Here is a 56,602-nt window from a genome sequence, read left to right on the forward strand (position 1 = left end):
CGGTCTTCCGGGGGACACCGGCGGAGCTGGCCGACGGCGGCGATCTGGCGGACGGCTACCGCGCGGTGCTGGGCGCGAGCCGGGCGGGTGCGGCATGAACAAGAGGGTCTTCGGGAACGAGTTCTACCGCGGCGCCGCGGGCCCGCTCGCGATGACGATGCTGATATCGCTGGTCGCGGCACTGTTCCTGCAACCGTGGTGGGCGGGCAGCTGGAACGAACTGGTCGTGGTCGTGCGCAGCGGTCAGATCTTCACCTGGCCGTTGGTGGCGACTGCCGGTGCATGGGCCGCGAGCAGGGAGAATCGGCGCGGCACCGAGGAACTCCTGGCGACCCTGCCCCGGCCGGGTTGGCAGCCGTTCCTCGTGTCGTGGGCGGCGCTCACGCTGGGCGCGGCGCTCGGCATCGCGACGGCGTGGGGAATCGCGGCGACCTTCGTCTTCCTGATCGCCACCGGTAGCGGTACCGACTGGATCGCGGCGCTGCTGGTCTGCGTCCCCGCGCACGGCGCGGCAGCCGCGTTCGGCATGGTGCTGGGCCGGCTCATCCGGTGGCGGCTGGTCGTCCTGCTGACCCCGGCGTTGGCACTTCTGGTGTACACGGCGGCCAGCTGGGCGAGTTGGATGTCGGGTTGCGACGCGCTGTTCACGATCCTTCTCTCCGCACAGGTCTCCAACGGGTCGATGTACGCGGTCCCGTCGAGCGCGCTGCAGGCGATGTGGTTCGCGGCGATCGCGGCGAGCTTCCTCGTCCTGGCCGTGTCGCGTCGACGGTGGCTCGTGCTGGTGCCAGTGGCGCTGGTCGCCGAGCTGACACTGCTGATCGCGTCGGTCCCGCCGAACCGGCACGTGGTCACCGATCCGGTGGCGATGCAGGAGGTGTGCACGACGCGCGGGCCGACGATCTGCGTCGCGCGCTACGAGTCGCACGTGCTCGACGAGCTCGCCGAACTCGGCCAGCCGATGCTGGAGAAGCTCCGCGGCATCCCGGGTGCTCCAGAGGAGTTGCGGTTCCGCAGCTCGGAAAACCCGGATCTGCCCGCGTACCATTACGCCACGACCGCCACCGGGCGGTTCGCGGATCCCGTGCAGGAGCGCGGACAGCTGGCGGCCATGCTGACGGGCACGGTCCCGACCTGCGACGGCGAACCCTTCGACCGGGCTTTCAAGGCCGCGCAGTCGTGGTTGCTCGACGACGCGGAAGGCGCGACGCAGCTGCTCGGGAAGACCCCGGATCGCGAATGGGTGACCGCCTATTTCGCGGCACGCGTCGATTGCGACACCGATGCGACGTGGGCGCTGCTGGATTAGCGAACGTTCCGGCCGGTAGGCACTCGTGCGCGTTTTGGATCGCTATGGCACTCCAAACCACGCACGAGCCCTGACCAGCGCAAACCGAACCTCAACGAAAAACCGATTCTGATCGGCCGGAGAACACCCGATTCCGGCCGGTGCCTCCGCACGCCTGGAAAGGGGCCTGTCCGTGACGTTGACCCATCCCGGAAAAGCCGTGCAGCCTAAAGGAATCGTCCGGGAACCGTTGTTCCCGCTGGCGGTGCGGCCGGTTCTGCTGATCGCCGCGGCCGTCGCGATCGCGTTGCTGCTGACCAGCCCGCGTTACGGCTACTTCGCCGACGAGCTCTACTTCATCGCGGCGGGGCACCACCTCGCCTGGGGCTACGCCGACCAGCCGCCGCTGATCCCGCTGATAGCGTCCACTTTAGACACTTTGTTCCCGGGTTCGCTGGTGGCGCTGCGGATTCCGCCGATGCTGGTCACCGCCGCCGGAGTCGTCGTGACGGCGCTGATCGCGCGCGAGCTGGGCGGCGACCGCCGCGCGCAGGTGCTCGCCGCCGGGGCCTGGGCGGTCACCGTGCAGTTCGCCAGCGCCGGGCACCTGCTCGCGACCTGGTCGTTCGATCCGTTCCTGTGGACGGTGATCTGCTGGCTGGTGGTGCGCTGGACGCGCTGCCGCCGGGATCACCTGCTGCTGTGGGCGGGCGTGATCACCGCGGTCGCACTGCAGGTCAAGTTCCTGATCCCGGTGTGGTGGCTCTGCGTCGGCGTCGCCGCCCTCGCGACCGGACCGCGCGAGCTGCTGCGCCGCCCGATGCTCTGGTGCGGGGCGGGTTTCGCCGCGCTCACCATGGTTCCGACGCTGCTCTGGCAGCACGCCCACGGCTGGCCGCAGCTGCGCATGCCCGCCGCGATCGCCGCCGAGAACTGGTACGGCTGGCTGTTCCTCCCGACTGCCGTCGCCTGCGCGGGCCTCGTCGGTGGGGCTGCGGCCTGCTACGGCTCGTGGCGGCTCCTGCGCTCGCCGAACCTGCACCCGTACCGCTACCTGGGCTGGGCCGCCGTCGGGACCACGGCGATCTTCCTCCTCGCGGACGGCCGCCCCTACTACGTCGCAGGCCTGTTCGGCCTGCTCTACGCCGTTGCCGCAGTGGAGGCCCCGAAGTTCCCGGGCTGGCTCACCGGTACGGCTTTCGCGGTCTCCGCTTGCCTGGCGCTGGCCGCGCTGCCGGTGCTCCCGGTGTCGTCGATCCAGCGGTTCGACACGTTCGGCCGGGGCAGCATCGGCTGGCCGCAGCTGACCTCTGCCGTGGCCGACGCCTACCACCGCGCTCCCCCGCGGACCGCCGTCATCACCCACGACTACTGGTCGGCCGGCGCCCTGCACCACTACGGGAGCGCGGCCGGGATTCCCGAGGCGTACAGCGGAAGCCGGGGATTCTGGTACCTCGGCCGCCCGCCGGAGGACACCGAGCACGTGGTGTACCTGGGCGGCACCCGCGATTACCTGCTCCGGTCCTTCCGCGATGTCCGCCCTATGACCACAGTGGACACCCCGCTCGACACCTACTACGAGGGCACCACGATCTGGCTCGCCAGCGGGCCGCGACGGCCGTGGGCCGAGCTGTGGCCGCAGTTCCGGCGCATGGGCATCTTCGACGGCACCACCGGCAGCGGCACCGAACTCCCCGGAGCTCAGACGACCAGCGCGTTCACCGCGGCGACCGCGGCCGTGCCGTCGTAGGAACGCCACGCCTCCGCCATCCGGCGCACCGCCTCGGCGAGCTCGTCCGGCGGGTAGTGAAACGGGATGCGCAGGCAGCGTTCGCTGCGCCGCTGCGGATCCAGCGACTGACCTGGCAGCACCGCGACGCCGAACCGCAGCGCGTGCTGGGCGAAGGCGCTCGCGTCGCCGTAGGGCAGCGTGGCCCAGAGCGTCTGCCCGCCGGCAGGCACCCGGAACGTCCACGGCAGGTTCGCGTCGAGTTCGGCGCAGAGGCGGTCGCGCCGGGCGCGGAGTTCGGCGATCCGCCGCTCGCGCACCTCGTCCAGCCGCGGCAGCAGCGCGGCGGCCAGCCACTGGTCCAGCACCGGGCCGCCGAGATCGTGCACCGCCCGGAGCCGCGCCAGCCTCGTGATCAGCGGCTCGGGCGCGCGCACCCAGCCGACCCGCAGGCCGCCCCAGACCAGCTTGCTCAGCGATCCCACGTTGATGACCGCCGAGCCGTCCAGCGGCTCCGGGGCCGCGTCGTCGAGGTCGAGCTCGGCCAGCACCTCGTCGTCGATCAGCGGGACGCCGTGCCGCTCGCAGGTCTCCGCCAGCCGGCGGCGCTGCAACGACGGCAGCAGTTCGCCGGTCGGGTTGTGGAAGGCGGAGATCACGTACGCCAGTGCCGGACGATCCGCCACCGCGCGCAGGTAACCAGCCAGGTCCAGCCCATCGTCGGCGCGGACCGCGCGGATCCGGGCGCCGGCCTCCTGCGAGAGCTCGAACGAACCCGGATAGGTCGGGGCGGCGAGCAGCACCTCGTCGCCGGGCGCCACGAGCAGCCTGATCAGCAGCGAAAGGGCTTGCTGCGCCCCGTTCACGACGAGGATCTGCTCGGCGCGGGTCGGCACACCGCGCTGCGCGTAGCGGTCGGCGATCGCCTGCCGCAGCTCGGGAACGCCGGCCGGGTGGTAGCCCATGTCGGGGCCGATGGCGGCGAGCCGGCCGGTCACCGCGGGCAGCAGCTCGGCGAGTTCGGGTGGCGGCAGCAGCGGGCTCGCGCACGTCAGCTGGATCGCGCCGTCCGCGGGTTCGAGCAGGTGCAGGTACATCGGGCCGACCGACTCGACGGCGGCGGTGCGGGCGGCGGTGAGCCACGCCGACGTGACCCGGGTCCCGCTGCCCTGGCGGCGTTCGAGCCGCCCTTCCTCGCGGAGCGTCCGGTAGGCGGCCACGACGGTGTTGCGGCCGACCGCGAGTGCGCCGGCGAGCGCGCGGTCGGGCGGCAGCACGGTGTCCGGCGGCAGGCTGCCGTCTTCGATCAGCTGCCGCAGCCGCACCGCGAGCAGCTCGTGCAGCGCGCCGCGCTGCGCGGACCAGCGGCCGAGCAATCCCACGACGCGATCCAGCGAAATTGGTTCCATCGAGGAACCAATCTACCCGCATTGGCGCTTCCCGCGGACCGCCGCCGCGGGAAGCCTTGTTCCCATGACCCACTTGAACACCCGCTGCGTCCACGTCAAGACCCCGGAGGCCCCCGAGGGGCGGCCGCTGACCGCGCCGCTCTACCAGACCTCCGGCTTCGCCTTCGCCGACCCCGCGGTCTTCGCCGACGGCATGGCGAACCCCGACGGCGCGCCGGTCTACTCGCGGATTGGCAACCCGACCGTGCGGGCGCTGGAGGACACCGTCGCCGAGCTGGAGGGCGGGCAGGCCGGCTTCGCGACCGGCTCCGGCATGGGCGCGATCAACTCGGTGCTGCTGACGCTGCTGAGCAGTGGCGACCACGTGATCGCCCAGCGCAGCCTCTACGGCGGCACGTTCGCGTCGTTCGAGAACCTCGCGCACCGCTGGGGAATCGAGGTCAGCTACGCGTCGGGCCCGGCGGAGGCGCGGCAGGCGCTGCGGCCGAACACCAAGCTGCTCTACGCCGAGACGATCTCGAACCCGATGGTGGAGGTCGCCGACCTGCCCGGGATGTTCGCGGTGGGCCGCGAGGCGGGCCTGATCAACGTCGTGGACAACACCTTCGCCACCCCGCTGCTGTGCCGCCCGATCGAGCAAGGCGCGGACGTCGTCGTGCACTCGACGACGAAGTACCTCGGCGGCCACTCCGACGTGCTGGGCGGGGTCGCGGTGTTCGCGGACGCCGACCTGCACCGGGAGCTCTGGCCGGAGCTGGTGGAGATCGGCGCGTCGGCGGATCCGTTCGCGGCGTGGCTGACGCTGCGCGGCGTGCAGACCCTCGCGCTGCGGATGCGCCAGCACTGCGCGAGCGCCCAGTTCATCGCCGAACGGCTCGCCGGGCACCCGGCGGTGCGCGCCGTGCACTACCCGGGCCTGCCGTCGCACCCCAGCCACGAGCTGGCGCGGAAGCTGCTGACCGGCAACGGCGGCGTGCTGACCTTCGACCTGGGCAGCAGGGCGGCCGGGCTGGCCTTCGTGCAGGCGATCCGGGTGGCATCGCTCGGCCCGTCGCTGGGCGGCGTCGAGACGCTGGTGCTGCACCCGGCCAGCACCTCGCACCGCCAGCTCACCGACGAGCAGCTGCGCGCGGTCGGCATCGGCGAAGGCGTCCTCCGCGTCTCGATCGGCATCGAAGACCCCGACGACATCTGGGCCGACTTCGACCAGGCCCTGCCCAGGTGAGGGCGTCCCGCACCGGGTGCGGGACGCCCCCGGTCACCACCCGGCCGGGCGGAAGTCGGCGGCGTGGTCGCGGGCCCACTCGGCGAAGCCGCGGGCCCGGCCGGTGACCGGCTCGGCCGTCGGCATCGCCGCGCTCGCGTCGAACTCCGCGGCCTCCGCCGGATCCTGCGCCGCGCCGGAGTAGTCCTCGAAGCCGAGCAGGAAGTCCGCGTTCGCCGCCGCGAACCCGCCCTGCGCGAGGTAGAGCTCCCGCGCGCGCTCCCGGCCGATCACCTCGAAGCGGATCTCGCGGCCGATGGCGTCCCCGATGGCCCGGACCTGCTCGCGGTAGGTGAGCAGGTCCGGGCCGTTCACGTCGTAGGCCCGGCCCGCGTGCCCGTCCGACAGCAGCGCGGCGGCGGCGACCTCGGCGATGTCCAGTTCGTGCGTCGGGTACCAGGCGACGTCGGGGTTCGGATCGCGCACCACGCCCTCGGCCCGGATCGACGGGCCCCACAGCGCCAGCTTGTTCATCGCGAACTCGCCGGGCCGGACGTGCGTCCACTCCAGGCCGGAGTCCTGCACGGCCCGCTCGACCGGCAGGTGGAAGTCGGTGTCGAAACCGCCGGTCACGGCGCCGGAGGACAGCACCACGATGCGCCGCACCCCGGCGCGCTTCGCGGCATCGACCACGTCGCGCGCGGTCTGCGGCACGGGGAACAGGAAGAGCCGGTCGACGCCGCGGAGCGCCGCGTCCAGGGTGTCCGGCGCGGCGAGGTCGCCCAGGGCGGCCTGCACCCCGGCGGGGAACTCGGCGCGCGGATCGCGCGTCAGCGCACGCACCTGCTCGCCCTCCGCTGCCACCAGCCGCAGCACGTTGCGGCCGACGTTCCCGGTCGCGCCGGTGATCAGGATGGTCATGACGTCCTCTCGACGATTGCTTGCGGGGAGGGCCTCGAGCGCTCGACGACGCTCCATCTCTACCGGGCGATCACCCCGTAAGCAAACATGAACACGACGTTCACATACGCTTCTGAACTGCGAAAATGTCACCTGATCAAGATCATCTAAAGGCCTGCATTTCGGCGCCGGAAACACCCGTTGACCAGCCGCGACCGAAATACGGACTCCCAATTTTAGGCAAAATTGGAATTTCCACCGTCACCGCAGCGGGGTTCCCAATTTTAGGCAAAATCGGAGCCCTGATGACGAGGCTCGGAGCGCTCCAATTTCACGGTCGTTTCCTGATGGTGCGCGGACACGCGTGGGACGTGGGCGTCCGGGGTGCAGAGCGGCGGTTTCGCGCGAAACCGCCACTGCCTGTCAGGGTCGGGCGCATTCGGGACGAGCCACTCGGAGCCCTCCGAAACGGCCCCTTGGGCAAGATCGGACGACGCCGCGCCCGGGCTCAGCGCAGGGCTTCGGCGACCGCCTCGGCCGTTTCCAGCACCAGCGGCCCGATCTCCTCCGGCGCCAACGGCTGCAGGGCCACCACGCCGACGCTGGCGCGCAGCCCCGGCACTCCGCGCACCGGCGCGGCCACCGCGAACGCGCCCGGCTGCAGGTCGCCGCTGCTGGCGATCCACGCCGGCCCGCCCGGCGGCAGGTCCACGGCCCGACCGGCCGCGCCGCGCTGCACCGGATGACGACTGCCGACCCGGTACGACACGTGGTAGCTGGTCCACGACGGCTCGACGACCGCCACGGCCTGCGCCTCGCTGCCGTCGGCCACGGTCAGGTGCACCGTCGCGCCGACCTTCTCCGCCAACGCCCGCAAGGCGGGCAGCGATGCGATGCGCAGCTGCGGCAGCACCCGCCCGGCCAGCCACAGCACGCCGAGCCCGAGCCGCACCTTCGAACCCTCGCGGCGCACCAGGCCGCGGCTCTGCAGCGGCCCGAGCAGCCGGTACACGGCCGCGCGACTGACGCCGACGGTCGCCGCCAGGTCGCTGATGGTGGGCGCTTCGCTCTCCGCGTCCGCCACGGCTTGCAGCAGGCTGAGCCCGCGATCGAGCGTCAGCGAGCTCTCCTTGGTGCCTGGCTGGGCGTCGCGCGGCAGGCCCATCGGGCCGCGAATCGGCTCGGGGCTGGGTTGGGCCATCGCGTCACCTCCGAGCCGCGGCCAGCACCGTGCCGGTCACCTCGCCGAGCCCGATCACCGAACCGTCGGGCCCCGGCGCGCTGCCACTCAGTGTCACCCGGTCCCCGTCCTGGAGGAAGGTCCGCTGCTCGCCGTCCTGCAGCGTGATCGGCTCCGCTCCGCCCCAGGTCAGCTCCAGCAGGCAGCCCCGCTGGTCGCGCTCGGGCCCGGACACGGTCCCGGACGCGAACAGGTCGCCGGGACGCACCGGCGCGCCGTTCACGGTCATGTGCGCCAGCTGCTGCGCGGGCGACCAGCTCATGTGCTCGAACCGCGGCGAGGCCAGCAGCGTCTCGTTGCAGCGCACCTCCAGCCGCAGGTCCAGCCCCCACGGCTCCTTCTCGACGAGGTAGGGCTGCAGCGCGTGCGCCGGTTCCGGAGTCCGCACCCTGGCCTGTTCGAAGGCCTCCAGCGGCGTGATCCACCCGGCGACGGAGGTGGCGAACGACTTGGCCAGGAACGGCCCCAGCGGCTTGGACTCCCAGGCTTGGATGTCCCGCGCCGACCAGTCGTTGACCAGCGCCAGCCCGAACACGTGCTCGGCGAAGTCCGAAGTGGACACCCGGGCCGCCGGCTCGCCGCCGCAGACGAACCCGACCTCCGCCTCGAAGTCGAGCCGCCGGGTCGGGCCGAACGCGGGCTGCAGGTCGCCGGCGGCCTTGCGCTGCCCGCTCGGGCGGTGGATGTCGGTGCCGGAGACGTACACGGTGCCCGCGCGGCCGTGGTAGCCCACCGGCAGGTGCGACCAGTTCTCCGGCAGCGGCTCGGCGGTGCGCCGGAAGATGCGGCTGACGTTCTCGGCGTGGTGCCGCGACGAGAAGAAGTCGACGTAGTCGCCGACCGCGAACGGCAGCACCAGGGTGTGCCAGTCGGTGCGCACCAGGCTCGCGCCCGCCGGCGCCCGATCGGCCGCGACGAGCTCGCTGAGCCGCTCCCGCAGCTCCCGCCAGCGGTCGCGGCCCGCGGCCAGCAGCGGATCGAGCGAGTCGCCGGAGACCAGCTCGGCGAGTCGAGGACCGAGTTCCCCGGCGATGCCGCGCAGCAGCAGCGCGTGCCGCCCGACCCGCACCGCGATGCCCGGACCGCTGCCGGTCACCAGCACCCCGTAGGGCAGCGTCTGCGGGCCGAACGGCTTGTCCGGGGCGAACTCGGGATCCTCGATCCAGGTCAAAGCAGTCCCAATCCTTCGAGTTCGGCGACGGGGTCCTGCAACGAGCACGAGCCGTAGGAGGCGAAGACGTCGCGCACCGCGTTGGCCGCGTCGTCGGACAGGGCGCGCGCCTCCTCGGCCAGCGCCGCGCCGTCGGTGCTGGCCAGCGCCGCCCGGACGTCCTTGCCGGACAGCGAGCGCGCGGTGGCGACCAGGACGTTGAGGAAGCCGTGGTGGGTGAACCCGGTCTCCTGGTCGGTGCCGCGCACCGCGGTGTGCAGCCCGGTGGTGGCCTTGAACGGGACGTCGAGGGTGCCCGCCACCGCGAGGAAGTCGGTGACCACGTCGATGGACGGCACCGATTCGGCGGTCTGCCCGCCGCAGCGCAGCTTGGGCCAGCAGCCGTGCTCGGCGACCCGCCGGATGCCGTCCAGCCAGCCGTCGCCGCCGCGTCTCGGCTCGACCACCCGGATGATGTCCTCCGGCACGAACTCCGACACGCGCTCCAGCCAGATGTCGTCGACGTCGGACGGCGCGGGCATCTCGACCATCCGCAGCGCCAGCAGCTCCTGCCGGCCCTCGATGATCGACAGGGCCTTGGGCACGCCGCCGAGCCCGGTGTCGCACACCAGCGAGAGCGGCACCGGCGACGCCGGCTTCACCTTCGCCAGTTCGGTGATCAGCTCGGCCAGCCGGGACGCCTTGCACAGCATCGGCCCGAGCAGACCTGTGAACGCGCCGCCGCGCGCCTCGAGGTGGTCGGCCACCGCCTGCGGCACTTCGGCGGTCCCCGGCGGGAACAGCGCCGCGTCGTCAACCAATCGGGCGAACAGGGGCGGGATGCCGCGCGGACCGGGCGCGCGAAGCTCAACAGCGCTTGACACGGCTGACACGCTAATGCCGTACCGGCCAGTGAACAAAGGTGCCCGATAAACGGACGTCGGGCGGGGTCATGTAGGCCTCCCTCGCCTGGTTTGGACATCATCATCCTCCCTGGTCCGACGGCGCTCGCACCGCCCCTGGGGGCACTACTCCGGTTGCCGCCCCACGGGGACGTTCCAGCTGGTACTAAGAGGATGCGCGGGCGGTGGGGCCGCTTCGGCGACCGCGCGGCGCCCGATGAGGCGACTTCCCCACGCGACACATTTAAGTTAGGCTTGCCTAAGTTGGAGGTGAGCAGTGGGTGAGACGACCATTCGCCGGCCCGCGACGCCGAGCGCTGCCGAACGTGCCAGGAGCATCGCCAAGCGCGGCGGCCGCGCAGCGCTCCTGCCGGCCGACGAGAACTCGGCGCGCATCGCGCCGTTGCTGCACCACGTGCACGCCGATGGCTCCGCGACCGTCCTGCTGGCGGACGAGCACCCGCTGATCGCCGCCGCCTGGCAAGCGCCGCGCGCCGAACTGGCCGCGGTCCTGGAACTCACCGACCCGACGCCGGTCCGGCTGCGCGAACCGGTGCGCGGACTGCTGTGGCTGACCGGCTGGGTGCGGCTGCTCGACGGCGCGGAGGCCCACGACGCCGTGCTCTCGGTCGCCGACGAGCGCCCAGACCCGCGGCTGCTCGACGCCGGGCACGGCGCGAGCGTCCTGCGGCTGGAATCCGCGTCGCTGGTGCTGGCGGATTCGGAGGGCACCGGCTCGGTGGACCCCGCGGATTTCCAGGCCGCCACGCCGGATCCGTTCTGCATGCAGGAAGACGCGTGGCTGCGGCACCTGGAGCTGTCGCACCGCGACGTCGTCGGGCTGCTCGCCCGGCACCTGCCGGAGAAGCTGCGCGGCGGGCACATCCGCCCGCTCGGACTGGACAAGTACGGCCTGCGGCTGCGGGTGGAGTCGGCCGACGGTGACCACGACGTGCGGCTGGCGTTCTCCCACCCGGTCAGCACGACCGAGCACCTCGGCGTGGAGCTCCGCCGCCTCGTCGGCTGCCCGTTCCTCGCCCAGCAACGCCAGGGCTGACGTCTTCCGCACCTCGGAACTTCGCTCTCGGACTACCCGATTTTGCCTAAAATCGGGAGCGTCTCCACCGACTTCCGAGGCGCCCGATTTTAGGCAAAATCGGAGCGCCTCATCGCTCCCGGCGCAGCGGCAGGCGGGTTCAGCTGCGGCAATCGGGCCGGCGAAAGCTCGACCTAACGTCAGGTAGCTGGTCAGTCGTCGGGGCAGCGTTCGGAGTTCTCGGGGGTCAGGCGCTGGATGCGGCCGTCGCGGAAACGCAGCGGCTCGGCGCCCGGGCCCACCAGCATCGCCTCCTCCACCGCCGCATCGCGGGTGATCACCCAGAGGAACGCGCGCGCCACGATCGCCGATTGGCCGGGCCGTCGCCCGTCGGTGAACCGCACCAGCAGCCCGCCCGGATCGCTGTGCCGCACCTCGACCAGGACACCGTCCCGGATGCCGAACAGATCGGCCGAGCCGAGCGGCCCGTCGAGCACGTCGAAGCGGCGCAGCGCCTGCAGCACGCGCACCGCGCGTTCGGTGTCCGCCGCGCCCCACACGAACACGTCCATGCCGATCCGACGCGGCAGGGGCGGTGACCAGTTCCGCACGCGTTTTCCCGGTATTTCCAGACCTTCGAGCGCCCGGCCGGCGGCGTCACCGATCCGGGTACGGTTCGACGCGTGAGCACCCTGCGCGCATGGCTGACCCCGACCCGGCCCGGCGAGCCCGCGACGATCGCGGACCGGTCGGAGCGCAGGGCGATCATCATCGAGCTGTTCGTGGTCTTCACCGTGACACTCGGGCTCTCCGGCGTGCAGAGCCTGCTGTCGCTGCTGGACGCCCTGCTGCGCCCCGAACCGCTGGCCGACCAGCACGCCGCGATCAACGTGCCACAGGCGGAGCTCGGGCTGCTCGACATGCTCGCGCAGCTGACGAACGTGCTGCGGCTGTGCGCCTGGGGCGGCTTGGGGCTGTACCTGCTGTGGCGCGGCGGGATGGCGCTGCGGCAGGTGGGCCTGGACCGCTCCCGCCCCGGGCGGGACTTCGCGGGCGGGCTGGGCCTCGCGGCCCTGATCGGCATCCCCGGGCTTGGCCTGTACCTCGTCGCGCACTCCCTGGGCCTCGCCCTGACCGTCCAACCCTCCACTTTGGACGCGGCGTGGTGGCGCGCGCCGGTGCTGACGCTGGCCGCTTTCGGCAACTCCTTCGCCGAAGAGGCCCTGGTGGTGGCCTACCTGCTGACCCGGCTGCGGCAGCTGGGCTGGTCGGAGAACCGGGCGCTGTGGGTTTCGGCGGTGCTGCGCGGCAGTTACCACCTGTACCAGGGCTTCGGCGGCTTCGTCGGCAACGTCGTGATGGGCCTGGTCTACGGCCGCGCCTGGCAGCGCACGAACCGGCTGTGGCCGCTGGTCGTCGGCCACGCGCTGATCGACGTGGTGGCCTTCGTCGGCTACGCCGCCCTGCGCGGCCGCGTCGGCTGGCTGCCCTGACCGGGTTCGCCGCGAGGGTTTCCAATTTCAGGCAAAATCAGAAGCCCACTAGCCGACGAATCGATCGTCCATTTCGCGCAACGATCCGATGGTCGATCGGGCTTTTTGGTTAATGATTGATCGAAATCATCGTCGATGACGGACGTTTCCGTTAGTCGCGGTTAGGCTGCTCATCGTGAGCGAACCACACGTCCAGAGCGAGGTCGGCCCGCTGCACGCGGTGCTGCTGCACCGGCCGGGCACGGAGCTGAAGCGGCTCACGCCGCGCAACAGCGACCAACTCCTGTTCGACGCGATCCCGTGGGTCGATCGCGCCCAGGAGGAGCACGACGCGTTCGCCGAGGTGCTCCGCAACCGGGGCGTCGAGGTGCTGCTGCTGCGCGACCTGCTCACCGAGGCGCTGCGCGACACCCGCGCTCGGGCCGCGGCCGTGCTCGCTGGCGTGGACGAGCTCAGAGTGGGCACGGAGATCGCCGACACGCTGCGCTCGCATCTGTCCAGCGTGGACGATTCCGCGCTGGCCGGGATCCTCATCGCGGGCATGACGTTCGAGGAGCTGCCCGCCGCGGAGGGCGAGTCCCTGGTGCGCCGGATGCACCACCCGCACGACTTCGCCATCGACCCGCTGCCGAACCTGCTGTTCACCCGGGACTCGTCGGTGTGGATCGGCGACCGGGTCGCGATCGCGGCCCTCGCGATGCCGGCGCGCCGCCGCGAATCCGCGCTCACCGACCTGATCTACGCCTACCACCCGCGGTTCTCGCACTCCACCCGCGCCTACGGCGCGCACTCCGCGCCCGTCGAGGGCGGCGACGTGCTGCTGCTCGCGCCGGGCGTGGTGGCCATCGGCGTCGGCGAGCGCACCACGCCCGCCGGCGCGGAGTCGCTCGCCCGCTCGCTGTTCGCCGACGACCTGGCGCACACCGTGCTGGCCGTGCCGATCGAGCAGGCCCGGGCCTCGATGCACCTGGACACGGTGTGCACGATGGTCGACCGCGACGCCGTGGTGATGTACCCGGCGATCCAGCACTCGCTGGAGGCCTTCGCGCTGCGCCCGCTGGACGGCGAGCTGAAGGTGTCCGGCCCGACCCCGTTCCTGACCGCCGCGGCGGAGGCGATGGGCATCGACCACCTGCGGGCGATCGACACCGGCCTGGACCCGGTGACCGCGGAACGCGAGCAGTGGGAGGACGGCAACAACACGCTCGCCGTGGCGCCCGGCGTGGTGGTGGCCTACGAGCGCAACGCCGAGACCAACGCGCGGCTCGAGGACGCCGGGATCGAAGTGCTGCGGATCAGCGGTTCCGAACTCGGTTCCGGCCGGGGCGGGCCGCGGTGCATGTCCTGCCCCATCACCCGCGCCCAGCTGAATCCATGAACTCGGCCGATCCCCATTCCATCACTTGATCGAGTGACGAATGAAGGGCGCTCCAACCGGAAAAGCCGATCACTGTCGCCCTTCGCCGAACAATAGCCACTCGAATTGGTGACACGACGCGAAACATTCACCACCAGCAGCAACGACAGCGCCACCACCAGCCAAAATGGCACAGGTTTGGCTTGGCTAATTTATCTGAGGATTGCCTTGGCTAAAACGCGACCCAGCCAAGGTTAACCATAGGATTATTAGGTTTACCTGAAATGTATCTGGACTCATTCCAGAGTATATTGAGGGCATGGCTGTCACCGCGAAGAAGATTCAGCACAAGGAATCCCGTTTCGAGCACCTGCTGCAGGAACAGGTGCGCAATGAATTCACCGCCTCGCAGCAGTACATCGCCGTCGCGGTCTGGTTCGACAACGAGGACCTGCCGCGGCTGGCCGCGCACTTCTACCGGCAGGCGCTGGAAGAGCGCAACCACGCGATGATGATCGTCCAGTACCTGATGGACAACAACGTCAAGCCGGTCATCCCGGCCATCGAGCAGGTGCGCAACGACTTCACCGAGACCCGCGAGCTCGTCGCGCTCGCCCTGGAGCAGGAGCGCGAGGTCACCCGCGAGATCGAAACGCTGGCCAAGACCGCCCGCGAGGAGGGCGACTACCTCGGCGAGCAGTTCATGCAGTGGTTCCTGAAGGAGCAGGTCGAGGAGGTCGCCTCGATGTCGACGCTGCTGAACGTGGTCGACCGCTCCAAGGGCAACCTCTTCGACGTGGAGAACTACCTGGCCCGCGAAACGGTCGGCGACGAAGGCGTCGACGCGCCGGCACCCCGGACCGCCGGCGGCTCCCTCTGAGCCCTCGCGCTACCCGCCGGGCGAATTCGGTTCGGTGGCGGGGTTCTGGGACGACGTCGGGTTCGGCTTGGAGGTCTGCGACGCCGAGGTCGTCGGGTCCGGCTCGGAGGTCGTCGTCAGCAGGACCTCCGGCGGCAGCGGCTTCCTGGTCGGCGGGGTCGTGAGGCTCGGCAGCTGCGGCGGCTGGCCCGGCTGCTGTTGCACCGGCGGCGGGGCCGGAGGCTGGTGCGTCGGTTGCAGCGGCGCGGTAGAGCCCAGGTTCGGCTCCGGTTGTACGACGGGCGGCACCGCCGGCTGCACCGGCTCGCCCGCTTGGTGACCGATCAGCGCGATCCCGCCGCCGACCAGCAGCGTCGCGGCGAGCGCGCTGCCCGTCGCGGCCAGCACCCCGTTGCGCTGCCTGCGGCGACGCGCTCCGGCCACCAGCGACCACTCGGCGCCGGTTCGCACCGGGATGTCCAGCCGGTCGTCCCGGAGGACCCGCTGCAGCTCGTCCTCCAGATCCATCACGCGTCACCTCCTCCCACCAGCGGCCCGAGCCGCTTGCGCAACGTCGCCATCGCCTTGCTGGCCTGGCTCTTCACCGTTCCGCAGCTGATGCCGAGCGTGTCGGCTATCTCCAGCTCGGAAAGCCCCTCGTAGTAACGAAGCACGACCACCGCGCGTTGCCTCGGCGGCAGAGATCGCAGCGCGACCCACAGCGGCTCGTGCTCCAGGCGATCCTGCTGGATGGCTGCGGGGATGTCCGGGAAATCCGCGAGCAGCGTTTCCCGGCGCGTCCGCCGCCACCGGCTGACGTGCGTGTTCGCCATCGCCTTGCGCACGTAGGCGGTGGGGTCCGCGCAGTTCCGGCTGATCTTCGACCAGCGGGCGCCGACCTTCTCCAGCACGGTCTGCACCAGGTCCGCGGCATCGTGCGGGTTACCGGTCAGGGCGTGGCCATAGCGCATCAGCCCGGGTAGTGCTACCCGGACGAACTCCGCGAAATCGTCCTCTGCCGCCGCCATGTCCCCCCGACGTGCCCGCCCGCGATAGACACCGGACGCCTCGGTGGCGGTCGGCACTGCCGGCAGGTGCGCGGTCAACCCTCCACCCCCTAAACGTCGGGTATCGCCAGGGATGACACGCCGCAACGCGCCGATCGGTTGCCCGACCGGCGCGTTGATCACCCGTTCGGTCCAACGACAATGGTGGACCAGTTTCAATTGAAACTGCGAGCAGCACCGGGTTCGGGCTTCCGGAGCAGCTCGACCAGCGCCGAGATGCTGTGCTCGCCGTGGCCCTCGGCGACCGCCCGGCGCAGCAGGTCGTTCATCGGCTCGCGCCAGCTGACGTCGATGTTCGCCGCCGCCAGCTCGTCGTCGTGGGCGCTGCCCGCGTAGAACAGGCCGACCGTCGAGGACGGGTCGCTGTAGTCGCCGGCGTCGATCTCCGCCGCGAACTTCGGCAGCACCGAGCCGATCATCTCCAGCCACTTGACGGTGTAGGGCACCAGCTCGCTCGCGGGCGTCCCGCGCTTCGCGACCAGGGCCGCGCCCTCGAAGAAGCCGAGGAGGGCGGGCAACAGCGTGGCGCCGACCGCCATCTCGTACAGCGCGGCGAGATCCACGTCGTCACCGAGGTACCGGGTGTCGCCGCCGAGCTCCCGCAGGGTCTGCTCGTACTCGTCGAAGACGGCCTTGTCGCCGCTGTAGTACAGCAGCGTGTCCGGCTTCGCGACCGCTTCGGGGACGTTCTTCACGGCGCCGTCCAGGAAGCGGGCGCCGTTGCCGGTCGCCCACTCCGCCATTTCCCGGGCGCCGCTGGGAGTTCCGCTGTTCAGCGTGATCAGGGTGCGGCCGGCCAGCTCGCCGGCGGCGGGCGCCAGGGCCTCCAGCGTGGCGTCGTAGGTGGTCAGGCAGGCGATGATCAGCGGGCCGGCGGTGACCGCGTCCGCTATCGATCCGGCGTGCGCTGCGCCCTCGGCGACCAACGGCGCGGCCTTCTCCGGGCTGCGGTTCCACACCGTCGTCGGGTGCCCGGCGGCCAGGAACGCCTTGGCCAGCGCCGCCCCCATGTTCCCCAGCCCGAGGACGGTCACCGCCGTGCGCTTGCCACCGGTCATGTTCGTGCTCCAGTTCAAAGTCGGCTCTTTCGAGGTCGATCGCGTTGACGCGTTCGATCCTCGCGACATGGCTGCACTTTGATCAAGTACCGACTATTTTGTCGGGTACTGAACTTTTTGCCAGTGGGAGCCCGGGATGAAGCGGAACAAGTACACCTGCGGACTGGATGCCGCCATCGACGTGATGGGCGGCAAGTGGAAGTGCCTGATCCTGTGGGAGCTGGCCTTCGCGACGCGGCGCTTGGGCGAGCTGCGGCGCGCGATCCCGGACATCAGCGAGCGGGTGCTGATCCTGCAGCTCAAGGAGATGGTGGCGAGCGGCCTGGTGCACCGCGAGATGTACCACCAGGTGCCGCCGAAGGTGGAGTACTCGCTGACGGAGTTCGGCCGGTCGCTCATCGAGGCGCTGATGCCGCTCGGGGAATGGGGCGAGCAGAACATGGCTCGCATCGAGGCGATTCCCCGCGGCTAGGGGGAAATTCCAGCGGCCGACACATCGGTCCACTGTGGAGCCAAGTCGGGCGGTTCCGGCCGGAACCGCCCGACACCGGGCTCAGCGGATGGTGACCTGGCGGCCGCGGAGGCCGTCGCGGGCGCGCCGCTCCGCCGCGTTCAGCGGCTCCGAGTCGAGCGAGCCGAGGGCATCGGCCAGCCGGCGCCCGAGCTCCGCGGCGGGCTCGTCCCACTCGCGCGCGTGCTTCTCGCGGTCGAGGTCCCACACCGGCACAAGCAGGCCGTGCGCGCGGAACGATCCCGCGTACTTGCTGTCCTCGCCGAGCGCCAGCTCGCCGCGGGCGGACAGCCGCGCCAGCGCCGCCAGCAGCTGCTCCTCGGGCTCCGGGCGCACCCAGCGCAGGTGGGCCTTCTCGCCCGCGTCGACCCAGTACGCGGATTCCACGCCTTCGGCGGTCAGCCGGTCGGTGGGCATGATCGCCGCGTTCGCCCGCTCCAGGGACAGCGCGACCTCGCCCGTCGGCTCCACGTCGCCGGGCAGCCACCAGGCGAAGTCCTCGTGCAGCTCGACCTCCAGCGGCGCGGCGGGGTCGAGCAGGTCCTGCAAGCGGGCGGGAATGGTGCCGGGCTCGGCCGTCTCCGGCCCCACCACCGACAGCGACTCGCCGATCTCGGCGGTCTGCACCCACTCGACGGCCCGCGCGAGATCCCGGCTGATATCACCGGAGTGGGTCTGCACCTGCAGCCCGATGAAGGACTTGTCGTCGTTGCGCCGCAGCGCCGCGGCGGCCATCGGCAGCACGGTCGCGAGCGTGACCTCGCCCTTGTCGCGCAGCGGCAGCTTCGCCGTCGCCGACGGGACGAACTCGCGCAGCGCGACCAGCTCGCATTCCGCGGCCAAGCCCTCGAACGGCCTGGTCACGATCACGTCGGCGGCACCGCCCGCGGCGCCGTGGCAAGCCTTGTAGCGCTTCCCCGAACCGCACGGGCAGGGCTGGCGCGGCTTGATCCCGGTGTCCGCCTGGGGCTTGGGTGCGGTTCGCTTCGACACTGCAGATCCCCTCGCTCATGGTCACTTCGCCGTGACGCTACCGAACTGCACGAGACCCGATTCAGCCAGGTGGAAGCGGGTGGACGCGGGCGCATTGGTGGCCACGAAGCGCACTCCGGAGCGGGCGCACAGCTCGATGTCCGCGGGGTCGTCGACGGTCCAGCAGTACGTGTCACGGCCGAGCGCGGCGGCGCGCGCGACGAATCCCGGGTCCTCGCGCAGCAGGCGGATGCCCGGCCCGGCGAGGTCCGCCCACGGCGGGAGCACGCCGGAGCGCAACGGGCCGCGGAACCGGTCGAACAGCAGGACCGTCGGCACGCCCGGCGCGGCCTCGTGGAACCGGCGCACCGCGGACTGCGCGAACGACATCATCAGCACCGGCGAGTTCTCCCGATCCGCCGGCGTCGCCAGGCCGTGCCGGGCCAGCAGCGCGACCAGCTTGCGCTCCACCAGCCCGCCGTAGCGCACCGGGTGCTTGGTCTCGATGAACAGCCGGACCGGGCGCGAGTTGTCCCGCAGCAGGCCGAGGAGTTCGTCGAGCAGCAGCACGCCGTGCTCGGGCTCCGCGGCCGGGCCGCGCACCAGGTCGTCCGCCGACCGGGGCGGTTCCTGGTGCCAGCCACCGAAGTCCACTTCGGACATCGCGGCGACGGTGAGCTCGCTGACCACACCGCGGCCGCTGGAGGTCCGGTCGATGCGCCGGTCGTGCACGCACACCAGGTGGCCGTCCCGGCTGACCCGGATATCGCATTCGAGCGCGTCGGCGCCCTGTTCGAGGGCCAGTTCGTAGGCACCGCGGGTGTGCTCGGCGCGATGCGCGGAGGCTCCTCGGTGCGCGACGACGTCGGGGGTCGGTTGCCGCACGGCGCCCATTATGCGGGCGATCTCGATCCACTTCCGGCATCTGTGACGCACCGCAACCACGGTGTCACCGAGGACTCGCACCACACGACGGCGCGAACGGCCCGCCCGCGGTCTCGTGGTGCCGCAATTTCCATTGAAATTGAAGATCCAATTTCAATGGAAATTGCGGAACCTCGGACAGCCGGTCAGCGCGGCGCGCTGGTGGGGCGGGTGGCCCGGGGCGCGGGCGGCGCGGCGCGGACCGCGCGGACCCGGAGTTGCGCAAGCTCCGTCGGGTCCAGCGGGGCGAGCAGCCGCATCAGGTACTTGATCAGCAGCGCCGTCATGATCGCCAGGGTCGTGACCAGGGCGTTGTTGAGCGCGTGCAGCACGACGCCGTCCGCCTGGGCCTGCACGCTGCCGACGAATCCCCAGCCGAACGAGAGCCAGCCGAGCACCAGGGTTCCCACCCACGCCGCCCACCAGAACCGGACGCGCAGCGTCGGGAACGGCCGCTCGCCCCGGCGGCGCACGCCCTCCGCGACGAGCACGGAATGCTCCAGCTCGGCCAGCGTCGAGCCCGGCACGGACAGGTTCAGCCCCGGCACCAGGACGCCGACGACCACCTGCCAGTCGGGCCGGGCGCTCTGCACCCCGATGCGCGCCGCGGCCGCGGCGCGCGCCCGCAGGCCCCACAGGACGACGAAAACACCGGAGAGCACGCCGAGCACCCAGAGGATCGAGCCGGTCGTGCCGACCAGGACGTCGGAGATCGCCAGCGGCGTGCGCGGAAGCGCCTGGCTGCGGCTGACCAGCAGCAGCACGTACCGCCAGCACTCCGCGAAGGTGGCCAGCGCCGCCACGCCCGCGGTGATCCACAGCGTCACCACCGCCGTCCCGGCGGCGGACACCGCCCGCAGCATCGGATCGCCGTGCGGCCGCAGCGGCAGCGCCAGCGGCCAACGCCACGCGAGCAGCGGGAAGCCCCAGCGCGGCACGGCCGGGTAGGCCGGCGGGCCGGTGTAGCGGCGCGGTCGGCGCGGCGGCCGGATCCGCCGCGGGCCGCCGGGCGGGGTGGCGACCCACTCCACGCTCGGCCGTCCGGGGCCGGGAGGTCGGGCCGTCACAGCACGTACGGCTCGCCGTCGGCGTCGTCGGAGACCAGCGGCCGCCCGATGGCGGACCAGCCGTTCATGCCGCGCTCGACGTTGATCGCGTCCCAACCGTTGGCGTTGAGGTATGCGGCGACCTTCGCCGACCGGCCGCCGGAACGGCAGATCACGAAGACCTGGTCGGCCTCCGGGATCTCGTCGAGCCGCTGCACGAGCTCGCTCATCGGGAGGTGCACGGCCTCGGGCGCGTGCCCGGCCTGCCACTCGTTCGCCTCGCGCACGTCGAGCAGCACGCTGCCCGCGGGCAGCTGCGCGGGCAGCTCCTCCGGCTGCACGCCGGGCACCTGATGACCGGGAACTGGAGTAGTCACACCCCGATGCTGCCACGCGATGCGTGGTGCCCGCGTAAGAGACTCGCATTTCGCGTCGGCGGACGCCCCGCACCCCGGAAGAACCCGCCCTCACCTGCGATAACGCGAGACCATTTCGTAGTTGATCACGCTTTCGGTCGGAGATCCCGAAGATATCGCCGTTTTCGTGAGGCTCCGTGCCACAGTGTGCTTGTTCGATTCAGATCCGTTCGCTGAATCCGCCCGGCAGGAAGGAAAGCCATGTCTCGTCGAGCCATTCTCCGTTGGCCGAACGGCAGCGACTGGGGACATCTGGCGACGGTTCCGGAGGACGGCGGATCACCGCGGTTCGCCGGGTTCGTGCGGATGACCGACCCGCGTGTGCAGGCCCTGCTGGCTCGCGTCCCGCCCCGCCGGGCCGACGGCGACATATGGGAAGCGCACTTCACGGCCGCCGAATCCGAGCTGAGCGCCGCCTGACGCGAACGACCGACGAAAGCGCCCCGCCCGGCTCTCGGCCGGACGGGGCGCTCGTTCGAGGTGGAGCGGTTCAGCGCGTCAGTGCGAGACGGCCTTCTCCGCGCCGGCGCCGGTCAGCGACCGGACCTCCATCTCCGCCTGCTTGGCCTTGTCGGCCGTGTCCTTGCTCAGCACCGTGCCGAGGTAGCCGAGCAGGAAAGACACCGGGATCGACACCAGGCCCGGGTTCTTCAGCGGGAACAGCGCGAAGTCCAGCGACGGGAACATCGAGTCCTCGCCACCGGAGACGGCGGGCGAGAAGACGATCAGCACGATGGTGACCGCCAGACCGCCGTAGATGCTCCACAGCGCGCCGTTGGTGTTGAACCGCTTCCAGAACAGCGAGTACAGCAGCGTCGGCAGGTTCGCCGAAGCGGCGACCGCGAACGCCAGCGCCACCAGGAACGCGATGTTCTGGCCGTTGGCCGCGATGCCGCCCAGGATCGACACGATGCCGATGACCACCGCGGTGATCCGGGCGACCTTGACCTCCTGGCCCTTGTCGTCGACCTTGCCCTTCTTGATCACGTTCGCGTAGATGTCGTGCGCGAACGAGGCGGACGCGGTGATCGTCAGGCCGGCGACGACCGCGAGGATCGTCGCGAACGCGACCGCGGAGATGAAGCCCAGCAGCAGCGGGCCGCCGATCTCCAGCGCCAGCAGCGGCGCCGCCGAGTTCACGCCGCCCGGCGCCTTCTTGATCACGTCGGAGCCGACCAGCGCCCCGGCGCCGTAGCCCAGGACCAGCGTGAACAGGTAGAACAGGCCGATCAGCCAGATCGCCCAGACCACCGAGCGGCGGGCCTCCTTGGCGGTGGGCACGGTGTAGAAGCGCATCAGCACGTGCGGCAGACCCGCGGTGCCGAGCACCAGCGCGATGCCCAGCGAGACGAAGTCCAGCTTGCTGATCTCGGTCTTGCCGTACTGGGCGCCCGGGTTGAGCACCTTGTCGCCTGCGACGTCGGCGGCCGCGCCGAGCAGGCCCGACAAGTTGAAGCCGTACATGGCGAGCACCCAGATCGTCATCACGAAGGCGCCCGCGATCAGCAGCACCGCCTTGATGATCTGCACCCAGGTGGTGCCCTTCATGCCGCCGACCAGCACGTACACGATCATCAGCGCGCCGACGACGAAGATCACCGCGGCCTGGCCGGTCTTGTTCGTGATGCCCAGCAGCAGCGCGACCAGGCCGCCGGCACCGGCCATCTGCGCGAGCAGGTAGAAGAACGTCACGGCCAGGGTGGACAGCGACGCGGCGGTGCGCACCGGACGTTCCTTCATCCGGAAGCTGAGCACGTCGCCCATCGTGTACTTGCCGGTGTTCCGCAGCAGCTCCGCGACCAGCAGCAGCGCCACCAGCCAGGCCACCAGGAAGCCGATCGAGTACAGGAAGCCGTCGTAGCCGTAGACCGCGATCGCCCCGGCGATGCCGAGGAACGACGCCGCCGACAGGTAGTCACCGGCGATGGCGATGCCGTTCTGCGGGCCGGTGAAGGCGCGGCCGCCGGCGTAGTAGTCGGAGGCGGTCTTGGTGTTCCGGCTGGCGCGGAACACGATGACCATGGTGACCACGACGAACAGCGCGAAGATGCCGATGTTGAGCGCGCTGTTGTTCGCGGTTTCGCTCTGGGCCAGCGGGGAAAGTGCGGCGATCACTTCTGGCCTCCTTCGGAGTCGTCCTTCTTCGCGCCGTCGTCCTTCGCGCCGTCGCCGTCGCCGTCGCCGTCGGCGTCTGCGTCGTCATCGGCGCCGGTTTCCTTCTCGGCGCTGTCGTCCGCGGACTTCTCCGGGGCGTCGTCGGTCGAGTCCTTCGCGGTGTCCTCCGCCTTGTCCTTCGCGGTGTCCTCCGCGGTGTCCTCCGCAGTGACCTTCGCGGTGTCCTTCGCGGTGTCCTCCGCCTTGTCCTTCGCAGTGTCCTCCGCGGTGTCCTCCGCAGTGACCTTCGCGGTGTCCTTCGCGGTGTCCTCCGCAGTGACCTTCGCGGTGTCCTCCGCCTTGTCGCTCGCGCCGCCCTCGAGGGATTCGCGGATCTCCTCGGCGATCGGGTCGAGCTCCCGGTTGGCGAATCGCACGTACCAGGTGGTGATGGCGAACGTGGACACGAACTGCAGCAGGCCCAACACGAGGCCGACGTTGATGTTGCCGACCAGCTTGATGCTCATGAAGCCGTGTGCGTAGTCGGCGAGCAGCACGTAGACCAGATACCAGGCCAGGAACAGTGCCGAGACCGGGAAGACGAAGTTGCGCAGTCTGCGTCGCAGGGTGGTGAATTCGGGGCTGCTATGGGCAGCGGCCCAGGTTTCGGCGTCGATACCGGACCCGGACCCGATTTGGTCCGTGGTGCTCACGGTGTCCTCCCACAAGAAAAGGCTCCGTCCCGGGTGCCGCCGGTACGGGAGCCTGCTGAATCAGTTCAACGCGGGAACGCTACGTAGTTCAACCACCGCTGTGAAGCCCCGTTGGGAGTACGCAAGCTAACGATCGAGTGAAGTTATCCGAGTCCAAGCGGACGCGCTGAATTGTGTCTCACCAGATCGATTTCACCCGTTCAGCCTATTGATTTTCCACTGGTCTATACCAGCAAGTACGAAAGGTGATTGCATTCGTCGCGGAATCCACCCAAAAAGTTCAAAGAACACGACGAATGATCACGTTCAGCGTTGGTGGCGGCCCTCGGTCGGCCGCTGCTCCGCGGGCTCCGCGCTGAGCCTGCCGTCGAAGAAACCGAGCCGGTCCGGCGCGTGCAGCCGCAGCATCACCCGGCCCACCCCGGCCGGCACCCGCGCCCGGGTAGCCACGCTGACCAGTCCGGTCACCGCGAACGCGATCGGCACGGTGACCAGCGCGGGCTGCCGGGCCAGGGTCGCGAACCAGCCCGCCCCGTCCCCGAGGAAGGGCGTGCACGCCACCGCGATCAGCACCAGGCAGCAGCCGACCACCATGCCGCTGGCGGCGCCCACCGCGGTGAGCCCGCGCCACCAGATCCCGAGCACCAGCACCGGGCAGAACGTGGAAGCGGCCATCGCGAACGCCAACCCCACGCTGCGCGCGATGTCGTGGTTGTCCGCGGGCAGCGCCAGGAGCGTCGGCACCAGGCAGCCCAGCGCGGCCGCCAGCCGGAAGTCGATCGCCCGGCCGCGGAGCGCGTCTCGCGAGGACAGCACCCCGGCCACGCTCACCACCAGGCCGGAAGAGGTCGACAGGAACGCGGCGAACGCCCCGGCCGCGGTGATCGCCGCGAGCAGCCCGCCCACCCAGTTGCCCAGCATCGCCTGCGGCAGCAGCAGAACCGCCACATCGGTCTCGCCGCTGACCAGCAACTGCGGCACGTACAGCCGGGAGAGCATCCCGAAGATCGTCGGGAACAGGTAGAACGCGCCGAGGAGCGCCAGCACGAACAGCGTGGTGCGGCGCGCACCGGACCCGCTCGGGTTGGTGTAGAAGCGGGCGAGCACGTGCGGCAGGCCCATCGTGCCGAGGAACGTCGCGATCAGCACCGAATACGTTTCGAGCAGCCCGGAAACGCCGTCGCCGTGCGGCCGCAGCCAGGTCGCGTTGTCGGCCTCGGCCGCCGCGACGACCGGGACCGCCGCGCCAGCCGGGAACCGCAGGTCGGTGCCCGCCGCCATCGAGTACTCGCCGGGCTGCAGGTAGATCGAGCCGGTGCCTTCGGCCACCCACACCGGCTCGCTGACCCGCAGCTGCACGTCGGTGTCGATGTGCACCGTCGTGTCGCGCGGGAAGACCGGCGGCAGCGGCTCGTCGAGCGCCTGGTGCGGCGGCGCGTTGACGAAGACCACGAACAACGCGAACGCCGGCACCGTGATCGCGAACAGCTTCACCCAGTACTGGAAGCCCTGCACCAACGTGACGGCGCGCAGCGCGCCGGTCGCCACGGTCAGCAGCACGATCACCGCGACCGCGAAAACCCCCACCCAGTAGTGCACTCCGACGATCGCCGCCAGCGTCATCCCGGCGGCCTGCAGCTGCGGCACCAGGTAGAGCCAGCCGATCAGCACCACCAGCGCGGTGCACAGCGTCCGCAACCGCAGCGAACCCAGCCGGGCCTCGGCGAAATCGGGCAGCGTGTACGCGCCGGAGCGGCGCATCGGCGCGGCGACGAACAGCGTCAGCGCCAGGTACCCGGCCGCGAAGCCGATCGGGTACCACAGCGCGTCCACCCCGTCCTTGAGCACCAGACCCGCGATGCCCAGGAACGACGCCGCCGACAGGTACTCACCGGAGATCGCCACCGCGTTGCGCTCCTCGCGCACCAGCTGCCGCGCCGCGAAGAAGTCGGAGGTGGTGCGCGCCGACCGGGAAGCCCAGAGCCCGATGCCCAGGGTCGCCGCGACGATCAGCACGATCCCTAGCAGGGACCAGGAACTCGAAACCATCGCACCGCACCGCCCCTGGGGTGTGGAAATCCGTCGTCGATCATGCGGTCACTGCTCCACCATGTGGATGAAGTCCCGCTCGTGCCGTTCCGCGCTGCGGGTGCACAGGTACCCGATCAGCAGCAGGAACGGGTAGACCAGCACGCCGAGCAGCAGCCACGGCAGCCGGAAGCCGAGCACCTCGAAGTCGCCGATCGACGGCACCGCCCAGAACAGCACCGGCAGCCCGAGCAGCACGACTGCGACCACGCCGGTCAGCACCAGCGCGCTGCGCAGCTGCACCTTCACCAGGTGCCGGACCAGCACCTCGCCGACGCTGGTCTGCTCCTCCAGTTCCATGATGGTGCGCGCGACCTGCCGGGTCCGGCGGTCGGCGAGCACGACGCGCTTGCGGCGCGGGCGGGGCGTCGAATCGCCCAGCCGCGCGCGGATGTCGAAGCCGTGGTCCGGGCTCATCCCGCCGAACCGCGGTTCATTGCTGGCTCCAGCCCTGCCGCGGCGCCCGGACCAGCCGGTCCTTCAGCTCGCGGGTGTGCCGCCTGCTGACCGGCAGCTCCTTCGACGGCCCGCCGCCGAGCACCACCGAGTACCCGGACGACGACATGCGCAGCTCGGTGACCAGCGGCAGCGACACCAGGAACGACCGGTGGATGCGCAGGAAACCGGCCTCCGCCCAGCGTTCTTCCAGCTGCGCCAACGGGATCCGCACCAGGTGCGAGTCCTCGGCGGTGTGCAGCCGGGCGTAGTCGCCCTGCGCCTCGACCCAGCGCACGTCCTTGCGCGGGATCATCCGGGTGGTGCCGGCGAGTTCGACCGGGATGACCTCGTCGTCGTCGGCCGCCGGCGCCTCCAGCGCGCGGGATCCCTTGGCCGCCTGGGCCTTGTTCTTCTCGATGGTGCGCAGCGCGCGATCGACGCGCTCGGCGTTGGCCGGCTTCATGATGTAGTCCAGCGCGCCGACCTCGAACGCCTCCAGCGCGTTCTCCTCGTGCCCGGTGATGAACACCAGGGCAGGCGGATTGCGGAAGGCGGTGAGCACCCTGGCCAGCTCCATCCCGCTGAGCCCGGGCATCGACACGTCCGCGAAGACAGCGTCCACAATGGACTCCTCGCCGTCCCGCCTGCCGACCAGCTCGGGATCGTCACTGCGCAGCAGCCGCAGCGCTTCGGCGGCGTCGAACGCCGTCAACACCCGTCCGACCCGCGCGTTGTTGCCGAGCAGGTACTTCATCTCGTCCAGCCCGGCCATCTCATCGTCGACGGCCAGAACGACAAGACCCGCTGGATTCTCTCGTGTACTCACTGCAACGCCATATCCTGCCGCGCCCACGGCGCCTGTCCATGATCGAGTGTCGGCCCCCACCCGCTGACGCAGCCTCGTGCCACCCGAGAGCCGACGAGTGAGGTCAGTCACGCCTGCCAACCAAACTAGTTGCTAACGGAGCGCGCTGGACACCGGGGGTGCGCAGCGCGGAATCTGGCTCAGCGGCAATGTTTTTAGCCTGATCAGCCTATTGCATGAGGCCGAACGAGTGAGCCACTCGGCAACAAGATCTACGCAGTGCGACCGGACCGATTACCCTGTGTTCACAAGGGATTCGGCGGTCCCAGCAACGGTTCCGCCTGGGCCCGTGAGTGATTTGGGGCGCTATGACACCCCAAAACGCTCACGAGCACTGTTCTGGCTTCAAATTTCGGAAAGCTCGATCGGGACGTTCGGAAACGGTCCGGATCCTCAGAGCCCGAAGCGGTTCCACATCGCGCGGTGCTCCAGCGCCTCCACCGCGGCCAGCACGGTGTCCGCGCCGCCGCTGCCGCCGAGCCGGACCGAGGACGACATGCCGAGCCGGGCCAGCAGCGGCTTCCGCGGCTCCACCGTCAGCAGGTGCGCGTCCGGGAACTTGTCCTTCACGATGCCCCGCAGGGTGCCCAAGCCGTCGACCAGCCCGAGCTCCTCGGCCTTCACGCCGGTCCAGATCTCGCCGGAGAACAGGTCGTCGTCGGCGCCGTCGAGCTTCTCGCCGCGGCGCTTGCGCACCCAGGCGCGGAACTGCTCGTGCAGCTCGTCCTGCAGGCCGCGCAGCCACTGCACGTCCTCGTCCTTCTCCGGGCTGAACGGGTCGAGCCGCACCTTGTGCGTTCCCGCGGTGTGCACCCGGCGCTCCACGCCGAGCTTCTCCAGCAGGCCGGTGAGCCCGAAGCCCGAGCTGACCACGCCGACCGAACCGACCAGCGACGTCGAATGCGCGTAGATCTCGTCGGCCGCGCAGGCCAGCCAGTAGCCGCCCGAGGCCGCGACGTCCTCGCAGAACGCCAGCACCGGCACCTGCTTCTCCTCGGCCAGGCCCCGGATCCGGTCCGCCACCAGCGCCGACTGGGTCGGCGATCCGCCCGGCGAGTTGATCGACAGCACCACGGCGCTGAGCCGGTCGTGCCCGAACGCGCGCGTCAGCGCGGATTCCACGTTCTGCAGCGAGATCGTCGGCCGGCTCATCGGCGATGCCGTCGGCGTGATGACGCCGTGCAGCTTCACCACGGCGACCACCGGGCCGCGCTCGGCGCGCTCGGCGAGCTTGCCCGGCAGCTTCGCGGACAGCTTCCCGGTCAACATGTCGGTGAACTTCTGCGGCGCCTTCTCGTTCATACCTTCGACGTTACCGGCTGAGCTGCGGCCCGGCCGCCAACCCGACGCTCGGCTCGTCGATCGACTGCGGCGGCACCGGCCGCACGCCCGGCGCGAACTTCGGCACCCGCATGATGACCTTCATGCCCGCGCCCTTCTCGGTCTCCACGACCAGCCCGTAGTCGTTGCCGAAGGTGGCCCGCATCCGGTTGTTGATGTTGCCCAGTCCGACGTGCGCGCCGGTCAGGTGCGCGTTGGCCAGCTCCGCGTCGAGCAGCTCCGGATCCATCCCGATGCCGTCGTCGTCCACGCTGATCAGCGCCTCGGTGCCGTTGTCCTCGGCGATCACCGACACCGTGCCGCCGCCGGGCTTGGTCGCCAGGCCGTGCCGGACGGCGTTCTCCACCAGCGGTTGCAGCGCCAGGAATGGCACCACCACCGGCAGCACCTCCGGCGCGATCTTGAGCTTGATGTTCAGCCGGTCCGGGCCGAAGCGGGCGCTCTCCAGCGTGAGGTAGCGGTCGATGTTGCGGATCTCGTCGGCCAGCGTGGTGTAAAGCCCGCTGGTGCGGAACGAGTAGCGGGTGAAGTCGGCGAACTCCTGCAGCAGGTCGCGCGCGTGCTCCGGGTCGGTGCGGATCAGCGAGCCGATGGTGTTCAGCGCGTTGTAGATGAAGTGCGGCGAGATCTGCGCCCGCAGCGCCCGCACCTCGGCCTTGGCCAGCCGCTCCTTGGACTCCTGCAGCTCGGCCAGTTCCAGCTGGGTCGACACGTGGTTGGCGACCTCGGCGGCCGCGCGCAGCAGCCGCTTGCGGTCACCGCCGGCGATGACGGTCAGCGCGCCGCGGTTCTCGCCCTCGACCTCCAGCGGCACCACCACGGCGTGCCGCATCGGGCAGGGCCGGTGGTCGCAGGTCACGTCGCCGTGGTCGAGGAACTCGCGCTTGCCGGTGCGCAGGACCTGCTCGATCTTGGTCCGCAGGTCGGCGTAGTGGTAGTTCGCCTCGCCGTCCCAGCTCAGCAGCGTGCCGTCGGCGTCGACGATGCCGACGGCGACGCACGCCAGCAGCTCGCGCAGGTGCGGCGCGGTCTTGTCGGCGGATTCCTGGGTGAGCCCGGCCCGCAGGTGCGGGGCCGCACTGGTCACCCGGTGCAGCGCCGCCAGCGTGGCGTCCTCCACCGACGTGCTCACCCGGCGCGCCCGGCACAGCAGTACGAACATGCCGAGCACGGCGAGTGCGGCGAGCGTGGTCAGGACCGTCCGCTCAGTCAACATCTCGGGCACAACATCAATCTTCACGTCCGCCACGCTTGGAATCAAGGCGGCTACGCTCAGTGCACCGTTTCCATCGGTAAGCGGTACCTTACTATTCCGTTCAGCGGGAACGGTGCGTCCAACCAGCGGCAACGGCCTGTGCACAACCGGCCGATCTGTCCACAGGCTGTGGACAACTACTTCAGCAGACGGGACAACCGGCGATCCGCGAGCGGCTTGCCGCCGGTCTGGCAGGTCGGGCAGTACTGCATCGACCGGTCCGCGAAGGACACCTCCCGGACCGCGTCACCGCACACCGGGCACGGCAATCCAGTGCGCGCGTGCACCCGCATCCCCGACCGCTTCTCCGCCTTCAGCCGCGCCGCGTCCTGCTTCAGCGAACGCGCCACGGCGTCCCGCAAGATCTCCTGCATGCTGCAGTGCAGCCGCTCGACCGCGGCGGCGTCGAGCTTGCCCGCCGTCGCGAACGGCGACAGCTTCGCGGCGTGCAAGATCTCGTCGGAGTAGGCGTTGCCGATCCCGGCCAGCGCGGACTGGTCGGTGAGCAGCGTCTTGATCCGCTCGGTGCGCCCCGCCAAGACCTCGGTCAGCCCGGCCAGGTCCAGGCCCAGCGCATCGGGACCCAGCTTCGCGATCCCCGGCACCTCCGCCGGCGACGCGACGACCCACGCCGCCAGCTTCTTCTGGGTGCCGGCCTCGGTCAGGTCGAAACCCGGGCCGCCCAGGTGCACCCGCAGCGCGATCGGCCCCCTGCCGGGTTTCGGCGGCGCCGGGGACAGGTTGTCCGACCAGCGCAGCCAGCCGGCCCGCGCCAGGTGGCAGACCAGGTGCAGCCCGCCGCAGTCGAGATCCAGGTACTTGCCGTGCCGCACCGCATCGGTGACGGCACGACCGTGCAGCTCGGTCCACGGCGGGCTCGCCGTCTTCAGCACGCTCATCGACGCGACGTCGACGCGCTCGACGGTCCGGCCCACGGCGTTGTCGCGGAGGTGCTGGGCCAACGCCTCCACCTCGGGAAGTTCCGGCACCGGTCCAGTGTGCAGACAGAACCCGCGAAAAGCAGTTCGTTCGAGAACTCATCTTGCGCGGCGGTGCCGGTTGCGCCGCTTCGAGAACAACAACCGAGCTAGCACGGTCACGACATCCCGAGAAGCTTCCAAGGACGCGGGACTACTCGACGGGCTGCAGGCTGCCGTTCATGTCCGGCTCGGCGTACAGCTCGATGTGCCGGGACACCGACGAAACCTCCTGGCGCACGTCGAAGAAGCCGCGCACCACGCCCACCCAGGTCTCCGGCGGGTTCTCGTCGTGGTCACCCGGGGTGGCGGCGGTGACCGTCCACGGGCGCCGCAGCACCCAGCGGACCGGGAAGAACAGCACGGCCGCGATCAGCAGCAGGATCAACCAGCTCGGTACGTACACCTCGGCTGGCGTCCACACCACGAACATCACGACCAGGAACAGGAACACCGCGCCCATCAGGATCGCCGGTGCCGAGCCCCCGTTCACGTCGTGCTCGAACTCGTCCGCCGCGATCGGGTTGGACCACTCCAGGTTCGCCTTGATGGTCCACTCACGGCCGTCGGAACCCCGCACCACCCGGTTCATCGTCGCCTCCCCGCCCACCCGGGCTGGTCGCTTCGGAACATCGTCTCGCCACTCGAATCCCGTCGGTCACCGAGCGTGAAGCAACGGTACCGCGTACGTCATGGGCCCGACGGGTGATAGTCGTCCCCGAACCAGGCCCATTGTCGATCATGAGCGGCGCCCGGCCAACCCCGAACGCGACCGATCAACCGCGGCGCGAACACCCCGCAGCCCGGCGGCCGGACACCTCGGCCGCCTCCTCGTAGGCCTCCCGCAACCCGCGCCGCGCCCGGTGCGCCAGCACCGCCGTCGCATTCGGCGTCAAACCCAGCTGATCGGCCAGGCTGGCGGGCCGATGCCCTTCCACCTCGGTCCGCCACAGGACCTCGCGCCAGCGCGCCGGCAACCGGTGGAACGCGCGGGCCAGCAACTCGCCCTCGGCTTGCACGAACTGGTGATCGCGCTGCCGCGGCGCGTGCTCGCCCAGCTCGTCGGCGTTCATCGGCTCGTCCCGGCGAGCGGCCGCCCACTCCCCCAGCACCCGGCGCACCACCGTGAACAGGTAGGTGCGGATCGCATCCCGCGGCCCGCAGCCGCCCCGAACCGCGCGCAATGTGCGCAAGAACACCTCGGCGACCACGTCGTCGACGTCGATCCCGGGCCGCGGCATGCTCAACGCGAACCGCCGCACCGCAGGCGCATAACGCCGGTACAGATCGCCGTAAGCGAGATCATCGCCCGCCCGCAACCGTGCCAGCAACACCCGGTCATCCGGCTGCAGACCCCCGGCGACATCCTCACCCATCCCCATGAACTCCCCCCAACGACCAGCCGCGGCGAATACCGCGCGACCAGCGCAATCGCTACCGTGGACCCCCAAGGCCACGGCTGTCACCAGGCACCGCACGGGAGGTCGGAGTGGATCTCGACGAAGCCCGCGAAGTGATCGGCAACCAGCACCGCGCCGTGCTCAGCACGCTCCGCGCCGACGGCACACCCCAGATGACACCGGTGCTGACCACCACGGACAGCGCCGGACACGTCACCGTCAGCACTGTCGCTGGCGCCGCCAAAGTGCGCAACCTGCGCCGCGACCCGCGCGCCTGGCTGTGCGTCCTGCCCGACCAGTTCTTCGGCCGCTGGATCCAGGTCGAAGGCACCGTCGAGATCGTCGAGCTCCCGGCCGCCCTCCCCCTCCTGGAGGAGTACTACCGCAGCATCTCCGGCGAACACCAGGACTGGGCCGCCTACCGCCAGGCCATGCAGGAGGAACACCGCGTCCTCCTGCGCATCACCCCGACCCGCGCGACCAGCTCTCCGAGCCGTTGAGGGACCCCCGATGAACGGGCTTGAAACGATGGGCTAAGGTAGTCTTCAACAGCCCAACAGGGCGCTGAATACGCGGATGTAGCGCAGCTGGTAGCGCATCACCTTGCCAAGGTGAGGGTCGCGGGTTCGAGTCCCGTCATCCGCTCGGAGCTGGGAGCCGTGTGTCGACTTCGTTCGACCTCGGCTCCTCACCATTTCATTGGGGGGATCGAATCCCCCCAAACCCCCCTACGGTGCGGTGATCGGGTTTCGCTTGCTCCTTGCGTGGGGTGGCGTTCCCGGCCTGGTCGGGGACCAGCGTCTCTCGCCTTGCTTCGCTGCGGCCGCCTTCATCTCAACCTTCGCATCAGGGTCGCCTTGACATCTTGCGCCTTGGCATCGGGGGCCGCCGTCTTACTTTGCTTTGGTGGCTTCTTTTCAGGTTTCCAGGCGGAAGCCTATTTTCAGGGTTACCTGGTAGTGGGCCAGTTCGTTGTCCTCCACGTGGCCCCTCACGTTCGTCACCTCGAACCAGTCCACGTTTCTCAGTGTTTGGGATGCTCTTTTCACCGCTTTCCTTATTGCGTCGTCCACTCCCTCTTTCGAGGAGCCCACTACTTCGGTTACTCGGTACACGTGGTCCGTCATGGGTCGATGGTTGGGCTCGGCGCTGTCGTTCGCAAGCCGATGTTGCCGTGGGTCGTCGGCCTTCGGCCGTGTTGGTGGTGACGTGCTGGTTCGTCGGCCTTCGGCCGTGGGGTGGGGGCTGTCGGCCTTCGGCCGTGGGGTGGGTTTCCCTGGCTTTCTCCCCTGGCTTTCTCCCCGGGCTTTCTCCTGGGGTTTGTCCTGGGGTTTGGTTGTTCGGGTTGGGTTTTCGGGTTTTTTTGTTTTGGCAAGCAGCTGAATGGACCTTTTTGATGGTGGGAGGTGGGGGTCATCATGGTTTCGTCGGTTTTGGTGGGAGGAAGGTCGTTGCGATGGCGGAGGAACCACCTGCGCCTTTCACCCCTGCTGGCGAAGAGGCCGCCGCTCGGGCGGTGCTCAGTTCGCCCACCTGGGCTTTCGTCTTCGGGGCCGCCGGGGCTGAGGAGACCTCGAAGGTCGCCAACCGGCGGGCCTGGGACAGCGTCTTCCTCGAGCACCGGTTGCCCTCCGACGTTTCTCGGCGGTCCAGCGGTTCCGTCGTCTTCGGGGTTGCTTCGGAGGCTCCGATCGCCGTTGCTCCGATGGGGATTCCCGCTCAGGTTTGGCCGCACGGGGATCTGGAGATCGCCGCCGCTTGCGCCGAGGCCGGGATTCCCGTCGCCGTTTCGACCATGGCTTCCGCCCGGATCGAGGACATCGCCAAGTCCGGGGCCCGCTGCGCTTTTCAGCTCTACTGGCTGCGGGACGCCGCCCTGCGGCGGCAGTTGGTCGCGCGCGCCGAGGACGCTGGGTGCGTTGCGCTGCTGATCACCGTGGACGCGCCCGTTCGGCGGGGCTCAGAACGGGAGCGGCTCGTCGGCTACCGGCCCGGGGTCGACGTCGAACCGGTCATGGCCGGTAGCGCCGAGATCGATCCCTCGCTGAGCTGGCCGGACATCGAAGAGCTCATCGCTTCGACGCGATTGCCCGTGTACGTCAAGGGAATCCTGTCGCCCGAGGGCGCGCAGCGGGCCCAGGCCGCCGGCGCGGCCGGGGTGGTCGTGTCCAACCACGGCGGGCGGCAACTGGAGTGCGCACTGCCGACCGCGTTCGCCCTGCCGCGCGTGAACCGGGCGCTGCACGCGACCGACCGCGGCTTCGACGTGGTGGTCGACAGCGGCATCACGACCGGTACGGACGTGGTCCGGGCGCTGGCGCTGGGCGCGTCATCGGTGCTGATCGGGCGCCAGGTCCTCTACGGGCTGGCCCGGGGCGGAATGCAAGGAGTCCTGAGCGTTCTGCGCCGGATAACGGCGGAGTTCGCCCAAACCCTGATGATGACGGGCTGCGCGACCCCGGCCGAAGCCGCCAACCTCCACCCGCACGTCCTCGATGCCTGATCCGAATTCGCGACGGCGTTCCGGACCTGCGCGGGTTCTCGCCGGTCCGGAACTCGTCAGCCTTGATCAGCTCTCGGTCGGGACGTTGAGGCCGACCGGGCAGGAGACTCCCGTTCCTCCCAGGCCGCAGTAGCCGTTGGGGTTCTTCGCGTCGCTCAGGTACTGCTGGTGGTAGGTCTCCGCGTAGTAGAAGTCCTTGAGCGGGGCGATTTCCGTGGTGATCTCGCCGAGGCCCGCCGCCGTCAGGGCCTCCTGGAAGGCCGCCGCACTGGCTTCCGCCGCCGCCTTCTGGGCCTCGTCCGCGTAGTAGATCGCCGAGCGGTACTGGGTGCCGATGTCGTTGCCCTGGCGCATGCCCTGCGTCGGGTCGTGGTTCTCCCAGAAGACCTTCAGGACCTGCTGGTAGCTGATCGCCTCCGGGTCGAACACCACCAGGACCGCCTCGGTGTGGCCGGTCAGGCCCGAGCACACCTCTTCGTACGTCGGGTTGGGCGTGACGCCGCCGGCGTAGCCGACCGCCGTCGACCACACGCCGTCGGTGCGCCAGAAGGTTCGCTCCGCGCCCCAGAAGCAGCCCATGCCGACCACCGCGGTGGCGTAGCCCTCCGGGAACGGCGGCACGATCCGGCGGTCCGGGAACACCGCGTGCTCCGCCGCCACCGGGAGCGGGGTGGACCGGCCAGGCAGGGCCTCGGCCGGGTCGATCAGCCTGGTCTTGTCACCGAAAAGCGCCATGCACCCGAGGGTACGCGGTGCTCACTGACCGTCCTGCCGCTTGGGATACGGCCGGACCGGCCGGGTTTCCTCCGCCGGGGCGGGCGGCGGCTCGGGGCGGGCATGGCGGCCGCCCGTGCGGCGGACCGGCGGCCGGGCCGGTGGCGGCCCGGAGTCCAGGTCCCCGGACAACCGCTTGGCCAGCACCGATTCATCCGGCGGCGGCGCGGGCAGGCGGGCAGGCCGTTGCTCCGCCGAGCGGCGGGTGCGCGCGGGCGGCAGCGGGGCGCCGTTCATCGGCAGGCCGTTGAGCCGGGCGCGCGGCGGGCCGTCCGGTCGGGGTGCGGGTGCGCCGTCCGGGCGGGGTTGGCCGTCCGGTCGGGGCGCGCCGTCGATCCGCGTGCCGCGCGGCGGAGTGCCGGGGCGCGGCCTGTCGACGCCGTTCGGAGCGCCTCCCGGGCGCGGGGCGTCGCTCGGCGGTCCGGCTGGGCGCGGGGTGCCGCTGCCCGGACGTGCGACATCTCCCGGGGATCCGGCGGGGCGCGGAGTGCCGCCAGGTGGGGTGCTCGACCGCGAGGCGCCGCTCGCGGGCCGGCCGCCCGGGCGGCCGGGGTGGGCACGGGGCGGCTCCGGGCCGGGCGCCGGTGGGCGCGGCAGCGGGCGGCGCTTCGTCGTCGCCTCGTGCGCGGGCGTGACCGCCTCCGGCTCCGCCGGTTCCAGGTCGTCCAGGTCGTCGAGGTCTTCCGGGTCCTCCTCGACCTCGTCGAGGTCTTCGAGATCGTCCTCGACCGGCTCGGGTTCCTTCTTCGGCGCCGGGGTGAAGTAGTGGCGCAGCTTCAGCGTCGGCTCTTCGACGAACTTCCAGGACAGCGTGCCGATGCAGTAGGCCAGCGGGGCGGCGCAGATCAGCATCAGCCACTGGTTGTGGATCCCGGCCATCGCCAGCAGCTGCTGGATCGGGAAGCCCCACACGTACACGCCGTAGCTGCCGTTGACCCACACTCCCGGAACCGTCAGCCGCGCAGGCCAGAAGTGCCCGGCCACGACCACCGCGTAGCTGACCGCGAAGGTCATCCAGAACGAGCCGGTGATGCTGTTGGGCATCAGCACCAGCACCGCCAGCCCGGCGCCGGCCGCCAACGGCGACAGCGGGATCCGGTACAGGTTGACCACCACGCCGAAGGCGAACGCGACCAGGAACGCCACCAGCGACTCGACCGGCACGCTGAAGAACGAGCCCGCCGACTCCGAACCCGGCAGCTGCTCCAGGTGCCGGTCCCACGCGATCAGCCCGATCAGCGCCACCGCCATCACCCAGCGGTAGCGGTGCTTCGCGGCGCCGACCAGCAGCAGCGCGTAGAGGCCCGCGTAGGCGATCAGCTCCATCGGCAGCGTCCACAGCGACCCGTTGACCGCGTTCGGCCACGGGTTGTCCACGAACACGCCCGGCAGCTCGTGCTTCAGCGTGAGCAGGCCGGCGTTGTTGACGACGTAACCCCAGGTGCCGTTGGCCGCGAAGTACTCGCCGACGGACAGGGTCGTGATCATCGGACCGATGATCAGCGCCATGGCGAACGAGACCGTGAGCATGGGCGGCCACAGGCGCAGGACCCGCTTCGCGGCGAACCTGCCCGGATGAGGGTCCCGGATCCAACTCTCCGTGATCTGGAAGCCGCTCATCGCGAAGAAGCCCATGAGGACGCCCTCGTCGGGCTGCAGCGGCCAGTCCGACGGGAACAGGTCGCCCGTTCCGGCCAGCGGTGAACTGTGCCCGTAGATCACCACGAGCGCGCCGATCATGCGGATCCAGGCGAACCCGTGGTGCGGCTCGGCGAACCACTCGGGGCGAGCGTGGACGACCCGCGCGTCATCCACCCAGATCACCCCATCAAGTCATGTCCCCGGCCGCCGAAGTCAACGCTGCGTAGCCTAGCCCGCGACCTGACGGTTGTGGACCCATTACCTCCTCGCGACCCGGTCGGGCCAGACCACGCCTCGGATCGTTATCCGGCCGGTGCCCCGCGTTCCCCCTTGCGGGTGCCAGAATGGCGGTCGATCGCAATGGGGGCGTTCGAGCGAATTCTGGGAAAGGGCGCATCGGTGACCTGGCAAGACGAGCTGCAAAATCTCGACGCCGAACTCGCGGCGGGGAGGATCTCCGCCGAGGAGTACCGCCAGCGGCGCGACGCCGTGCTAGGTCGGGCCCAGAACGGGCAGGGCGGACCCACCTCCGGCGGATTCCCGCAGCAGGACCCGTCCTCCGGCGGGTTCCCCCAGCAGCAGCCGCAGGCCGGACCGCAGTCCGGGGGATTCCCCCAGCAGCAGCCGCAGACGGGACCGTCCTCCGGCGGGTTCACCCAGCAGGACCCGCAGGCCGGACCGCAGTCCGGCGGGTTCCCCCAGCAGGCGGGGCCGTCCTCGGGTGGGTTCCCGCAGCAGCAGCCGCAACAGCAGCAGTCCAGCCCGTTCCCCCCGGCGTTCAGCTGGGGAGACGCCGCCCAGTCCGCTCAGCAGCAGCAACAACAGCCGCCGCAGCAGCAGGGCGGGGCGCCGAGCGAGGCCACGCAGGTCGTGCCCAACCCGCTCGCGCAGCAGCAGGCACCCCAGCAGCAGGCGCAGCCGCAGCAGGCGCAGCCGCAGCAGGCGCCGCCGCAGTCTGACTCCGAGAGCACCCAGGTGGTCAGCCTCAGCCAGCAGCCGCAGTGGGGCCCGCCGCAGCCGCAGTGGGGCCCGCAGCAGGGCTGGGGCCCCGTCGAGAGCACCGGCACGCCGTGGGGCGACGACCTGCCGGGGACGCCGGAGCACGGCGACGCGTCGTGGATGCGGCAGGGCCCCGAGGTGTTCGAGACGGCGAGCAAACCCGGCAAGGGCAAGCTGATCGCCGGGCTGTCCATCGGCGGTGTGCTGCTGGTCGGCTTGATCGTGGCCGGGATCTTCTACTTCACCTCGGGCGGCGGGACCACGCCGACCGAGACGACGGCCGCTCCGCCGCCACCGCCCCCGGTGCAGACCCAGGAGCTGCCCGCGCCGCCGCCGGCGCGCCCGAACCCCCCGGCCAGCCCGCAGGAGGTGCTGGTCGCCGCGCCCGGCCCGGCGCACCCGTGGTCCGGGCCGCTCGACCTGCCGAGCCTGCAGGGCGCCAAGGCCGGTCTGCTGCAGCCGAAGGCGGTGCTCGACTCCGCGATCCAGCGCGGGCTGATCGACGGCTGGTTCAACGGCGCCGAGGGCACCCCGAGGACGACGATGCTCGCGCTGCAGCTGCCCGACGCGAACGCCGCCAAGCAGGTGGTGGACCAGTACCTGGGCGCCCAGCAGGGTCTGTCCGAAGTGGACGACCTGTCGTACCAGGGCGTCAAGGTGGTGAACGCCGGCGGCGTCTACCGCACCGCCTACGTCGCGCACAACTGGGCGATCATCATCGACGCCACCGGCCCGTCGGACCAGAAGTCGGCGGTCCAGCAGTCCTTCAAGTCGACCCTCGACCAGCAGGTCAACCACCTGCCCCCGACGGTCCGCGACTGACCTCACCCGCCGTCCCCCGCAATTTCAATGGAAATCGAACCTCTGATTTCCATTGAAATTGCGGGGGTTCTGTGTGTCTGGGCCCGACACACCGGGGTGTGCCGGGCCCAGCCCCGTCGGGTCAGGCCTCGTAGTCGGTGGTGGCGAGGATGCCTTCGAGGGCCGTCCGGGAGACGTCCGGGCCGAACTGGGCCGCGATGCCCTTCTTGCCCGCCTCCGACATCCGCCGCCAGGCATCGTCGTCGGTGAGCAGCCGGACCGCCGCATCCGCGAGCCCCGCCGCGTCGTCGGCGACCAGCACGTCCTCGCCGTTCGTCAGGTGCATGCCCTCGGTCGCCACCGACGTGCCGACCACCGGCACCCCGAGGCTGAGGCTCTCGCCGACCTTGCCCTTGACGCCGGCGCCGAACCGCAGCGGCGCGAGGGTCACGCGGCTCGCCGCGTACTGCGGCTCCAGCTCCGCGACCCAGCCGTGCACCTGCACGCCGCGCCCGGCCAGCTCGCGAACCTCGTCGGTCGGGTTGCTGCCGACGACGTGCAGCACCGCGTCCGGGCACTTCTCCCGCACCAGCGGCATGATCTCGGACGCCGCCCAGCGCACGGCGTCGATGTTCGGCGGGTGGTCGAAGCTGCCGACGAACAGCAGGTCCTTGCGCCCCTCCGGCTTCGCCGGGCTCCAGTCGACCTCGTGCACGTTGGACAGCACCCGCACGTCGGCGTCCGGCACCAGCTCGCGCAGCAGCACCTGCTCCGCCTCGGACACCACCAGCGTGACGTCGCAGGAGCGGGTCAGCCCGAGCTCCATCTGCCGCGACGCGAAGGCCTTGCGCCGCAACGCTTCCGCCCGCGCCGCATCGCCCTGCTGCTCGGCGACCTCTGCCTGCCGTTCCAGCCGGAGGAAGTGCACGTCGACGGTGTCGTAGGCGATCACGGCCTGCGGCGCGCAGGTGCGCAGCTCCTCGACGAGGCTCCACGCGACCTGCGGACGGGACAGCAGGGCCAACGAGATCTCCGAGCCCGCCTCGTGCAGGAACGCCTGCTGCAGTTCGGGTTCCGGCAGCACCGTGACGCCGAGCTGCTGCAGCTGTGTGGTGTAGGGCTCCAGGCGCGCGTGGTTGCCGGGGAAGAACACCACCCGGCAGCCGAGCTGGACGAACTGCTCCAGCACCCGGCGGATCCGCACCGAGCCGGAGTCGAAGTCCGGGCGCGGCACCTGGTGGTCCTTGACCAGCACGATCGGCCCGTGGTGGCCGCGGGTGCCGCGCTGCCGGGCGAGCCAGAGGTTGCGCGGCGAGGCTTCCGGCAGGTGTTCGGCGGCGAGCGTGTCGGCCCACTTCTCCACGAACACCTTGCGGTTGAGCTCCTGGTGCTTCTTCACGCCGGTGCTGAGGTCGGTGCCGTTGGACACGCCCTCGTGGTGCACGACGACGGCCTTCGGCTGCACCACGGTGCGGTAGCCGGCCGCGCGCACCGCGAACGCCAGGTCGGTGTCCTCATAGTAGGCGGGCGCGTACCGGGTGTCGAAGCCGCCGACCTGCCGGAACACGTCGGTGCGGACCAGGATCGCCGCGCCGGAGCAGTAGTCGACGTCGCGCACGACGTCGAACTCGGCGCCGCCGTTGGTGGTGTTGCGGCCGTAGTTCCAGCCGTTGCCGTCGGCCCACACGATGCCGCCGCACTCCTGCAGCCGGCCGTCCGGGTAGACGAGCTTGGCGCCGACCAGCCCGATGCGTTCGTCGCCGCGGATGGTGTCCATCAGGATGTCCAGCCAGGACTCGGTGACCTCGGCGTCGTTGTTCAGGAAGAACAGGTACTCGCCGCGCGCGTGCTCGGCGCCGAGGTTGCAGGCGCCGATGAACCCGAGGTTCCGCTCGGCGCGCACCAACCGGACGCCCTCGCAGGCGGCGAGCTTCTCGGCGCTGTCGTCCGGCGAAGCGTCGTCGACGACGATCACCTCGAACGGCACGGACACCAGGTGCCCGCCGAGGAACCGCAGGCACTGCCGGGTGTAGGGCCACTTGCCGTGCACCGGCACGATCACGCTGACCAGCGGTTTGTCGCTGTGCGGCACCGGCAACGGCCCGGTCTCGACGGCCTCGTCGACCTGCGGCACACCGGGCTTGCGCCCGAGCGCGATCTCGTACGCATCGCGCCGCGCGGTGCCGCGCGGCGCTACGCGCTCGATGACCTTCCGGTACTTCGTCACCGCGCGCTGCACCAGCGCGGAGTTCTGCGCCGCGAGCTCCGCGTTCGCGGCACCGAGCTCCGCCGCTTGCCGCTCGGCGTCCGCTGCGCGTCCCTCGAGCCGCGCGACGGTGTCGCGCAGCCACTCGATGCGCGCCGCGTCGCGCTCCGCGCTCTGCTGGCTCTCCTGCAGCTCGCCGCCGATGCGATCCAGCTCGGCTCGCAGCTGCGCCTGCTCGCGGACGCCCTGGTCGGCGCGCCGCTCTTCCTTCTTGCGCAGCTCTTCGAGCCGCGCTATCGAGTTCTTGAGCTCTTCGGCCTCGGCGCGGTTGCGCTGGTAGAGCTCGTTGAGCTTGGCGACGTCCGCGACCGCCACGTCGCGTTGTTCGATGATCGGCGCGACGTCGCCGCCGCGGCGGATCAGGGTGAGGTCGGCGTCGGTCAGCAGCGCCGCGGCGGGCAGTTTCGGCAGGTGCTTGTCGGAGGCGATGCCGAGCAGGTAGGTGTGCGGCACGCCCTGCCGGACCGACCACTCGCCGTCACGGCCCTGGATGGTCTGCAGCCGGACGCCTTCGATCGCGGTGTCCGGGTCGCCGTGGTCGGCGGGGGTGAGCAGCGATCCGACGGTGACGTTCTGCTTCAGCACCGCCACGTGCCGGAACGCGTCCTCCAGCAGCTTCTCGTACTGGTCCGAGGTGAGTTCCTTGACGTGGTACGGGTTTTCGTTGCCGTGCTCGTGCGAGTAGACCGCCGTGTCCGGGGTGCTGCTCAGGAACAGTCCACCTTGGACGAGCCGGGACCTGACCATGGCCAGCACCGCGTCGTGGTCTTCGACGTGCTCGATCGCCTCGAAGCAGACGATCACGTCGAAGGGCTTGGCGTCGGCGAGCAGCTCGGGGTCGGTGATCGAGCCGACCTCGAAGCTGACGTCGCGGCCGCCGTAGTTGTGCCGGGCGTGCTCGACCGTCGCCGGGTCGATGTCCACGCCGACCACCTCGGCGCCTTCGGCTGCCAGCAGCGCCGCGCCGTAGCCCTCGCCGCAGGCGAGGTCGAGCACCCGCTTGCCGCGCACGAAGCGGGCCGCGAGGGCGTAGCGGTGGTAGTGCTCGTAGATGACTTGGACGTCATCGGTCCACGGCACGCAGCGCTCGCCGGTCCAGTCGATCAGCCGCTTGTCCATCCGGTCCCTTACGACGTGATTGAGTCCCACAGCAGGCTAGCGCCCCGTTGCGGCGTCCCAGGGCGATACTCCGGAACCAGCCCGCGCGCCCGGCCGGTCTTCGACAACCAGGCAACGAAACATCCGCAATGCGGAATTTGAGTTCCGGGGAGTCCGATTTTGCCTAAAATTGGGCCACCTCGGAAGGGACCCGTCCAGGGCTCGGAGCGCCCCAATTTCAGGCAAAATCGGGCGGCCCTCCGGTCTCCCGACGCGCCCCAGATGAAAAACCTCTCATCTTGTTTTCATCCTCGGCTCCCGGCGGGCGGCGAGAGTGGTGCCATGAGGTCGGTTCCGAAGGCGGTTCTGCTGATCGCGGCGTTGGCGCTGCCGATCGCCGCCGTGCTGGTGAGCTTCGCGCTCACCGACGGGCCGCGCACCCCGCAGGTGCCGGCCACCGTGCAGGTCGGCAGCTCACCGGGCCCCGAACCCAGTCGGTCGGCGCCACCGGCCTCGACCGTCGTGCCCACCGAGCTCCCGCCGCCGGCCCCCGACGACGATGACGACGATGACGACCACGACGACGACTGAGCCCACCGCGACCAGGTCGTTCGCCAAGCTCCCCGGCCGCCGCGGCACCCGCATCCCGGCGCGCGCGCAGATCATGGGCTGGCTGCTGCTGGTGCTGGTCGTGGTGCTGCTGGCGGTGATCTTGATCGTCCGCTCGTTCCTGCACAACGACGTGAACGACCAGGTGACCGCGTCGATGGAGCAGGAGGCGCACGAGTTCGTCACGTTCGCCGAGCGGGGCCGCGACCCCGCCACCGGGCAGCTGTTCACCGCGCCGGAGCAGCTGTTCAACTCCTACCTGTCGCGACAGTACCCAGACCGCGACGAGGCCCTGATCGGGGTGTGGGAGACGCCGACCGGCCTGCGGCCGCTGTCCCAGGAGCAGGACGACGAGATCGACCGGTTCGCCAAGGACCAGGCGCTGCTGCAACAGATCGTGGCCGCCCCGAACAGCTACGGCTGGCTCGACACGCCCGCCGGGCAGATGCAGTGGCTCAAGGTGCAGACCGAATCCGAGCAGGGCGGCCGGGCCTGGTTCGTGGTCGAGCGCTACACCGCGTCGGCGATGGCCGACGCGGACCGGACCGTGCAGGTGCTGCTGCTGGTCAGCGGCCTCGGCGTGGTGATCGCGGCGCTGTCGTCGTGGGTGGTGGCCGGGCTGATCCTGGCGCCGGTGCGGGCCGTGCGGCAGGCCGCGGCCGAGATCAGCGAGCACGATCTGACCAGGCGCATCCCGGTCGAAGGCCGGGACGACATCGCCGCGCTGGCCGACCAGTTCAACGCGATGCTCGACCGGCTGGAGGACGCCTTCCGCATCCAGCGCCAGTTCGTCGACGACGCCGGGCACGAGCTGCGGACGCCGATCACGATCGTGCGCGGCAACCTGGAGCTGCTCGGCGACGACCCGGCGGAGCGGGAAGAAGTGGTGCGGCTGTGCACCGACGAGCTGGACCGGATGACCCGCATCGTCAACGACCTGCTGATGCTGGCCAAGGCCGACCGGCCCGACTTCGTCACCGCGGCGCCGGTCTCACTGGCCGAGCTGACCAGCGACATCGAGGCGAAGGTGCGGTCGCTGGCGGACCGCCGCTGGGTGCTCGACGACATCGGCGAGGGAGAGGTGCTGGTCGACGAGCAGCGGATCACCCAGGCGATGGTGCAGCTGGCGCAGAACGCGGTGCAGCACACCGAGCCGGGTTCGGAGATCCGCATCGGTTCCTCCCTCGCCGACGGCGCGGTGCGGCTGTGGGTGACCGACCACGGCCAGGGCATCGATCCGGCCGAGGTGTCGAAGATCTTCGACCGCTTCACCCACGGCAGCAGCCACGGCAAGGGCGGCGCCGGGCTCGGGCTGGCGATCGTCAAGGCCATCGCGGACGCGCACCACGGGCGGGTGCGGGTCGTGTCGCAGCCCGGCGAAGGCGCCACCTTCGCCCTGGAACTGCCCGCCGCCCCACCCCACAACGCGACCGAGGAGACCACTGCATGAGCAAGATCCTGATCGCCGAGGACGAGGCGCGGATCGCGGCGTTCATCGAGAAGGGATTGCGGGCCAACGGCTTCACCACCACCGTCGTCGGTGACGGCGACGCAGCCCAGGACTACCTGCTGACCGGCGACTTCGACCTGGTGGTGCTCGACCTGGGGCTGCCCGGCAAGGACGGCTTCTCGGTGCTGCGGGCGGCGCGGGCCCAGCACGTGACCGTGCCGGTGATCATCCTGACCGCGCGGGACGGCGTGCACGACACGGTCGCCGGGCTGGAGGGCGGCGCGGACGACTACATGACCAAGCCGTTCCGGTTCGAGGAGCTGCTGGCGCGGGTGCGGCTGCGGCTGCGGCCGGTCGACCGGGTCCCGGAGATCACGGTGCTGCGCGACGGCGAGCTCTCGCTGGACCTGCGCACGCGGCGCGCGCAGGTGCCGGAGGGCACGGTCGACCTGACGGCGCGCGAGTTCGCGATGCTGGAGCTGTTCCTGCGGCACTCCGGGCAGGTGCTCTCCCGCGAGCAGATCCTGTCGCACGTGTGGGGCTACGACTTCGACCCGGGTTCCAACGTCGTGGACGTCTACGTGCGGGCGCTGCGCCGCAAGATCGGCACCGAGCGGATCAGCACCGTCCGGGGCATGGGCTACCGGCTGGGCGCCTGAAGCCCGGCGCGGAGCGGGCGGCGTTTTCGCGCGAAACCGGCGTTCCGCGTGAGGAGACGGCGCCGCTTTCGCGCGAAAACGGCGCGCACCGAAGCCGGGGCGAGGCTCAGGTCATGGGGCGTAGCGGAGGATCGCCGCGGTCGCGCCGCCTCCCGGGATGTCCTCGCTGCGCACCGCCATGACCCGGCCGTCGGTGAGCCAGACGCGGCGGGCTATTTCGTCCACCACGCCGTAGGACACCGCGTCGTCGGCCTGCTCGAACGTCACCGCACCCGCCTCGTCGATGAAGCCCGGGACCACGTTGTCGATGTCCACGAACACCGTGTCGACCGCGCCCATCGTCGCGTGCCGGGCCACGTCCGCGATGTCCGTGACCGCCCGGCCCTGGCCGGTGCGCTGCTCGAACAGCTCGTGCAGCTCGCGCAGCCGGTCGGCGTGCAGGTCGTCGAGGACCTCGCGCGTCGCCGACGCCAGCTCGCGGTCGCTGCTCTCCTCCGGGTTTCCGGTCAGGCCGACCGAGGCGAGCTCCGAGGCGGTGCTGACCGACCGGAAGATGCTTGCCAGCGGCTCGGTCGCCGCCAGGACCAGGGGCACGTCGCCGCGCAGCACCGGCCGCAGCGCCCGGTCGACCTGGCGGGAGAACTGGCCCATCCGGACCTTCGAGCCCTCGCCGCCCTGGAACCGGCGGCGCGGCAGGCGGTCGGTGACCGACTCCTTGCCCACCGAACTCGCCAAGTCCGCGGGCATCCCAGGCACGTCCACGACGACCGGGTCCATCTCGGGCACGACCTCCAGCAGCCGCACCGAGTTCTGCGCGAGCGCCAGCAGCAGCGCGGTCTGCGGGAAGGTGATCGAGCGCAGCAGCGGCTTGAGGTGGAACCGGTCGGACACCTCGACCACCGCGTTCAGGCGGTTGGGCAGCCGGAAGGTGGTCAGCGAGGTCGGCGTTGCGAACAGCGCGAGGCTGCGGGCCTGGAAGCGCCAGAACTCCTCGTCCTCGGCCAGGTCGGCCAGCTGGCCGCTGATGCCGGCCACGTCTTCCTTGGCGGCGCCCGCCCGGCGGAGCTGGTCGGTCGCCTGCCCGGCGAGGTTCTTCAGCTCGATGCGCTCGGCGTCGCCACCGGAGGCCGGGCTGGTCGGCAGGTACAGCGAGACGCTGATCGGTTCGCGCGCGGTCAGCAGCGCGTCGACCTGCGCCCGCGTCGGGATGTCGGTGTGCAAGATCGCCATCGGTGCCCTCCCCAGGCGGAACGTCCGGCACCGGCGACGCTACCGAGGTCCCGGCGAACCGGCAGGGCGACGGAGCTCACCCGGCTTCGCCCGTTCCGACCGGCCCGTACCTGCGGTTAAGGTGGTCGGCGTGAACTCGCACTGGCACCGCGTTCTGCCGCCCCCGTCCCGCTGACGGGCGGCGAACCTCCAACACCCCGAAGGCACCGCAGTTTCAATTGAAACTGCCAGGTCCGGGTCCTCCCACGCAGTTTCAATTGAAACTGCACGCACCCACCGGGGTTGACGCGCGCCCGTTCGACGAGTCCTGACGGTTCGCGAACGGAAGAGTTCACCTTGACTGATCAACTGCTCACCGCACCCGCTCCTGCCCGCGGCTTCGTCGCCGGCCCGCTGCCGGTGCTGCTCGCGGCGTTCCTGTGGGGCACCACGGGAACGGCCGCCAGCTTCGCCCCGGCCGCCGCGAGCCCGCTGTCGATCGGCGCCGCCACCATGGGCGTCGGCGGCGTGCTGCTGCTCGTGATCGCCGGGCGGTCCGCGTTCGACGTGCTGCGGTCCGGCCGGACCGGGCTGCTGCTCGTGGGCGCCTTGGCCGTGGCGGTCTACCCGCTGGCGTTCTACTCGTCGATGGCGCTCGCCGGGGTCGCCATCGGCACCGTCATCACGCTCGGCTCGGCGCCGGTGTTCGCCGCGATCCTGGAACGCGTCGTCGACGGCGTCCGGCTGGATCGCCGGTGGGCGCTGGCCGCCGCGGTTTCGGTGCTGGGTCTGCTGCTGATCACCGTCGGCGGCGAGAGCGGCGTCGGCGCGGACGTCGTCGTGGGTGCCCTGCTCGGCTTGCTCGGCGGCGCCGCGTACGTCGCTTACTCGTGGGCGGCCGCGCGAATGATGCGCGGCGGCCACGGCTCGCGCGCGGTGATGGGCGCGATGTTCGGCGCCGGCGCCGTCGTGCTGCTGCCGGTGCTGGCGTTCACCGGCGGCCCGCTGCTGAGCTCCCCGTCCGGGCTGCTGGTGGCGGGCTACCTCGCGGTGATCCCGATGGGACTGGCGTACCTGCTGTTCGGGGCCGGGCTGCGCCGCACGTCGGCCAGCGTCGCGACGACGCTGAGCCTGCTGGAGCCGGTGGTGGCCGCGCTGTTGAGCGTGCTCGTCGTCGGGGAACGGCTGGGCATCGCGGCGTGGTGCGGCGTCGCGCTGATCGGCATCGGGTTGGTGCTGGTCAGCACGCGCCGCTGAGAACCTGTGCACAGCTGTGGATAACTTTCTCCACAGCTGTGCACAAACCGGTCGCTCAACCAGGTGTTTTCGCAGCTGAGCACCCTGTTGGCAAAGTTGTCCACAGGCTTGTGGACAACTGCGCGGCAAAGATGAAGTGCTCCTCATGGGCGGTTCACGCGCGGTTCAGCCGCGGGACAGATCGTTCATGACGTGCACAGCCACGAGGACACCACGCAGCTGGTGCGCACCGAGTTCGCCACGAGCCCGGTGCGCACCGCCCGCGTGGCATCCGACCCGAGCGCCGGGCGCGGCTGGGCCATCGGGATCACCCTCGGCGCGCTCGGCCTGCTCGGGCTGATGGCGGTGCTGACCGCGCCGGAGGACGGCGGGGCCGACCAGCTCGGCCGGTCCGGGCTGATCACCATCCTGGTGTTCGCCGCCGCCGTGGCCGGCTGGATGAGCAACCGGCTCGACGACACCTTCGTCGCGCTGTCCGCGGCGGCCGTGCTGGTGGTGCTGGGCGCGCTGGACGCCGAGGAGCTGTTCGAGTCGCTCGGCGCGGACCAGATCTGGCTGCTGGTGGCGGCGTTCGTGCTGGCCGCCGGGATCAACCGGACCGGCCTGCCCGCCAGGCTGGCGATCGCGCTGGTCGGCCGCGCCCGGTCGGCGCGCGGCCTGGTGCACCTGATCACCGCGAGCCTGGTGATCACCGCGCTGCTGGTGCCGAGCACGAGCGGGCGCGCGGCGCTGGTGCTGCCCATCTTCCTCGCGCTGGCGGACGCGTTCGCGCACCGGCCGCGCCTGGTCCGAGCCCTCGCCGTGCTGTTCCCGACCGTCGTGCTGCTGTCGGCGATCGCGACGCTGGTCGGCGCCGGGGCGCACCTGATCACCAGCCAGGTCCTGGACAGCACGATCGGCGCGGGCATCGGCTTCGGCCAGTGGCTGCTGTGGGGCCTGCCGTTCGCCGTGGTCAGCTCGCACCTGGCCGCAGAGCTGGTGCTGCTGCTGTTCACCGGCCGTGCGGAGCGCCGGGCGCGGCTGCGGGTCGACGCCGCCGCGCTGCGCGAGCAGCTCGACGTGCCGCCGCAGATGCGGCGCGCCGAAATCCGCGCCATCGGTCTGCTCGGCACCGTCGTGCTGCTCTGGAGCACCGAGCCGCTGCACGGCCTGTCGCCCGCGCTGATCGCGTTGGCCGGGGCGCTGCTGATCGCCTCGCCGCGGTTCGGGACGGTGCGCATCGGCGCCGCGATCTCCGAAATTCCCTGGTCGTTGCTGCTCTTCATGGCCGCCACCACGGCGCTCGGCGCGGTGCTGACCGAGTCCGGGGCCGCCGGCTGGGTCGCCGCGAACGCGCTCGTCGGCGACAGCACCGGCGCCATGCTGATCGCCGTCGTCGCGTTGAGCGTCGCCGCGCACCTGCTGGTGCAGTCGCGGTCCGCGCGGTCGGCGGTGCTGATCCCGCTGATCGTGCCCGCCGCCTTCGCGGTCGGCATGAACCCGGTCGCGCTGGCCTTCGCCTCGACCGCCGCGGCGGGCTTCTGCCACACGCTGCCGTCCTCGGCCAAGCCGGTCGCGATGTTCGCCCGGCTCGACCACGCCTACACCCCGCGCGACCTGCTCAAGCTGTCCGCCCTGCTCGGCCCCGCGCTGGGCGCGCTCGTCGTGCTGTTCGCCCTGTTCGTCTGGCCGGCGCTCGGCCTGCCGCTCACCTGATAAGTCCACAGTGGAGGAGAACATCATGCTGCGCTTCGCCGTCGCCCCGAGCGGGTTCAAGGAATGCCTGGACGCCGAGGCCGTCGCCGAAGGGATCCGCGCCGGCATCCGCCGGGTGGTGCCCGCCGCGGCCATCGACACCATCCCGCTGATCGACGGCGGCGAGGGATCGGCGCGGCTGCTGGCCCGGTCGACCGACGGCGAACTGGTGCCGGTCACCGCCACCGGCCCGGTCGGCGAACCGGTGGAGTCGCACTTCGCGCTGGTCGGCGACACCGGCTTCGTGGAAATGGCCGCCGCCGCCGGGCTTTCCCTGGTGCCGCCGGGTCGGCGCGATCCCGGCGCGACGACCAGCCGCGGCGTCGGCGAGCTGATCGCCGCCGTGCTCGACGCGGGCGTGAAGAAGATCGTCATCGGCTGCGGCGACTCCGGGACCTGCGACGGCGGCGCCGGCGCGCTTCGGGCGCTCGGCGTTCGCGTGCTGGACTCCGACGGAGCGGAGATCGGCGACGGCGGCGCGGAACTGGTCCGCGCCCGGCGGCTCGACGCGACCGGGATGGACCCGCGACTGTCCGAAGTGGAGCTCGTGGTCGCGGTGAACCCGACGAACGTGCTGTGCGGGCCGGACGGCGTCGCGCGCCGCTACGGGCCGCAGAAGGGCGCCGCGCCGGAGCGCGTCGAGCAGCTCTCCGCCGCGATGCAGGTCTGGGCGGAAGTCCTGCGCCGGCACAGCGGAACCCGGTTCACCGACCTGCCCGGCGGCGGCGCCTCGGGCGGGCTCGGCGCCGGGCTGGCGGGAGTGCTCGGGGCGCGGCTGGCCTCGCGGTTCGACGTGTTCCTCGAGAGCAGCGACCTGGACCAGCGGCTGCGGGACGCCGACCTGGTGATCACGGCCGAGGGCGCGATCGACGCGTCCACCGCGCTCGGCAAGATCCCGACCGAGGTTGCTCGGCGGGCGAAGCGGCACGGCAAGCCGGTGATCGCCCTGTGCGGCACCATCGGCCCCGGCGCGGACGCCAGCTACGACCACGGGATCGACGCGATCACCGGCATCCTGACGGAACCGGTGGACCTGGCGGACGCGATCACCCGCGCCCCGGAGCTCATCGCGGACGCCACCGCCCGAACCCTCCGCATGCTCCTCGTCGGCCGCACCTTACGAGCGGCCTGACGCGGCCCGATCGGCCCGTCACCTTCCCCGGCCGCAATTTCCATTGAAATTGAACCTTCGATTTCAATGGAAATTGCGGATCCCCTGGGCGTCAGCGGCCCGCGGCGTAGCCCTGGGCTCCGCGGGCGTTCGCCGCCGCGCGCAGCAGGCCGGAGTCCGGGTCCCGCGAGACCGCCGACAGGCGGCCGAGCGCCCACGGCCCGGCGTCGAGCACGTCGTGGCCGCGGCGGCGGAGCTCGGCGAGGGTGTCGGCGCCGAGCCGCGACTCCGCGACGACCCGGCCGGGTTCCCAGGCGCGCGGGTAGAACGAGCCCGGGAACGCGCCGGTGTGCCAGGCCGGCGCGTCGATCGCCGCCTGCAGGTTCAGTCCACCGTGGACGTGCGCCAGCCAGAAGCACAACTGCCACTGGTCCTGCTGGTCGCCGCCGGGCGTGCCGAAGGCCATGGTCGGCACGCCGCCGCGCAGCGCCAGCGACGGGCTCAGCGTGATCCGAGGCCGCTTGCCCGGTGCCAGCGAGTTCGGCAGGCCCTCGTCCAGCCAGAACATCTGCGCCCGGCTGCCGAGGCAGAAGCCCAGTTCGGGGATGGTCGGCGAGGACTGCAGCCAACCGCCCGACGGCGTCGCCGAGATCAGGTTGCCCCACCGGTCGACCACGTCGATGTGCACCGTGTCGCCGCGGCTTTCGCCGGTCGGCGACACCGTGGGCTCGCCGATGCCGACGCCGCTCGGGTCCTTCTCGCCGTCCACGCCGCGCCCCTCGGCGACGTGCGCGGCCAGGATCGCGTCGCGACCGCCCGGCGAGCCGGGGCGCAGCTCCAGCGAGGCGCGGTCGCCGATCAGCGCTCGACGGGCGGCGGCGTAGTCGCGGGACACCAGGTCGGCGAGGACGCCGGGGTCGGCGGAGTCGCCGTACCAGGCCTCGCGGTCGGCGAAGGCGAGCTTGGCGGCCTCGACCGCGACGTGCACGGTGTCCGCGTCGGCGACGCCGTCGACGTAGTTGATCCGGTCGCCCTCCAGGAGGCGCAGCTGCTGCGCCAGCGCGGGGCCCTGGGACCAGATGCCGAACTTCGCCAGGGTCCAGTCGCCGGGGAGGTCGACGGTGAGCGGGGTTTCGTAGCCCGCCTCGAACTCCGCCATGTCCTGCGCGGTGATGACGCCCGCGTGGTCCCGCCCGGAGTTGTCCCGGTGCGGCGTGCGCACGAACTTCTCGACCGCCTCGGCGACGAAGCCGTGCGACCAGGCGCGGCGGGCCGCGTCGATCTGCGCCTCGCGGCCGGGCCCGGCAGCCTCGCCCTCCGCCAGCAGCCGCTCCCACGTGTCGGCCAGCACCGGGTTCTTGAGCACGCTGCCGGGCTTCGGCGCGGCGCCGTCGGTCAGCCAGAGCTGGGCCGAGCTGGGCCAGTGCTCGGTGAACATCGCGCGGACCGTGTCGATGGTCGTGCTGATCCGCTCCACGATCGGGAACCCGTCGCGGGCGTAGCCGATGGCGTACTTCAGCACCTCGCGCAGCGGCTTGGTGCCGTGATCGCGCAGCAACAGCAGCCAGCCGTCCCAGGCGCCCGGCACGGTGGTGGCCAGGAATCCGGTGCCGGGCACCAGGTCCAGGCCGAGCTCGTCGCGGTAGTGGCCGATGGTCGCCGCGGCGGGCGCCGGTCCCTGGCCGCAGAGCGCGCGGGGGCGCGGGTCGTCGGCGGTGGTGAACAGCGCGGGGACCTCGCCGCCCGGGCCGTTGAGGTGGGGTTCCACGACCTGCAGGACGAACCCGGCGGCGACCGCGGCGTCGAAGGCGTTCCCGTCGGCCTCCAGCACCGCCATGCCCGCCGCGGAGGCGAGCCAGTGTGTGGAGGCGACCATCCCGTGCGTGCCGGCGAGTTCCGGGCGAGTCGTAAACACGTCAACCACCTTAAGCGGACGCAACCCGTCCGAGCGATAGCCGAAGCGAAAACATCCCCTGCGCCCAGCCCAAGCCGCCCCGAGGCCCGAGCCGACAGGAGGGCTCCCGATTTCGCCTGGGAGGTCGTTTCAGAATGCTCCGCCCGGCTGATCCCGACGGCGCCCGGTTCCCGACACCGGCGGCGGTTTCGCGCGAAACCGCCAAGCGGCCCCACGTGAAGCGCCGGTTTCGCGCGAAACCGTCGCCCTACGCCTCAGCCGGCCACGCCCCCACGTGCCCGCGCACCATTCTGGATCGACGTCTGGAACCGGGAGGCGCTCAGGCGGGCGTGCCCGCGACCGGGGTTCGGCCGACGCCTCGCCAGGACAGGCCCGCGCGGCGCAGGACGTCCGGGTCGAGGTGGTTCCGGGTGTCGACCACCACCGGGCCGCGCAGTGCCTCGGCCACGCGGTTCCAGTCCAGCGTCCGGAACTCCTGCCACTCCGTCAGCAGCACCAGCGCCGCGGCTTCCTTCGCCGCCTGGTACGGGTCGTCCACCAGCTCCACCTCCGGCGGCAGCGCCTGCTCGTCGCCGCGCAGCCCCGGGTCGTAGGCGACCAGCTCCGCGCCGCGCTCCGCCAGCAGCCGCGCCACCTCCAGCGCCGGCGAATCGCGCAGGTCGTCGGTGCCGGCCTTGAACGTCAGGCCCAGCAGCCCGAGCCGCACCCCGTCGAGGGAGCCGCCGCAGGCGTCGGCGACCTTCGCCACCATCCGCTCGCGCTGCCGGGTGTTGGACGAGATGGTCGCCTGCAGCAGCGGGAAGTCGAAGTCCACGGCCTCCGCCACCTGCAGCAGCGCCGCGGTGTCCTTCGGCAGGCACGAACCGCCCCAGCCCGGCCCCGGCTGCAGGAACGACTGCCCGATCCGGCGGTCGTAGCCCATTCCCTCGGTGACGTCCGAGATGTCCGCGCCCAGCCGCTCGCAGAGCTCCGCGATCGCGTTCACGTACGAGAGCTTGGTCGCCAGGAAGCAGTTCGCCGCGTACTTCACCATCTCCGCGCTCGCGGCGTCCGTGAGCACCGTCGGGGCGCCGAGCCGCGCGTACAGGGCGGCCACCCGCTCGGCCGCGTCCTGGGTGTCCGAGCCGACCACGATGCGGTCCGGGTTCAGGAAGTCGTGCACCGCCGAGCCCTCGCGCAGGAACTCCGGGTTGCTGACCACCGCGACGTCCTCGCGGCCGACCAGCTCGCGCAGCCGCGCCGACGTGCCCACCGGCACCGTCGACTTCGTGACCAGCACGCATCCCGCGGGCAGCAGCTCGCGCACCTCGTGCGCCACCGCCTCCACGACGGCCAGGTCCGCCTTGCCGCCGGCCCCCATCGGCGTCGGCACGCACAGGAAGACCACCTCGGCCTCGGCGACGGCGGCCGCCGAACCGACCACGAACTCCAGGCGCCCGGCCGCGATGCCCTCCTGCACCAGCTCGGCCAGCCCGGGCTCGTGGATCCGCACTTCGCCGCGGGAGAGCTGCTCGACCTTCGCGGCGTTCACGTCGCTGCACACCACCCGGTGCCCCAGCGACGCCAGGCACGCGCCGGTCGTCAAGCCGACGTACCCGGTGCCAACAACGACGATTCGACGGGCGAACACAGTCCCCACACCCCTTCACCTCGCACGACCGTTCGGTCGTGGCCCCCTTGGGCATCGTGGCACATCGCCCGCACAGCGGAACCTGCATCGCCAAACGTTCACGCGCCGTACGTCCTGCGTGACGCGCCGGTGAACCGGCGTTTAGGCTCACCGGCCGTGGAGCAGCGACGTTTGGGCGAGTCCGGTCTGGTGGTCAGCGCGGTCGGTCTGGGTTGCAACAACCTCGGCCGCCCCGGCACGGCCACCGAATCCCTGTCCGGTGTTCGAGCCGTGGTGGACGCCGCGCTCGACGCCGGGATCACCTTCTTCGACGTGGCCGACGTGTACGGCTCGCCCCGCGGGCGCAGCGAGGAGCTGCTCGGGCAGGCGCTGTCCGGCCGCCGCGAGCACGCGATCATCGCCACCAAGTTCGGCATGGACATGCAGGGCGGCAACGGGCCCGACTTCGCGGCGCGCGGTTCCCGCCGCTACGTGCGGCGCGCCGTCGAGTCGTCGCTGCGGCGGCTGGGCACCGACTGGATCGACCTGTACCAGCTGCACCGGCCGGACCGGCTGACGCCGATCGACGAAACCCTCTCGGTGCTGGACGACCTGGTGCGCGAGGGCAAGATCCGCTACGTCGGGCACTGCAATCTCGCGGGCTGGGAGCTCGCCGACACGTCGTGGACGGCGTCCTCGGCCGGGCTGGCCGCGCCGGTGTCGGCGCAGAACCACTACTCGCTGCTGGCGCGCGAGGCCGAACGCGAGGTCGTGCCGGCCTGCAAGCGGTTCGGCGTCGGGATCATCCCGTACTTCCCACTGGCCAACGGGCTGCTGACCGGCAAGTACCGGCAGGACCAGGAGCCGCCGGAGGGCAGCCGGTTGGCGAACCGGAACCAGATGCTCGCCGACGCCCCGTGGGAGCGCATCGAGCAGCTGCGCGCCTTCGCGGAGGAGCGCGGCATCCCGATGACCGCGGTGGCGGTCGGCTGGCTGGCCGCGCAGGAGGTGGTGGGCTCGGTGATCACCGGCGCCACCACGCCGGAGCAGGTGCAGGCGAACGCGGTGGCGGGCGCCTGGCGCCCCACCCAGGCCGACCTGGACGCCATCGACGCGATCTGCCCGCCCACCGAGCGCTAGGCCCGGGGTAGCGCTCCGTCACCACCGTCGTCGTTTCCGCAGGTGGCGTCCGATTTCGCGAGAAGCCGACCGTCGCCGGGTGAACGTCGATTTCTCGCGGAATCGCGCTCCAGCCACGGCTTCGCGGGTCTTCGGACACCGTCGGTGATCGGCTTTTCGCTCGGACGGACCCGAGAATCGCACCGGTGGCAGACGCGGCGGCCCTGGCCAGCGGACCAGGCTCTGAACATGGAGCTGATCGGGATCGCCACACTGTTCGCCGGCCTCGCGTTGCTGGCCGCGCTGCCGCTGGTCGCGCTGCTGGCGTTCGTCGAGATGACTTCGCAACGACGGGTACGCCGCCATCACTGAGCGCGGGTTCGCCGCCTGTCCGTTCCGCGTCAGGTGCTGGGCACGACCGTTCCCAGGTGTTAGACATGCCGGGACACCAGCAACGAACGCAAAGGAACGAGCAGATGCTGATCACCGACACCGCGGCGATCGTCACCGGCGGGGCTTCCGGCCTTGGCGCGGCCACCGCACGAGCGCTCGCGTCGCGCGGCGCGCAGGTCTTCGCGGTTGACTTGCCGGACTCGGTGGCCAACGCGCCGGTCGTTGACGGGGTCACCTACACGGCCGCCGACGTCACCGACGCGGACCAGGTGCAGACCGCCGTCGACCAGGCGGCCGGCGCCGGGGTTCCGCTGCGGATCGTGGTGAACTGCGCGGGCATCGGGCCGTCGGCGCGGATCGTCGGCCGCAAGGGCCCGCACGACTTCGACCTGTTCCGCAAGGTCATCGAGATCAACCTGATCGGCACCTTCAACGTGCTGCGGCTGGCCGCCGCGGCGATCGGCCGGACCGACCCCGGCGAGCACGGCCAGCGCGGAGTGGTGATCAACACCGCCTCCGTCGCCGCCTTCGACGGGCAGATCGGCCAGGCCGCGTACTCGGCGTCCAAGGGCGGCGTGGCGAGCCTGACGCTGCCGGCCGCGCGCGACCTGGCGTCGTCGGGCATCCGGGTCATGACCATCGCGCCGGGCATCGTGGACACGCCGATGCTGGCGACCATCAGCGAGGAGTTCCGCACCGGGCTGGCCGAGAGCGTGCCGTTCCCGAAGCGGCTGGCCACGCCGGAGGACTTCGCGAAGCTCGCGCTGGACATCGTCGAGCACGACTACCTCAACGGCGAGGTCATCCGGATGGACGGCGCTCTGCGGATGGCGCCGCGGTAACGACCGGGTGATTGTGGCGTTTTCGCGCGAAAACGGCGCTCCCCACGCCTGCCGGGTGCCGTTTTCGCGCGAAAACGGCGCCCGCTCCACACGGTCGGGAGGTGCGTCGGAAAGCGATCCACCGGAGGATGAGCACCGGTTCAGGTGAACGCCGAAGGGAGCTCGATCATGGGCGCGGTCATGAAAGCCGTGCAGTACCAGCAGGTCGGGGCGGCGCCGGTGGTCGTCGAGGTCCCGAAGCCCGAGCCGGGCCCCGGGCAGGTGCTGCTGAAGGTGACCGCCGCCGGGATGTGCCACTCCGACATCGGGGTGATGAGCTGGCCCGCCGACAAGCTGCCGTTCGAGCTGCCGCTCACCCTCGGGCACGAAGGCGTCGGCACCGTCGCCGAGCTCGGGTCGGGCGTGCGGGGCGTCGCCGAGGGCGACTCCGTCGCGGTGTACGGGCCGTGGGGCTGCGGGGTGTGCTGGAAGTGCGCGCAGGGCAAGGAGAACTACTGCACCCGCGCCGCCGAGCTGGGCATCCGCCCGCCCGGCCTCGGCAGTCCCGGCGCGATGGCCGAGTACCTGTTGGTGAACGACGTCCGGCACCTGGTCCCGGTGGACGGGCTGGACCCGGTGCAGGCCGCGCCGCTGACCGACGCCGGGCTCACCCCGTACCACGCGATCAAGCGATCGCTGCCGAAGCTGGTCGGCGGCAGCACCGCGGTGGTCATCGGCGCCGGCGGCCTCGGGCACCTCGCGGTGCAGATCCTGCGCGCCACCACCGGGGCGCGGGTGATCGCGCTGGACGTGGCCGACGACAAGCTGGCGCTCGCCCGCGAGGTCGGCGCGCACGACGTGGCCCGCTCGGACGAGAACGCGGCGCAGAGCGTGCGCGAGCT

Annotated in this window: 52 protein-coding genes, 1 tRNA gene and 1 pseudogene (2 of these 54 running past the window's edge); 24 read left to right on the forward strand and 30 right to left on the reverse strand. The window is 71.1% G+C overall.

The annotated features are described in order from the left end of the window. The 3 genes from E1288_RS00865 to E1288_RS00875 form a co-directional block, all read left to right on the forward strand. Positions 1-98: the final stretch of an ABC transporter ATP-binding protein gene (locus E1288_RS00865; RefSeq protein ID WP_132479283.1), read on the forward strand. The gene continues 628 nt to the left of window position 1, outside the view; only the last 98 of its 726 coding nucleotides appear in the window; the start codon falls outside the window, past its left edge; its stop codon occupies positions 96-98. Further along, positions 95-1,309, forward strand: coding sequence for a hypothetical protein (locus E1288_RS00870; protein WP_132479285.1), 1,215 nt, complete (start codon positions 95-97; stop codon positions 1,307-1,309). Before E1288_RS00865 ends, E1288_RS00870 begins: the two co-directional genes overlap by 4 nt. A 172-nt stretch (positions 1,310-1,481) precedes the next feature. After that, the gene (locus tag E1288_RS00875) at positions 1,482-3,038 is read left to right on the forward strand and encodes an ArnT family glycosyltransferase (protein ID WP_235883246.1); all 1,557 of its coding nucleotides are present in this window, start codon (positions 1,482-1,484) and stop codon (positions 3,036-3,038) included. Here E1288_RS00875 and E1288_RS00880 read toward each other — a convergent pair. Further along, complete coding sequence (locus tag E1288_RS00880; protein WP_132479287.1) at positions 2,990-4,426, reverse strand: aminotransferase-like domain-containing protein; 1,437 nt, start codon at positions 4,424-4,426, stop codon at positions 2,990-2,992. The genes E1288_RS00875 and E1288_RS00880 overlap by 49 nt on opposite strands. Positions 4,427-4,490: 64 nt before the next feature. Between E1288_RS00880 and E1288_RS00885 the strand changes: the two genes are divergently transcribed. Further along, positions 4,491-5,651 (forward strand): trans-sulfuration enzyme family protein, encoded by a 1,161-nt coding sequence (locus E1288_RS00885; protein ID WP_132479289.1) that lies wholly within the window; start codon positions 4,491-4,493, stop codon positions 5,649-5,651. Positions 5,652-5,684: 33 nt separating this feature from the next. Here E1288_RS00885 and E1288_RS00890 read toward each other — a convergent pair whose 3' ends face one another. From E1288_RS00890 to E1288_RS00905, 4 genes are all read right to left on the reverse strand, one after another. Then, a complete protein-coding gene (locus E1288_RS00890; protein ID WP_132479291.1) occupies positions 5,685-6,551 on the reverse strand; it encodes an NAD(P)H-binding protein in 867 nt (288 codons plus the stop codon). A 487-nt stretch (positions 6,552-7,038) separates the two neighbouring features. Next, positions 7,039-7,695, reverse strand: coding sequence for an IclR family transcriptional regulator (locus E1288_RS00895; RefSeq protein ID WP_207954114.1), 657 nt, complete (start codon positions 7,693-7,695; stop codon positions 7,039-7,041). Positions 7,696-7,735: 40 nt separating this feature from the next. Continuing rightward, a complete protein-coding gene (locus tag E1288_RS00900; protein ID WP_132479295.1) occupies positions 7,736-8,941 on the reverse strand; it encodes a fumarylacetoacetate hydrolase family protein in 1,206 nt (401 codons plus the stop codon). After that, the gene (locus E1288_RS00905) at positions 8,938-9,804 is read right to left on the reverse strand and encodes a hypothetical protein (RefSeq protein WP_268951780.1); all 867 of its coding nucleotides are present in this window, start codon (positions 9,802-9,804) and stop codon (positions 8,938-8,940) included. Before E1288_RS00905 ends, E1288_RS00900 begins: the two co-directional genes overlap by 4 nt. A gap of 295 nt (positions 9,805-10,099) precedes the next feature. Here E1288_RS00905 and E1288_RS00910 point away from each other — a divergent pair, with 295 nt between their 5' ends. Then, positions 10,100-10,879 carry a DUF2470 domain-containing protein gene (locus E1288_RS00910; protein ID WP_132479297.1) on the forward strand — a complete coding sequence of 260 codons (780 nt, stop codon included), beginning with the start codon at positions 10,100-10,102 and terminating at the stop codon, positions 10,877-10,879. 191 nt (positions 10,880-11,070) lie between these two features. Here E1288_RS00910 and E1288_RS00915 read toward each other — a convergent pair whose 3' ends face one another. Next, on the reverse strand, positions 11,071-11,430 hold the full coding sequence (locus E1288_RS00915; protein WP_132479299.1) for a hypothetical protein: 360 nt from the start codon (positions 11,428-11,430) through the stop codon (positions 11,071-11,073). A gap of 111 nt (positions 11,431-11,541) precedes the next feature. On the opposite strand from E1288_RS00915, the gene E1288_RS00920 reads away from it, so the two are divergent. From E1288_RS00920 to E1288_RS00930, 3 genes are all read left to right on the forward strand, one after another. Then, on the forward strand, positions 11,542-12,351 hold the full coding sequence (locus E1288_RS00920; protein WP_397527374.1) for a CPBP family intramembrane glutamic endopeptidase: 810 nt from the start codon (positions 11,542-11,544) through the stop codon (positions 12,349-12,351). Between the two features lie 175 nt (positions 12,352-12,526). Beyond that, positions 12,527-13,729, forward strand: coding sequence for an arginine deiminase (arcA, locus tag E1288_RS00925; protein WP_165967921.1), 1,203 nt, complete (start codon positions 12,527-12,529; stop codon positions 13,727-13,729). A gap of 298 nt (positions 13,730-14,027) precedes the next feature. After that, positions 14,028-14,588 carry a ferritin gene (locus E1288_RS00930; protein WP_132479303.1) on the forward strand — a complete coding sequence of 187 codons (561 nt, stop codon included), beginning with the start codon at positions 14,028-14,030 and terminating at the stop codon, positions 14,586-14,588. A 9-nt stretch (positions 14,589-14,597) separates the two neighbouring features. Here the strand turns inward: E1288_RS00930 and E1288_RS00935 are convergent, their stop codons facing one another. The 3 genes from E1288_RS00935 to E1288_RS00945 all read right to left on the reverse strand — a co-directional run bounded on the left by E1288_RS00935 (position 14,598) and on the right by E1288_RS00945 (position 16,692). Further along, a complete protein-coding gene (locus tag E1288_RS00935; protein WP_132479305.1) occupies positions 14,598-15,098 on the reverse strand; it encodes a hypothetical protein in 501 nt (166 codons plus the stop codon). Next, the gene (locus tag E1288_RS00940; RefSeq protein ID WP_132479307.1) at positions 15,095-15,673 is read right to left on the reverse strand and encodes a SigE family RNA polymerase sigma factor; all 579 of its coding nucleotides are present in this window, start codon (positions 15,671-15,673) and stop codon (positions 15,095-15,097) included. Before E1288_RS00940 ends, E1288_RS00935 begins: the two co-directional genes overlap by 4 nt. 116 nt (positions 15,674-15,789) lie before the next feature. Beyond that, positions 15,790-16,692: an NAD(P)-dependent oxidoreductase gene (locus tag E1288_RS00945; RefSeq protein ID WP_132479309.1), complete on the reverse strand. Its 903-nt coding sequence runs from the start codon at positions 16,690-16,692 to the stop codon at positions 15,790-15,792. A 136-nt stretch (positions 16,693-16,828) separates the two neighbouring features. Here E1288_RS00945 and E1288_RS00950 point away from each other — a divergent pair, with 136 nt between their 5' ends. Next, entirely contained in the window at positions 16,829-17,164 is a 336-nt protein-coding gene (locus E1288_RS00950) for a winged helix-turn-helix transcriptional regulator (RefSeq protein ID WP_132479311.1), read from the forward strand. Positions 17,165-17,245: 81 nt separating this feature from the next. On the opposite strand, the gene E1288_RS00955 is transcribed toward E1288_RS00950, so the two are convergent. The 4 genes from E1288_RS00955 to E1288_RS00970 all read right to left on the reverse strand — a co-directional run bounded on the left by E1288_RS00955 (position 17,246) and on the right by E1288_RS00970 (position 20,486). After that, positions 17,246-18,196, reverse strand: coding sequence for a DUF5926 family protein (locus tag E1288_RS00955; protein WP_132479313.1), 951 nt, complete (start codon positions 18,194-18,196; stop codon positions 17,246-17,248). Between the two features lie 21 nt (positions 18,197-18,217). Further along, positions 18,218-19,069, reverse strand: coding sequence for a glycerophosphodiester phosphodiesterase (locus E1288_RS00960; RefSeq protein ID WP_165967934.1), 852 nt, complete (start codon positions 19,067-19,069; stop codon positions 18,218-18,220). Positions 19,070-19,245: 176 nt separating this feature from the next. Then, positions 19,246-20,130 (reverse strand): DUF4328 domain-containing protein, encoded by an 885-nt coding sequence (locus tag E1288_RS00965; RefSeq protein ID WP_132479317.1) that lies wholly within the window; start codon positions 20,128-20,130, stop codon positions 19,246-19,248. 32 nt (positions 20,131-20,162) lie between these two features. Continuing rightward, entirely contained in the window at positions 20,163-20,486 is a 324-nt protein-coding gene (locus tag E1288_RS00970; protein ID WP_132479552.1) for a rhodanese-like domain-containing protein, read from the reverse strand. A 276-nt stretch (positions 20,487-20,762) separates the two neighbouring features. On the opposite strand from E1288_RS00970, the gene E1288_RS00975 reads away from it, so the two are divergent. Then, on the forward strand, positions 20,763-20,981 hold the full coding sequence (locus E1288_RS00975) for a hypothetical protein (RefSeq protein WP_132479319.1): 219 nt from the start codon (positions 20,763-20,765) through the stop codon (positions 20,979-20,981). Positions 20,982-21,059: 78 nt separating this feature from the next. On the opposite strand, the gene E1288_RS00980 is transcribed toward E1288_RS00975, so the two are convergent. The 10 genes and pseudogenes from E1288_RS00980 to E1288_RS01025 all read right to left on the reverse strand — a co-directional run bounded on the left by E1288_RS00980 (position 21,060) and on the right by E1288_RS01025 (position 31,708). Next, positions 21,060-22,583 carry a solute symporter family protein gene (locus tag E1288_RS00980; protein ID WP_235883266.1) on the reverse strand — a complete coding sequence of 508 codons (1,524 nt, stop codon included), beginning with the start codon at positions 22,581-22,583 and terminating at the stop codon, positions 21,060-21,062. Between the two features lie 440 nt (positions 22,584-23,023). Continuing rightward, positions 23,024-23,350 (reverse strand): annotated as a pseudogene (locus tag E1288_RS50085) (DUF485 domain-containing protein); the annotation flags it as partial. Between the two features lie 324 nt (positions 23,351-23,674). Beyond that, positions 23,675-25,417 (reverse strand): sodium/solute symporter, encoded by a 1,743-nt coding sequence (locus E1288_RS00990; protein WP_132479323.1) that lies wholly within the window; start codon positions 25,415-25,417, stop codon positions 23,675-23,677. A gap of 48 nt (positions 25,418-25,465) precedes the next feature. Then, positions 25,466-25,873: a hypothetical protein gene (locus E1288_RS00995; protein WP_132479325.1), complete on the reverse strand. Its 408-nt coding sequence runs from the start codon at positions 25,871-25,873 to the stop codon at positions 25,466-25,468. 16 nt (positions 25,874-25,889) lie between these two features. Continuing rightward, positions 25,890-26,720, reverse strand: a complete 831-nt coding sequence (locus E1288_RS01000; protein ID WP_132479327.1) for a LytR/AlgR family response regulator transcription factor — start codon at positions 26,718-26,720, stop codon at positions 25,890-25,892. Positions 26,721-27,152: 432 nt separating this feature from the next. Further along, a complete protein-coding gene (locus E1288_RS01005; protein WP_132479329.1) occupies positions 27,153-28,061 on the reverse strand; it encodes a S49 family peptidase in 909 nt (302 codons plus the stop codon). A gap of 10 nt (positions 28,062-28,071) precedes the next feature. Beyond that, positions 28,072-29,334 (reverse strand): GAF domain-containing sensor histidine kinase, encoded by a 1,263-nt coding sequence (locus E1288_RS01010; protein WP_408012774.1) that lies wholly within the window; start codon positions 29,332-29,334, stop codon positions 28,072-28,074. Between the two features lie 158 nt (positions 29,335-29,492). Then, entirely contained in the window at positions 29,493-30,344 is an 852-nt protein-coding gene (locus E1288_RS01015; protein WP_132479331.1) for an Fpg/Nei family DNA glycosylase, read from the reverse strand. Positions 30,345-30,486: 142 nt separating this feature from the next. Then, entirely contained in the window at positions 30,487-30,924 is a 438-nt protein-coding gene (locus E1288_RS01020; RefSeq protein ID WP_165967922.1) for a DUF983 domain-containing protein, read from the reverse strand. Between the two features lie 184 nt (positions 30,925-31,108). Next, positions 31,109-31,708, reverse strand: a complete 600-nt coding sequence (locus tag E1288_RS01025; RefSeq protein ID WP_132479335.1) for an RNA polymerase sigma factor — start codon at positions 31,706-31,708, stop codon at positions 31,109-31,111. A gap of 113 nt (positions 31,709-31,821) precedes the next feature. On the opposite strand from E1288_RS01025, the gene E1288_RS01030 reads away from it, so the two are divergent. Continuing rightward, positions 31,822-32,232 carry a PPOX class F420-dependent oxidoreductase gene (locus E1288_RS01030; RefSeq protein ID WP_132479337.1) on the forward strand — a complete coding sequence of 137 codons (411 nt, stop codon included), beginning with the start codon at positions 31,822-31,824 and terminating at the stop codon, positions 32,230-32,232. 72 nt (positions 32,233-32,304) lie between these two features. After that, positions 32,305-32,377: transfer RNA gene (locus E1288_RS01035), tRNA-Gly, on the forward strand. 272 nt (positions 32,378-32,649) lie between these two features. Here the strand turns inward: E1288_RS01035 and E1288_RS01040 are convergent. Then, positions 32,650-32,859: a dodecin gene (locus E1288_RS01040; RefSeq protein ID WP_132479339.1), complete on the reverse strand. Its 210-nt coding sequence runs from the start codon at positions 32,857-32,859 to the stop codon at positions 32,650-32,652. 329 nt (positions 32,860-33,188) lie between these two features. On the opposite strand from E1288_RS01040, the gene E1288_RS01045 reads away from it, so the two are divergent. Further along, positions 33,189-34,235, forward strand: coding sequence for an alpha-hydroxy acid oxidase (locus E1288_RS01045; RefSeq protein WP_165967923.1), 1,047 nt, complete (start codon positions 33,189-33,191; stop codon positions 34,233-34,235). 66 nt (positions 34,236-34,301) lie between these two features. On the opposite strand, the gene msrA is transcribed toward E1288_RS01045, so the two are convergent. Together msrA and E1288_RS01055 are read right to left on the reverse strand one after the other, a co-directional pair. Then, entirely contained in the window at positions 34,302-34,970 is a 669-nt protein-coding gene (msrA, locus tag E1288_RS01050; RefSeq protein ID WP_132479343.1) for a peptide-methionine (S)-S-oxide reductase MsrA, read from the reverse strand. Between the two features lie 21 nt (positions 34,971-34,991). Next, entirely contained in the window at positions 34,992-36,824 is a 1,833-nt protein-coding gene (locus tag E1288_RS01055; RefSeq protein WP_235883247.1) for an acyltransferase, read from the reverse strand. A 225-nt stretch (positions 36,825-37,049) separates the two neighbouring features. On the opposite strand from E1288_RS01055, the gene E1288_RS47815 reads away from it, so the two are divergent. After that, positions 37,050-38,471, forward strand: a complete 1,422-nt coding sequence (locus E1288_RS47815) for a hypothetical protein (protein ID WP_207954103.1) — start codon at positions 37,050-37,052, stop codon at positions 38,469-38,471. A gap of 121 nt (positions 38,472-38,592) precedes the next feature. On the opposite strand, the gene E1288_RS01065 is transcribed toward E1288_RS47815, so the two are convergent. After that, positions 38,593-41,835 (reverse strand): glycosyltransferase, encoded by a 3,243-nt coding sequence (locus E1288_RS01065; RefSeq protein WP_132479347.1) that lies wholly within the window; start codon positions 41,833-41,835, stop codon positions 38,593-38,595. Between the two features lie 321 nt (positions 41,836-42,156). Here E1288_RS01065 and E1288_RS01070 point away from each other — a divergent pair, with 321 nt between their 5' ends. Genes E1288_RS01070 through E1288_RS01080 form a run of 3 tightly spaced genes read left to right on the forward strand, consistent with a single transcriptional unit; the run spans position 42,157 to position 44,532 of the window. After that, on the forward strand, positions 42,157-42,405 hold the full coding sequence (locus E1288_RS01070; protein ID WP_132479349.1) for a hypothetical protein: 249 nt from the start codon (positions 42,157-42,159) through the stop codon (positions 42,403-42,405). Continuing rightward, positions 42,383-43,873, forward strand: a complete 1,491-nt coding sequence (locus E1288_RS01075; protein WP_132479351.1) for a sensor histidine kinase — start codon at positions 42,383-42,385, stop codon at positions 43,871-43,873. The genes E1288_RS01070 and E1288_RS01075 overlap by 23 nt, the downstream gene beginning before the upstream one ends. Next, complete coding sequence (locus tag E1288_RS01080; RefSeq protein WP_132479353.1) at positions 43,870-44,532, forward strand: response regulator transcription factor; 663 nt, start codon at positions 43,870-43,872, stop codon at positions 44,530-44,532. The genes E1288_RS01075 and E1288_RS01080 overlap by 4 nt, the downstream gene beginning before the upstream one ends. A 111-nt stretch (positions 44,533-44,643) precedes the next feature. Here E1288_RS01080 and E1288_RS01085 read toward each other — a convergent pair whose 3' ends face one another. Further along, on the reverse strand, positions 44,644-45,762 hold the full coding sequence (locus E1288_RS01085; protein ID WP_132479355.1) for a baeRF11 domain-containing protein: 1,119 nt from the start codon (positions 45,760-45,762) through the stop codon (positions 44,644-44,646). A gap of 336 nt (positions 45,763-46,098) precedes the next feature. Here E1288_RS01085 and E1288_RS01090 point away from each other — a divergent pair, with 336 nt between their 5' ends. From E1288_RS01090 to E1288_RS01100, 3 genes are all read left to right on the forward strand, one after another. Further along, positions 46,099-46,998 (forward strand): DMT family transporter, encoded by a 900-nt coding sequence (locus tag E1288_RS01090; protein WP_235883248.1) that lies wholly within the window; start codon positions 46,099-46,101, stop codon positions 46,996-46,998. 192 nt (positions 46,999-47,190) lie between these two features. Next, positions 47,191-48,693, forward strand: a complete 1,503-nt coding sequence (locus E1288_RS01095) for an SLC13 family permease (protein ID WP_235883249.1) — start codon at positions 47,191-47,193, stop codon at positions 48,691-48,693. 25 nt (positions 48,694-48,718) lie between these two features. Continuing rightward, complete coding sequence (locus E1288_RS01100; protein WP_235883250.1) at positions 48,719-49,864, forward strand: glycerate kinase family protein; 1,146 nt, start codon at positions 48,719-48,721, stop codon at positions 49,862-49,864. Between the two features lie 91 nt (positions 49,865-49,955). On the opposite strand, the gene E1288_RS01105 is transcribed toward E1288_RS01100, so the two are convergent. Both E1288_RS01105 and E1288_RS01110 read right to left on the reverse strand, forming a co-directional pair. After that, positions 49,956-51,758, reverse strand: coding sequence for a gamma-glutamyltransferase family protein (locus E1288_RS01105; RefSeq protein WP_132479357.1), 1,803 nt, complete (start codon positions 51,756-51,758; stop codon positions 49,956-49,958). 319 nt (positions 51,759-52,077) lie between these two features. Then, positions 52,078-53,388, reverse strand: a complete 1,311-nt coding sequence (locus E1288_RS01110) for a UDP-glucose dehydrogenase family protein (RefSeq protein ID WP_132479569.1) — start codon at positions 53,386-53,388, stop codon at positions 52,078-52,080. Positions 53,389-53,544: 156 nt separating this feature from the next. On the opposite strand from E1288_RS01110, the gene E1288_RS01115 reads away from it, so the two are divergent. The 4 genes from E1288_RS01115 to E1288_RS01125 form a co-directional block, all read left to right on the forward strand. Next, entirely contained in the window at positions 53,545-54,507 is a 963-nt protein-coding gene (locus E1288_RS01115; RefSeq protein ID WP_132479359.1) for an aldo/keto reductase, read from the forward strand. 228 nt (positions 54,508-54,735) lie between these two features. Further along, on the forward strand, positions 54,736-54,858 hold the full coding sequence (locus tag E1288_RS49755; RefSeq protein ID WP_268951781.1) for a hypothetical protein: 123 nt from the start codon (positions 54,736-54,738) through the stop codon (positions 54,856-54,858). Between the two features lie 104 nt (positions 54,859-54,962). Continuing rightward, positions 54,963-55,721, forward strand: a complete 759-nt coding sequence (locus E1288_RS01120) for an SDR family NAD(P)-dependent oxidoreductase (RefSeq protein WP_132479361.1) — start codon at positions 54,963-54,965, stop codon at positions 55,719-55,721. Positions 55,722-55,889: 168 nt separating this feature from the next. Further along, on the forward strand, positions 55,890-56,602 hold the 5' portion of the coding sequence (locus tag E1288_RS01125; RefSeq protein WP_235883251.1) for an NAD(P)-dependent alcohol dehydrogenase. 334 nt of this gene lie beyond the right edge of the window; 713 of the gene's 1,047 nt are visible here — the first part of the coding sequence; its start codon is at positions 55,890-55,892; the stop codon falls past the right edge of the window.

The sequence above is a fragment of the Saccharopolyspora elongata genome, assembly GCF_004348985.1.
Taxonomy (GTDB): domain Bacteria; phylum Actinomycetota; class Actinomycetes; order Mycobacteriales; family Pseudonocardiaceae; genus Saccharopolyspora; species Saccharopolyspora elongata.

What these genes read in the sequence shown, in the direction of transcription:
- E1288_RS00870 (WP_132479285.1), top strand. Translation starts at nt 95, where the DNA reads ATGAACAAGAGGGTCTTCGGGAACGAGTTCTACCGCGGCGCCGCGGGC.
- E1288_RS00880 (WP_132479287.1), bottom strand. Translation starts at nt 4,426, where the DNA reads ATGGAACCAATTTCGCTGGATCGCGTCGTGGGATTGCTCGGCCGCTGG.
- E1288_RS00885 (WP_132479289.1), top strand. Translation starts at nt 4,491, where the DNA reads ATGACCCACTTGAACACCCGCTGCGTCCACGTCAAGACCCCGGAGGCC.
- E1288_RS00890 (WP_132479291.1), bottom strand. Translation starts at nt 6,551, where the DNA reads ATGACCATCCTGATCACCGGCGCGACCGGGAACGTCGGCCGCAACGTG.
- E1288_RS00895 (WP_207954114.1), bottom strand. Translation starts at nt 7,695, where the DNA reads ATGGGCCTGCCGCGCGACGCCCAGCCAGGCACCAAGGAGAGCTCGCTG.
- E1288_RS00915 (WP_132479299.1), bottom strand. Translation starts at nt 11,430, where the DNA reads ATGGACGTGTTCGTGTGGGGCGCGGCGGACACCGAACGCGCGGTGCGC.
- E1288_RS00930 (WP_132479303.1), top strand. Translation starts at nt 14,028, where the DNA reads ATGGCTGTCACCGCGAAGAAGATTCAGCACAAGGAATCCCGTTTCGAG.
- E1288_RS00945 (WP_132479309.1), bottom strand. Translation starts at nt 16,692, where the DNA reads ATGACCGGTGGCAAGCGCACGGCGGTGACCGTCCTCGGGCTGGGGAAC.
- E1288_RS00950 (WP_132479311.1), top strand. Translation starts at nt 16,829, where the DNA reads ATGAAGCGGAACAAGTACACCTGCGGACTGGATGCCGCCATCGACGTG.
- E1288_RS00960 (WP_165967934.1), bottom strand. Translation starts at nt 19,069, where the DNA reads ATGGGCGCCGTGCGGCAACCGACCCCCGACGTCGTCGCGCACCGAGGA.
- E1288_RS00975 (WP_132479319.1), top strand. Translation starts at nt 20,763, where the DNA reads ATGTCTCGTCGAGCCATTCTCCGTTGGCCGAACGGCAGCGACTGGGGA.
- E1288_RS00980 (WP_235883266.1), bottom strand. Translation starts at nt 22,583, where the DNA reads ATGGTCATCGTGTTCCGCGCCAGCCGGAACACCAAGACCGCCTCCGAC.
- E1288_RS00990 (WP_132479323.1), bottom strand. Translation starts at nt 25,417, where the DNA reads ATGGTTTCGAGTTCCTGGTCCCTGCTAGGGATCGTGCTGATCGTCGCG.
- E1288_RS00995 (WP_132479325.1), bottom strand. Translation starts at nt 25,873, where the DNA reads ATGAGCCCGGACCACGGCTTCGACATCCGCGCGCGGCTGGGCGATTCG.
- E1288_RS01005 (WP_132479329.1), bottom strand. Translation starts at nt 28,061, where the DNA reads ATGAACGAGAAGGCGCCGCAGAAGTTCACCGACATGTTGACCGGGAAG.
- E1288_RS01020 (WP_165967922.1), bottom strand. Translation starts at nt 30,924, where the DNA reads ATGAACCGGGTGGTGCGGGGTTCCGACGGCCGTGAGTGGACCATCAAG.
- E1288_RS01025 (WP_132479335.1), bottom strand. Translation starts at nt 31,708, where the DNA reads ATGGGTGAGGATGTCGCCGGGGGTCTGCAGCCGGATGACCGGGTGTTG.
- E1288_RS01040 (WP_132479339.1), bottom strand. Translation starts at nt 32,859, where the DNA reads ATGACGGACCACGTGTACCGAGTAACCGAAGTAGTGGGCTCCTCGAAA.
- E1288_RS01045 (WP_165967923.1), top strand. Translation starts at nt 33,189, where the DNA reads ATGGCGGAGGAACCACCTGCGCCTTTCACCCCTGCTGGCGAAGAGGCC.
- msrA (WP_132479343.1), bottom strand. Translation starts at nt 34,970, where the DNA reads ATGGCGCTTTTCGGTGACAAGACCAGGCTGATCGACCCGGCCGAGGCC.
- E1288_RS01065 (WP_132479347.1), bottom strand. Translation starts at nt 41,835, where the DNA reads ATGGACAAGCGGCTGATCGACTGGACCGGCGAGCGCTGCGTGCCGTGG.
- E1288_RS01070 (WP_132479349.1), top strand. Translation starts at nt 42,157, where the DNA reads ATGAGGTCGGTTCCGAAGGCGGTTCTGCTGATCGCGGCGTTGGCGCTG.
- E1288_RS01075 (WP_132479351.1), top strand. Translation starts at nt 42,383, where the DNA reads ATGACGACCACGACGACGACTGAGCCCACCGCGACCAGGTCGTTCGCC.
- E1288_RS01080 (WP_132479353.1), top strand. Translation starts at nt 43,870, where the DNA reads ATGAGCAAGATCCTGATCGCCGAGGACGAGGCGCGGATCGCGGCGTTC.
- E1288_RS01085 (WP_132479355.1), bottom strand. Translation starts at nt 45,762, where the DNA reads ATGGCGATCTTGCACACCGACATCCCGACGCGGGCGCAGGTCGACGCG.
- E1288_RS01100 (WP_235883250.1), top strand. Translation starts at nt 48,719, where the DNA reads ATGCTGCGCTTCGCCGTCGCCCCGAGCGGGTTCAAGGAATGCCTGGAC.
- E1288_RS49755 (WP_268951781.1), top strand. Translation starts at nt 54,736, where the DNA reads ATGGAGCTGATCGGGATCGCCACACTGTTCGCCGGCCTCGCGTTGCTG.
- E1288_RS01120 (WP_132479361.1), top strand. Translation starts at nt 54,963, where the DNA reads ATGCTGATCACCGACACCGCGGCGATCGTCACCGGCGGGGCTTCCGGC.